This window comes from Bradyrhizobium sp. 191 (genome assembly GCF_023100985.1).
Lineage (GTDB): Bacteria > Pseudomonadota > Alphaproteobacteria > Rhizobiales > Xanthobacteraceae > Bradyrhizobium > Bradyrhizobium diversitatis.
The window spans coordinates 3,649,803-3,705,467 of sequence record NZ_CP064692.1 but is presented as its reverse complement, the minus strand read 5'-3'; the positions used below and the strand labels follow the sequence as shown (position 1 = coordinate 3,705,467).

General features: G+C 64.8%; 53 protein-coding genes and 1 tRNA gene (2 of these 54 running past the window's edge). 28 read left to right on the top strand and 26 right to left on the bottom strand.

Features of this window, described 5'->3' with window-relative positions:
- The 3 genes from IVB23_RS17160 to IVB23_RS17150 all read left to right on the top strand — a co-directional run.
- On the top strand, window positions 1–131 hold the end of the coding sequence (locus IVB23_RS17160; protein ID WP_247804410.1) for a WD40 repeat domain-containing protein. The gene continues 889 nt to the left of window position 1, outside the view; the window shows 131 of its 1,020 coding nt (coding positions 890–1,020); its start codon lies beyond the left edge, outside the window; the stop codon is at window positions 129–131.
- Window positions 132–161: 30 nt separating this feature from the next.
- Complete coding sequence (locus IVB23_RS17155) at window positions 162–878, top strand: MgtC/SapB family protein (RefSeq protein WP_061879219.1); 717 nt, start codon at window positions 162–164, stop codon at window positions 876–878.
- A gap of 104 nt (window positions 879–982) precedes the next feature.
- Window positions 983–1,315 carry a hypothetical protein gene (locus IVB23_RS17150; protein ID WP_247804921.1) on the top strand — a complete coding sequence of 111 codons (333 nt, stop codon included), beginning with the start codon at window positions 983–985 and terminating at the stop codon, window positions 1,313–1,315.
- A gap of 166 nt (window positions 1,316–1,481) precedes the next feature.
- Here IVB23_RS17150 and IVB23_RS17145 read toward each other — a convergent pair whose 3' ends face one another.
- The 5 genes from IVB23_RS17145 to IVB23_RS17125 form a co-directional block, all read right to left on the bottom strand.
- A complete protein-coding gene (locus IVB23_RS17145) occupies window positions 1,482–2,924 on the bottom strand; it encodes a homospermidine synthase (protein WP_247804409.1) in 1,443 nt (480 codons plus the stop codon).
- A gap of 83 nt (window positions 2,925–3,007) precedes the next feature.
- Entirely contained in the window at window positions 3,008–3,397 is a 390-nt protein-coding gene (locus IVB23_RS17140; RefSeq protein WP_247804408.1) for a RidA family protein, read from the bottom strand.
- Window positions 3,398–3,539: 142 nt separating this feature from the next.
- Window positions 3,540–4,127: an N-acetyltransferase gene (locus IVB23_RS17135; RefSeq protein ID WP_247804407.1), complete on the bottom strand. Its 588-nt coding sequence runs from the start codon at window positions 4,125–4,127 to the stop codon at window positions 3,540–3,542.
- Window positions 4,128–4,259: 132 nt separating this feature from the next.
- A complete protein-coding gene (locus tag IVB23_RS17130; protein ID WP_061879223.1) occupies window positions 4,260–5,402 on the bottom strand; it encodes a type III PLP-dependent enzyme in 1,143 nt (380 codons plus the stop codon).
- Between the two features lie 683 nt (window positions 5,403–6,085).
- The gene (locus IVB23_RS17125) at window positions 6,086–6,340 is read right to left on the bottom strand and encodes a hypothetical protein (protein ID WP_028179193.1); all 255 of its coding nucleotides are present in this window, start codon (window positions 6,338–6,340) and stop codon (window positions 6,086–6,088) included.
- A 136-nt stretch (window positions 6,341–6,476) separates the two neighbouring features.
- Between IVB23_RS17125 and IVB23_RS17120 the strand changes: the two genes are divergently transcribed.
- From IVB23_RS17120 to IVB23_RS17105, 4 genes are all read left to right on the top strand, one after another.
- Window positions 6,477–8,558, top strand: a complete 2,082-nt coding sequence (locus tag IVB23_RS17120) for a M3 family metallopeptidase (protein ID WP_197966038.1) — start codon at window positions 6,477–6,479, stop codon at window positions 8,556–8,558.
- Window positions 8,558–9,196, top strand: a complete 639-nt coding sequence (locus tag IVB23_RS17115; RefSeq protein ID WP_247804406.1) for a DUF1007 family protein — start codon at window positions 8,558–8,560, stop codon at window positions 9,194–9,196. The genes IVB23_RS17120 and IVB23_RS17115 overlap by 1 nt, the downstream gene beginning before the upstream one ends.
- Window positions 9,193–10,317: a nickel/cobalt transporter gene (locus IVB23_RS17110; protein WP_247804405.1), complete on the top strand. Its 1,125-nt coding sequence runs from the start codon at window positions 9,193–9,195 to the stop codon at window positions 10,315–10,317. The genes IVB23_RS17115 and IVB23_RS17110 overlap by 4 nt, the downstream gene beginning before the upstream one ends.
- Before the next feature lie 234 nt (window positions 10,318–10,551).
- On the top strand, window positions 10,552–10,989 hold the full coding sequence (locus tag IVB23_RS17105) for a thioesterase family protein (RefSeq protein ID WP_247804404.1): 438 nt from the start codon (window positions 10,552–10,554) through the stop codon (window positions 10,987–10,989).
- 7 nt (window positions 10,990–10,996) lie between these two features.
- Here the strand turns inward: IVB23_RS17105 and IVB23_RS17100 are convergent, their stop codons facing one another.
- Window positions 10,997–11,395: an MAPEG family protein gene (locus IVB23_RS17100; RefSeq protein WP_194391378.1), complete on the bottom strand. Its 399-nt coding sequence runs from the start codon at window positions 11,393–11,395 to the stop codon at window positions 10,997–10,999.
- Window positions 11,396–11,478: 83 nt separating this feature from the next.
- On the opposite strand from IVB23_RS17100, the gene hemH reads away from it, so the two are divergent.
- The 4 genes from hemH (at window position 11,479) to IVB23_RS17080 (ending at window position 15,191) form a co-directional block, all read left to right on the top strand.
- Window positions 11,479–12,516 (top strand): ferrochelatase, encoded by a 1,038-nt coding sequence (gene hemH, locus IVB23_RS17095; RefSeq protein WP_247804403.1) that lies wholly within the window; start codon window positions 11,479–11,481, stop codon window positions 12,514–12,516.
- A 10-nt stretch (window positions 12,517–12,526) separates the two neighbouring features.
- A complete protein-coding gene (locus IVB23_RS17090) occupies window positions 12,527–13,504 on the top strand; it encodes an ABC transporter substrate-binding protein (protein WP_247804402.1) in 978 nt (325 codons plus the stop codon).
- Between the two features lie 228 nt (window positions 13,505–13,732).
- Window positions 13,733–14,722 (top strand): SPFH domain-containing protein, encoded by a 990-nt coding sequence (locus tag IVB23_RS17085; RefSeq protein ID WP_124163255.1) that lies wholly within the window; start codon window positions 13,733–13,735, stop codon window positions 14,720–14,722.
- 25 nt (window positions 14,723–14,747) lie between these two features.
- Window positions 14,748–15,191 (top strand): NfeD family protein, encoded by a 444-nt coding sequence (locus IVB23_RS17080; protein WP_247804401.1) that lies wholly within the window; start codon window positions 14,748–14,750, stop codon window positions 15,189–15,191.
- A gap of 90 nt (window positions 15,192–15,281) precedes the next feature.
- Here the strand turns inward: IVB23_RS17080 and IVB23_RS17075 are convergent, their stop codons facing one another.
- Window positions 15,282–15,671, bottom strand: a complete 390-nt coding sequence (locus IVB23_RS17075; RefSeq protein ID WP_247804400.1) for a winged helix-turn-helix transcriptional regulator — start codon at window positions 15,669–15,671, stop codon at window positions 15,282–15,284.
- A gap of 83 nt (window positions 15,672–15,754) precedes the next feature.
- On the opposite strand from IVB23_RS17075, the gene IVB23_RS17070 reads away from it, so the two are divergent.
- Window positions 15,755–16,312: a carboxymuconolactone decarboxylase family protein gene (locus IVB23_RS17070; RefSeq protein ID WP_247804920.1), complete on the top strand. Its 558-nt coding sequence runs from the start codon at window positions 15,755–15,757 to the stop codon at window positions 16,310–16,312.
- A gap of 128 nt (window positions 16,313–16,440) precedes the next feature.
- On the opposite strand, the gene IVB23_RS17065 is transcribed toward IVB23_RS17070, so the two are convergent.
- Window positions 16,441–17,448 carry a KpsF/GutQ family sugar-phosphate isomerase gene (locus IVB23_RS17065; protein WP_247804399.1) on the bottom strand — a complete coding sequence of 336 codons (1,008 nt, stop codon included), beginning with the start codon at window positions 17,446–17,448 and terminating at the stop codon, window positions 16,441–16,443.
- Between the two features lie 191 nt (window positions 17,449–17,639).
- Between IVB23_RS17065 and IVB23_RS17060 the strand changes: the two genes are divergently transcribed.
- Window positions 17,640–19,382: an outer membrane beta-barrel protein gene (locus IVB23_RS17060; protein ID WP_247804398.1), complete on the top strand. Its 1,743-nt coding sequence runs from the start codon at window positions 17,640–17,642 to the stop codon at window positions 19,380–19,382.
- A gap of 204 nt (window positions 19,383–19,586) precedes the next feature.
- Here the strand turns inward: IVB23_RS17060 and IVB23_RS17055 are convergent, their stop codons facing one another.
- Together IVB23_RS17055 and gltB are read right to left on the bottom strand one after the other, a co-directional pair.
- On the bottom strand, window positions 19,587–21,038 hold the full coding sequence (locus IVB23_RS17055; protein ID WP_247804397.1) for a glutamate synthase subunit beta: 1,452 nt from the start codon (window positions 21,036–21,038) through the stop codon (window positions 19,587–19,589).
- Between the two features lie 157 nt (window positions 21,039–21,195).
- Entirely contained in the window at window positions 21,196–25,929 is a 4,734-nt protein-coding gene (gene gltB, locus IVB23_RS17050; protein WP_247804396.1) for a glutamate synthase large subunit, read from the bottom strand.
- Between the two features lie 490 nt (window positions 25,930–26,419).
- Here gltB and IVB23_RS17045 point away from each other — a divergent pair, with 490 nt between their 5' ends.
- Window positions 26,420–27,175 carry a hypothetical protein gene (locus IVB23_RS17045; protein ID WP_197966051.1) on the top strand — a complete coding sequence of 252 codons (756 nt, stop codon included), beginning with the start codon at window positions 26,420–26,422 and terminating at the stop codon, window positions 27,173–27,175.
- 237 nt (window positions 27,176–27,412) lie between these two features.
- Here the strand turns inward: IVB23_RS17045 and IVB23_RS17040 are convergent, their stop codons facing one another.
- A complete protein-coding gene (locus tag IVB23_RS17040) occupies window positions 27,413–28,183 on the bottom strand; it encodes an alpha/beta hydrolase (protein ID WP_247804395.1) in 771 nt (256 codons plus the stop codon).
- Window positions 28,184–28,333: 150 nt separating this feature from the next.
- Window positions 28,334–28,798, bottom strand: coding sequence for an Hsp20 family protein (locus IVB23_RS17035; protein ID WP_061879263.1), 465 nt, complete (start codon window positions 28,796–28,798; stop codon window positions 28,334–28,336).
- Window positions 28,799–29,002: 204 nt separating this feature from the next.
- Between IVB23_RS17035 and IVB23_RS17030 the strand changes: the two genes are divergently transcribed.
- Window positions 29,003–29,950 (top strand): alpha/beta hydrolase, encoded by a 948-nt coding sequence (locus tag IVB23_RS17030; RefSeq protein ID WP_061879238.1) that lies wholly within the window; start codon window positions 29,003–29,005, stop codon window positions 29,948–29,950.
- Between the two features lie 134 nt (window positions 29,951–30,084).
- On the opposite strand, the gene IVB23_RS17025 is transcribed toward IVB23_RS17030, so the two are convergent.
- Window positions 30,085–32,895 carry a di-heme-cytochrome C peroxidase gene (locus IVB23_RS17025; protein ID WP_247804394.1) on the bottom strand — a complete coding sequence of 937 codons (2,811 nt, stop codon included), beginning with the start codon at window positions 32,893–32,895 and terminating at the stop codon, window positions 30,085–30,087.
- A 171-nt stretch (window positions 32,896–33,066) separates the two neighbouring features.
- The gene (locus IVB23_RS17020) at window positions 33,067–34,863 is read right to left on the bottom strand and encodes a tetratricopeptide repeat protein (RefSeq protein ID WP_061879240.1); all 1,797 of its coding nucleotides are present in this window, start codon (window positions 34,861–34,863) and stop codon (window positions 33,067–33,069) included.
- A gap of 220 nt (window positions 34,864–35,083) precedes the next feature.
- On the opposite strand from IVB23_RS17020, the gene IVB23_RS17015 reads away from it, so the two are divergent.
- Window positions 35,084–35,716 carry a LysE family translocator gene (locus tag IVB23_RS17015; RefSeq protein WP_061879241.1) on the top strand — a complete coding sequence of 211 codons (633 nt, stop codon included), beginning with the start codon at window positions 35,084–35,086 and terminating at the stop codon, window positions 35,714–35,716.
- 2 nt (window positions 35,717–35,718) lie between these two features.
- On the opposite strand, the gene IVB23_RS17010 is transcribed toward IVB23_RS17015, so the two are convergent.
- The gene (locus tag IVB23_RS17010) at window positions 35,719–36,750 is read right to left on the bottom strand and encodes an alpha/beta fold hydrolase (RefSeq protein ID WP_247804393.1); all 1,032 of its coding nucleotides are present in this window, start codon (window positions 36,748–36,750) and stop codon (window positions 35,719–35,721) included.
- 208 nt (window positions 36,751–36,958) lie between these two features.
- Here IVB23_RS17010 and IVB23_RS17005 point away from each other — a divergent pair, with 208 nt between their 5' ends.
- Window positions 36,959–37,846, top strand: coding sequence for a LysR family transcriptional regulator (locus IVB23_RS17005; RefSeq protein ID WP_247804392.1), 888 nt, complete (start codon window positions 36,959–36,961; stop codon window positions 37,844–37,846).
- Here the strand turns inward: IVB23_RS17005 and IVB23_RS17000 are convergent.
- Window positions 37,843–38,595 (bottom strand): sulfite exporter TauE/SafE family protein, encoded by a 753-nt coding sequence (locus tag IVB23_RS17000; RefSeq protein WP_247804391.1) that lies wholly within the window; start codon window positions 38,593–38,595, stop codon window positions 37,843–37,845. The genes IVB23_RS17005 and IVB23_RS17000 overlap by 4 nt on opposite strands.
- A gap of 88 nt (window positions 38,596–38,683) precedes the next feature.
- Between IVB23_RS17000 and IVB23_RS16995 the strand changes: the two genes are divergently transcribed.
- Window positions 38,684–39,574, top strand: coding sequence for a LysR substrate-binding domain-containing protein (locus IVB23_RS16995; RefSeq protein ID WP_197966057.1), 891 nt, complete (start codon window positions 38,684–38,686; stop codon window positions 39,572–39,574).
- Between the two features lie 46 nt (window positions 39,575–39,620).
- On the opposite strand, the gene hisN is transcribed toward IVB23_RS16995, so the two are convergent.
- Window positions 39,621–40,403, bottom strand: coding sequence for a histidinol-phosphatase (hisN, locus tag IVB23_RS16990; RefSeq protein ID WP_061879246.1), 783 nt, complete (start codon window positions 40,401–40,403; stop codon window positions 39,621–39,623).
- Between the two features lie 24 nt (window positions 40,404–40,427).
- Here hisN and IVB23_RS16985 point away from each other — a divergent pair, with 24 nt between their 5' ends.
- Window positions 40,428–40,640 carry a hypothetical protein gene (locus IVB23_RS16985; RefSeq protein WP_247804390.1) on the top strand — a complete coding sequence of 71 codons (213 nt, stop codon included), beginning with the start codon at window positions 40,428–40,430 and terminating at the stop codon, window positions 40,638–40,640.
- A gap of 280 nt (window positions 40,641–40,920) precedes the next feature.
- Here IVB23_RS16985 and IVB23_RS16980 read toward each other — a convergent pair whose 3' ends face one another.
- Window positions 40,921–41,811, bottom strand: coding sequence for an N-formylglutamate amidohydrolase (locus tag IVB23_RS16980; protein WP_061879247.1), 891 nt, complete (start codon window positions 41,809–41,811; stop codon window positions 40,921–40,923).
- A gap of 348 nt (window positions 41,812–42,159) precedes the next feature.
- Between IVB23_RS16980 and IVB23_RS16975 the strand changes: the two genes are divergently transcribed.
- The 4 genes from IVB23_RS16975 to IVB23_RS16960 all read left to right on the top strand — a co-directional run bounded on the left by IVB23_RS16975 (window position 42,160) and on the right by IVB23_RS16960 (window position 43,622).
- The gene (locus IVB23_RS16975; RefSeq protein WP_028179810.1) at window positions 42,160–42,519 is read left to right on the top strand and encodes a response regulator; all 360 of its coding nucleotides are present in this window, start codon (window positions 42,160–42,162) and stop codon (window positions 42,517–42,519) included.
- A 69-nt stretch (window positions 42,520–42,588) separates the two neighbouring features.
- Window positions 42,589–42,663, top strand: a tRNA-Val gene (locus IVB23_RS16970).
- A 231-nt stretch (window positions 42,664–42,894) separates the two neighbouring features.
- Window positions 42,895–43,368 carry an L-2-amino-thiazoline-4-carboxylic acid hydrolase gene (locus IVB23_RS16965; protein WP_247804389.1) on the top strand — a complete coding sequence of 158 codons (474 nt, stop codon included), beginning with the start codon at window positions 42,895–42,897 and terminating at the stop codon, window positions 43,366–43,368.
- A 35-nt stretch (window positions 43,369–43,403) separates the two neighbouring features.
- On the top strand, window positions 43,404–43,622 hold the full coding sequence (locus IVB23_RS16960; protein ID WP_247804388.1) for a hypothetical protein: 219 nt from the start codon (window positions 43,404–43,406) through the stop codon (window positions 43,620–43,622).
- 11 nt (window positions 43,623–43,633) lie between these two features.
- Here IVB23_RS16960 and IVB23_RS16955 read toward each other — a convergent pair whose 3' ends face one another.
- The 4 genes from IVB23_RS16955 to IVB23_RS16940 all read right to left on the bottom strand — a co-directional run bounded on the left by IVB23_RS16955 (window position 43,634) and on the right by IVB23_RS16940 (window position 46,874).
- Window positions 43,634–44,491, bottom strand: a complete 858-nt coding sequence (locus tag IVB23_RS16955) for a glyoxalase superfamily protein (protein WP_061879071.1) — start codon at window positions 44,489–44,491, stop codon at window positions 43,634–43,636.
- A gap of 169 nt (window positions 44,492–44,660) precedes the next feature.
- A complete protein-coding gene (locus IVB23_RS16950; protein WP_247804387.1) occupies window positions 44,661–44,828 on the bottom strand; it encodes a hypothetical protein in 168 nt (55 codons plus the stop codon).
- Between the two features lie 172 nt (window positions 44,829–45,000).
- Complete coding sequence (locus tag IVB23_RS16945) at window positions 45,001–46,545, bottom strand: winged helix-turn-helix domain-containing protein (protein WP_247804386.1); 1,545 nt, start codon at window positions 46,543–46,545, stop codon at window positions 45,001–45,003.
- An 8-nt stretch (window positions 46,546–46,553) separates the two neighbouring features.
- A complete protein-coding gene (locus IVB23_RS16940; protein WP_246515355.1) occupies window positions 46,554–46,874 on the bottom strand; it encodes a response regulator in 321 nt (106 codons plus the stop codon).
- 348 nt (window positions 46,875–47,222) lie between these two features.
- Here IVB23_RS16940 and IVB23_RS16935 point away from each other — a divergent pair, with 348 nt between their 5' ends.
- The 4 genes from IVB23_RS16935 (at window position 47,223) to IVB23_RS16920 (ending at window position 50,377) form a co-directional block, all read left to right on the top strand.
- The gene (locus IVB23_RS16935; protein WP_197966060.1) at window positions 47,223–48,617 is read left to right on the top strand and encodes an ATP-binding protein; all 1,395 of its coding nucleotides are present in this window, start codon (window positions 47,223–47,225) and stop codon (window positions 48,615–48,617) included.
- Entirely contained in the window at window positions 48,614–49,264 is a 651-nt protein-coding gene (locus IVB23_RS16930; RefSeq protein ID WP_061879068.1) for a response regulator, read from the top strand. Before IVB23_RS16935 ends, IVB23_RS16930 begins: the two co-directional genes overlap by 4 nt.
- Window positions 49,265–49,652: 388 nt before the next feature.
- Window positions 49,653–50,126, top strand: coding sequence for an L-2-amino-thiazoline-4-carboxylic acid hydrolase (locus tag IVB23_RS16925; RefSeq protein WP_247804384.1), 474 nt, complete (start codon window positions 49,653–49,655; stop codon window positions 50,124–50,126).
- Between the two features lie 8 nt (window positions 50,127–50,134).
- Window positions 50,135–50,377, top strand: a complete 243-nt coding sequence (locus IVB23_RS16920) for a hypothetical protein (protein WP_061879066.1) — start codon at window positions 50,135–50,137, stop codon at window positions 50,375–50,377.
- Window positions 50,378–50,534: 157 nt separating this feature from the next.
- Here IVB23_RS16920 and IVB23_RS16915 read toward each other — a convergent pair whose 3' ends face one another.
- Entirely contained in the window at window positions 50,535–51,008 is a 474-nt protein-coding gene (locus IVB23_RS16915; protein ID WP_061879065.1) for an NUDIX hydrolase, read from the bottom strand.
- 91 nt (window positions 51,009–51,099) lie between these two features.
- The gene (locus tag IVB23_RS16910) at window positions 51,100–52,191 is read right to left on the bottom strand and encodes an enolase C-terminal domain-like protein (RefSeq protein WP_061879064.1); all 1,092 of its coding nucleotides are present in this window, start codon (window positions 52,189–52,191) and stop codon (window positions 51,100–51,102) included.
- A 191-nt stretch (window positions 52,192–52,382) separates the two neighbouring features.
- On the opposite strand from IVB23_RS16910, the gene IVB23_RS16905 reads away from it, so the two are divergent.
- Complete coding sequence (locus tag IVB23_RS16905; protein WP_061879063.1) at window positions 52,383–53,945, top strand: adenylate/guanylate cyclase domain-containing protein; 1,563 nt, start codon at window positions 52,383–52,385, stop codon at window positions 53,943–53,945.
- Between the two features lie 274 nt (window positions 53,946–54,219).
- Here IVB23_RS16905 and IVB23_RS16900 read toward each other — a convergent pair whose 3' ends face one another.
- Window positions 54,220–55,443 (bottom strand): ABC transporter substrate-binding protein, encoded by a 1,224-nt coding sequence (locus tag IVB23_RS16900; protein ID WP_247804382.1) that lies wholly within the window; start codon window positions 55,441–55,443, stop codon window positions 54,220–54,222.
- A gap of 167 nt (window positions 55,444–55,610) precedes the next feature.
- Window positions 55,611–55,665: the 3' end of a carboxylesterase family protein gene (locus IVB23_RS16895; protein ID WP_247804380.1), read on the bottom strand. The gene runs 875 nt beyond the window's last position; the window shows 55 of its 930 coding nt (coding positions 876–930); its start codon lies beyond the right edge, outside the window — the gene reads right to left on this strand; the stop codon is at window positions 55,611–55,613.

The following is a 55,665-nucleotide window of genomic DNA, read 5'->3' as shown; positions in this document are numbered from 1 at the left end:
TGGAGGATGGCGCCGAGATCCTGGTCCGCCGCAACGGCACGCCTGCCGTGGCCGCGCTCGCCTGGAACGCCAAGGGGACGCTGCTGGCCTTTGCCGATGAAAATGGGGATGGCGGCCTGCTGGAGCTTTAATCTGTCATCGTTCCGGCCGTATAGGGGGCCATGCGGTTTCTGACGACCTTCCAGCTTGCCGACTTCGGCGACACGCTGATCAGCCTGACCACGGCCTTCGTGCTGGGAACGCTGATCGGCGCCGAGCGGCAGTACCGCCAGCGCACCGCGGGCCTGCGCACCAACGTGTTGGTTGCCGTCGGCGCTGCCGCCTTCGTCGATCTCGCCATGCAGCTGGACGGCGCCGACGGTGCTGTGCGGGTGATCGCCTATGTCGTCTCGGGCATCGGCTTCCTGGGCGCCGGCGTCATCATGAAGCAGGGCATGGACGTGCGCGGGCTCAACACCGCGGCGACGCTATGGGCTTCGGCCGCGGTCGGCTCCTGCGCCGGTGCCGACATGATCGCGCAGGCGGCCGCGTTGACGGTCTTCGTCATCGCCGGCAACACCATGCTGCGCCCGCTGGTCAATGCCATCAACCGCATCCCGCTGAACGAGAAGGCGCTGGAGGCGAGTTACTATTTCAAGCTCGCGGTTGCGGCCGACGCTCTTCCGGATATGCGCGACCGGCTTGTCGAGAAGCTCGAGGCTGCGAAATATTCGGTGGCCGATATCGACGTGGCCGAAATCGGTGAGGACGTTCTCGAGATCGCCGCACGGCTGGTCGCGACCGCGGTCGATCCGAACGAGCTGAACGCGGTGGCGACAGATCTCCAGCATTTGCCGGGCGTGCGCCACGCCACCTGGGAGGTGAGCACGACCGATTGAGCGGCGCGGCGTTTTGGCGCGCAAGGGGCGGGTTCCCGCTTCTTCGGCTCTGGAACCGGCGGGCCTCGGTTTCGTTGATTCCGCGGACAAAGGCGGTGATCGATATGCCCGGCCAGGATGAGAAGCGCAGACTGAAGCTCGATCTGACAATTGCCGGCGCGTTGTTCGCAGCAGGCGTCGTGGTGTCAGTGATATCCCTCGCGCAAATCCGCGCCGAAAGCCGGATGGATCTGGCCCAGGCGACGCCACCGCTCCAGGGCACCCCGTCCGACGATCAGAACAAGACGCCCGCGGAGTCCAAGCCCGGCGGTGACCGGCCGACCACGCCGGCCCCCGAGCCCGCGCGACCGGATTCCCAGACGCAGGGTGCTGCCACCAAGCCCGCATTGCCGCAGGCGCCGGCCGAGAAGATCGCGCCGCCGATCGAGAAGAAGTAGTTGGCGGCCGCGCTCCCAGCCACGCACGCGGTGTCATCCCCCGCGAAGGCGGGGGATCCAGTATTCCAGAGACAGCGATGGGATACGGAGAAGCCGCGGCTTACTGGGATGCCCCGGTCAAGCCGGGGCATGACAATCGAGCTTGGGGCGAGAAGCTTTGGCCCCCTCACCGCACCAGAATATTCCGGAACTGCCAGGGATCGCTGGTGTCAATATCCTCCGGAAACAGTCCAGGACGATCCGTCAGCGGCGTCCAGTCGGTGTAGAAACCCCTGACCGGGCCGAGATAGGGCATCTGGATCTCCAGCAGGCGATCGAAATCCATCTCGTCGGCTTCGACGATGCCTTCGTTTGGGTTCTCCAGCGCCCACACCATGCCGCCGAGCACGGCGGAGGTCACCTGCAGGCCGGTGGCGTTCTGATAGGGCGCGAGCTTGCGGGTCTCTTCGATGGAGAGCTGCGAGCCGAACCAGTAGGCGTTCTTGTCGTGGCCGAACAGCAGCACGCCGAGCTCGTCGATGCCGTCGACGATCTCGTTCTCGTCGAGGATGTGGTGCTTCTCCTGCATCCTCCCGGCGCGGCCGAACATTTCATGCAGCGACAGCACGGCATCGTCAGCCGGATGGTAGGCGTAGTGGCAGGTCGGCCGATAGACCGCCGTGCCCGATGCGTCACGCACGGTGAAGTAGTCGGCGATCGAGATCGACTCGTTGTGAGTGACGAGGAAGCCATATTGCGCGCCGCGGGTCGGGCACCAGGTGCGCACGCGCGTATTTGCGCCGGGCTGCATCAGATAGATGGCGGCGCCGCAGCCGGCTTCGTGGGTCCGTGCATTCTCGGGCATCCATTTTTCATGGGTGCCCCAACCGAGCTCGGACGGCTGCACGCCTTCCGACAGGAAACCTTCCACCGACCAGGTGTTGACGAAGACATCAGGCTCTTTCGGCGACTTGGAGCGCTGGGTGTCGCGTTCGGCAATATGGATGCCCTTGATACCGGCCTGCCGCATCAGATCCGCCCATTCTCCCTTGGTCTTTGGCCGGGGGGCATTGAGCTTCAGGTCGGCGGCAACATTGAGCAGCGCCTGCTTGACGAAGAATGAGACCATGCCGGGATTGGCGCCGCAGCAGGAGACGGCCGTCGTCGAGCCCTCCGGGCGCGCCTTCTTGGCGGCCAGCGTCACTTCGCGAAGGGCGTAGTTGGAGCGCGCTTCCGGGCCCTTCGACGCATCGAAATAGAAGCCGAGCCAAGGCTCGTTGACGGTGTCGATATAGAGAGCGCCGAGTTCGTTGCAGAGCTCCATGATGTCGGTCGAGCCGGTATCGACCGAGAGATTGACGCAAAAGCCCTGGCCGCCGCCTTCCGTGAGCAGCGGGGTCAGCACCTCGCGATAATTGTCCTTGGTCAGGCCCTTCTGGATGAACCTGACATTGTGCTTCTCGCAAATCGCCTTGCGGCCCTCGTCCTTGGGATCGAGCACGGTGATGCGAGACCTGTCATAGTCGAGGTGCCGCTCGATCAGCGGCAACGTGCCTTTGCCGATGGAGCCGAAGCCGACCATGACGATGGGACCGGTGATCTTCGCGTAGATCTGCGAGGCGGGGCTCATGGGATGGTTTCTCCGGAAAGTGCTGGCAGACAAGGGTGGGGTGGATCAGGCGCTGCGGCGCTTGTCAGATGCTGCGGCGCTTTTTAGACGCCGCGGCGCTTGGCGGTGACTTCGATCTCGACCTTCATCTCGGGCTTGGCGAGGGCGCTGACGACCAGCAAGGTCGCGGCCGGCCTGATCTCGCCGAGAACCTCGCCGCAGACGGCGAAGTGGGCATCGATGGTGCTGGCGTCGGTGACGTAGTAGGTCGCACGAACGATATCGGTCATCTCGAATCCACCCTCCTTCAGGGCGGCTTCGATGGTCTTGAAGCAGTTGCGTGACTGGCTCGTGACATCGGCCGGCATCGTCATCGTCGTGTAGTCATAGCCGGTCGTTCCCGCGACGAAGGCAAACTCGCCGTCGATCACGGCGCGGCTGTAGCCGACGGTCTTCTCGAGCGGAGAGCCGGTGGAGATCAGGCGACGGGGCATGGTGATGGGCCTCGACTGAAGGGGTGGTTTTGCGGGGTTAAAGGGCGTTTCTCGCGCCTGCGCAACCCCAAAGGAAGCCGGCGCAGGCGCGTTTGGGCGCTGCCGCTCGGTACGGCGCGCTCTTCGCTATGAAGGCGATCCCTCAGGCCGCGTGCGCCTCAGGTGCGCGAACCGCCCTCCGTTTGGGCAGGGCCGCGCCGGTCGGGACGATCATCCCTTCGGCGCCATCGAGCGCGCCATCGGTGAATTCGACCGCCAGCAGGCGGTCGCGCTCGAACGGGCCGGGCAGCGAGAGCTCGCCGGTCTTCTCCGCCGAGAACCCGAAGCGGGCGTAATAGGGCGCGTCGCCGAGCAGGATCACGGCGGCATGCCCGCGCGCCCGGGCGGCGGCCAGCGCTTGATGCATCAGCGCGGCGCCGATCCCGAGCTCGCGGCAGGCAGGGTCCACCGCCAGCGGTCCGAGGACCAGAGCGGGCCTGCCTCCGGCGCTGACATGCCACAGCCGCACGGTTCCCACGAGCTTGCCCTCGCGCACGGCGGCCAGCGCGAGGCCGGCGGCAGGTGCGCGCCCGTCGCGCAGGCGCTGGCAAGTGCGGCCGTGGCGGGTCTCGCCAAAGCAGGCATCGAGCAGCGCCTCACGCATCGCGACGTCTCCAGCACGTTCCGCACGGATCACGAACGGAGCGGCTTTCGAGGTGAGGGCGATCTGTGTCTTCCGAGGAGCAGTCATGGCACGTCAGTCCCCGCTCGAATCCGTGCGCCAGGGGCACGCGGATTCGCGCGTCGTCAGAATGGCAATGTCAGGAAAGGAGCCGGCGGACCGGCTCCCGGGTTCGTCAGGCCTCTGGAACAGAGAGGCGGATCAGATGTGATACGTCCTCAGCGGCGGGATACCGTTGAACGCCACCGACGAGTAGGTCGACGTATAGGCCCCGGTGCCTTCGATCAGCACCTTGTCGCCGATCTCGAGCGTGACGGGAAGCGGATACGGGTTCTTCTCGTACAGCACGTCGGCGCTGTCGCAGGTCGGACCTGCGAGCACGCACGGCGTCATGTCCGCGCCGTCGTGACGGGTGCGGATGGCGTAGCGGATCGACTCGTCCATGGTCTCGGCGAGACCGCCGAACTTGCCGATGTCGAGATACACCCAGCGGACCTCGTCCTCGTCGCTCTTCTTCGAGATGAGCACGACCTCGGATTCGATGATGCCGGCATTGCCCACCATGCCGCGTCCCGGCTCGATGATGGTCTCCGGGATCTGGTTGCCGAAGTGCTTGCGCAGCGCGCGGAAGATCGAGCGGCCGTAGGTCACCACCGGCGGCACGTCCTTCAGGTACCTGGTCGGGAAGCCGCCGCCCATGTTGACCATGGACAGGTTGATGCCGCGCTCGGCGCAGTCGCGGAACACCTGCGAGGCCATCGCCAGCGCACGGTCCCACGCCTTCACCTTGCGCTGCTGCGAGCCGACATGGAACGAGATGCCGCACGGCTCCAGCCCCTGGCGCTTGGCGAGGTCGAGCACCTCGACAGCCATCTCCGGGTCGCAGCCGAACTTCCGCGACAGCGGCCACTCGGCGCCGGCGCAGTCATAGAGGATGCGGCAGAACACCTTCGCGCCGGGGGCGGCACGGGCGACCTTCTCGACTTCGGCGGCGCAGTCAACGGCGAACAGCCGGATGCCGAGCGCGAAGGCGCGCGCGATGTCGCGCTCCTTCTTGATCGTGTTGCCGAAGGAGATGCGGTCGGGCGTCGCACCTGCGGCCAGCGCCATCTCGATCTCGGCGACGGTCGCGGTGTCGAAGCAGGAGCCCATGGAGGCGAGCAGGGCCAGCACTTCCGGCGCCGGGTTCGCCTTGACGGCGTAGAACACGCGGCTGTCCGGCAGCGCCTTGGCGAAGCTCTGATAATTGTCGCGCACGACTTCGAGGTCGACGACGAGGCACGGCTCGGTGTCGAGGCCATCCTTGCGGCGGTTGCGCAGGAATTCCTGGATACGTTCGGTCATGGCACTCTCCAAACGGCCCAGCGACGGGCCCGTTCAAAACATGACGTCGGATAGGAGTGCTCTGGCCGGATCGCGCGATGGAGGCGCGACGAAGCCACAAGACTCAAACCAGACTGTGCTGCCGTGGATTGGTTGGGAGTGTTCCCGCCCGCACACCTGGCAATGAAGGACAAGCCTTTTCAGTAGCCCGCGCCGGCGTTGGACTGCCGGTAGAGACCAAAAAAGCCCGATCCGTCGTTGCTTTAAGTCGCGTCCCCCGTTGAGAGCGGGGTGCGCCGGTTCGCCTCCGGCTGCCAGTCACGGTTGCAAAGAGTAAAGTCACCTTCGACATGGCACCTCTTTGAGAGAGATGCTGGGCGCTCCGGGTTTGCTCCGTCGTCTGACCTCGTCTTGCGACGTTGGGTCTTTCGACTTCTGCACTTCCGAAGAGCCCCTCGGCTTCTTCACCCCTTGGCGGCTGTCCGGCCTCTTGTCCGGATACCTACCGACTGACACACGACCACAGGCACGTGCGAAATTGGGCAAATCCGCACATAAGCGTTTTGACTCTGCTTCGCAAGAATTTTTTTAGGCTGGCAACCGAATTGCCTAACATCTGCTTGCGCAGTGTTGCGCGAGCGACGCGGAAGATGAACGCGCGTTAAGCTTCTTCGTGCAGCGCGCGTGTCTGTCGCGCGTGAGCGTCAGCCGCGCTTCGTGAACGGCTCGACGCGCTGCGCTCCGCGGATGAACGCGGTCATCACCAGCACGCCGAGTGCGAACAGCACGGCCTGGAGGATGTGGGCGCCCTGGTCGCCGAGCCCGAACAGGATCGCGAGCGCCCAGCCGCCGGCAAAGGCCGCGCCGAACACCTCGGCGCCGATCAGGATGGCGGCGCTGATGACGGTGATGACGCTCGGCCAGGCGATCTGACGGGAAGATGAGGAAGGCGCGTTCATGAGCTCAGGATCCGTAGCTTCGAAGGGGCGCAATCTCCCCGAAAAGGTGGCCGGGAGCAAGGGCAAATGGCCCAAAAAAGCCCCATCGCGTGCTATAGCTGGCCGCAACAATCGAGCCACGAATTCGGGACTTGTGATGTCAGAAACCCGCCAAACTACGGACGCCGAGACCAACCCGCTGCTGAAGGCCTGGACGACGCCGTTTGCGACCCCGCCCTTCGACGAGATCAAGCCGGAGCACTTCCTCCCGGCGTTCGAGCAGGCCTTCGCCGACCACTCCGCCGAGATCGCGGCGATCATCAACGATCCGGCGGTGCCCGACTTCGCCAACACCATCACGGCGCTGGAGCGCTCGGGCAAGCTGCTGAGCAAGGTCGCGGCGGTCTTCTACGACCTCGTCTCGGCGCATTCCAACCCGGCCATCCTGGAGATCGACAAGGAGGTCTCCTTGCGGATGGCGCGGCACTGGAATCCGATCATGATGAACGCCGTGCTGTTCGGCCGCATTGCCCAGCTGCACGAGAACCGCGCCGATCTTGGGCTCACGCCCGAGCAGCTTCGCCTGCTCGAGCGCACCTACACCCGCTTCCACCGCTCCGGCGCCGGTCTCTCGGAGGAGGCCAAGGCGCGGATGGCCGAGATCAACGAGAGGCTGGCCCAGCTCGGCACCGGCTTCAGCCACCATCTGCTCGGGGACGAGCAGGAGTGGTTCATGGAGTTGGCGGAGGCCGACCGCCAGGGCCTGCCGGAGAGCTTTGTCGCCAGCGCCAAGGCTGCGGCAGAAGAGCGCGGCATGGAAGGCAAGGCCATCGTCACGCTGTCGCGCTCCTCGGTCGAGCAGTTCCTGAAGAGCTCGGCGCGGCGTGACCTCCGCGAGAAGGTCTACAAGGCCTTCATCGCGCGCGGCGACAACGGCAACGCCAACGACAACAACGCGACCATCGTCGAGATCCTGAAGCTGCGTGAGGAGAGCGCCAGGCTCCTGGGCTACCCGACCTATGCCGCCTACCGGCTCGAGGACTCCATGGCCAAGACGCCGGATGCGGTGCGGAGCCTGTTGGAGCGGGTGTGGAAGCCGGCGCGGGCCCGCGCGCTCGCGGACCGCGACGAGATGCAGGCGCTGATCACGGAAGAGGGCGGCAATTTCAAGCTCGCGCCCTGGGACTGGCGCTTCTATGCCGAGAAGCTGCGTCTTCAGCGCGCCAATTTCGACGACGCCGCGATCAAGCCTTATCTTGCGCTCGACAACATGATCGCCGCCGCATTCGACTGCGCCACGCGCCTGTTCGGCGTCACTTTCGAGGAACGCAAGGATGTTCCGGTCTGGCACCCGGACGTCCGGGTCTGGGAGATGAAGGGCAGGGACGGCAAGCACAAGGCGTTGTTCTATGGCGACTACTTCGCCCGGCCCTCGAAGCGCTCCGGCGCCTGGATGACCTCGCTGCGCGACCAGCAGAAGCTCGACGGCGATGTCGCGCCGCTCGTTCTCAACATCTGTAATTTTGCCAAGGGCGCCGGCGGCGAGCCTTCGCTGCTGTCGCCCGACGATGCCCGCACCCTGTTCCACGAGTTCGGCCACGGCCTGCACGGCATGCTCTCCAACGTGACCTACCCCTCGCTGTCGGGCACCTCCGTGTTCACCGACTTCGTCGAGCTGCCCTCCCAGCTCTACGAGCACTGGCAGGAGCGGCCCGAGGTGCTGCAGAAGTTCGCCCGCCATTACCAGACCGGCGAGCCGCTGCCGGACGAGCTGCTGCAACGGTTCCTTGCCGCGCGAAAATTCAACCAGGGCTTTGCCACGGTCGAGTTCGTCTCCTCGGCGCTGGTCGACCTCGAATTCCACACCCAGCCGGCCGCCGCCGCGCAGGATGTCCGCGCCTTCGAGCGGCGCGAGCTGGAGAAGATCGGGATGCCCGAGGAGATCGCGCTGCGGCACCGGCCGACGCAGTTCGGCCACATCTTCACCGGCGATCATTATGCCGCGGGCTATTACAGCTACATGTGGTCGGAGGTGATGGACGCCGATGCCTTCGGCGCCTTCGAGGAGGCCGGGGACATCTTTGACCCCGCCGTCGCCAAGCGCCTGCACGACGACATCTATTCGAGCGGCGGATCGGTCGATCCCGAAGCCGCCTACGAGGCCTTCCGCGGCCGCCCGCCCGAGCCCGACGCGTTGCTCCGCCGGCGCGGTCTGCTCGACGACGCCAAGGCGGCCTGATGAGCATGCGCGCCCTGTTCGGATGCCTGCTCGCCGCCGTCCTATCTCTCGCGGCAGGCACGGCGCAGGCGCATCCGCATGTCTGGATCACCGCGACCAGCGAATTGCTCTATGCTGCCGACGGTAGCATCACCGGCGTGCGCCATGCCTGGACCTTCGACGACATGTTCTCGGCCTATGCGGTGCAGGGGCTCGAGAGCAAGACCAAGGGCGCCTATACGCGCGAGGAGCTGACGTCGCTGGCGCAGACCAATGTCGAGTCGCTGAAGGAATACGCCTACTTCACCTTTGCGCGAGCCGACGGCAAGAAGGAGAGATTCCAGGAGCCGGTCGACTACTTCCTCGACTACAAGGACACGGTGCTGACCCTGCACTTCACGCTGCCGCTGAAGAACCCGGTCAAGCCGAGGCAACTGGTGCTCGAAGTATTCGACCGTTCCTTCTTCATCGACTTCCAGATGGCCAAGGACAATCCGGTCAAGCTGGTCGGCGCGCCCGCGGGCTGCCAGATGAAGCTGGAGCGACCGAACGACGGCACCGCGAGCGCGCAGAAGCTGAACGAGCAGACCTTCCTGAACGGCGAGAACTCGAATTTCGGCATGATGTTCGCCAACAAGATCACGGTGGATTGCCCTTGAAGCCGCAACTCTCTCCGCTCGCGCGCGGGCTGCTCGCCTGCACCGCCGTTCTGCTGGTCGTGGGCATGGCCGATGCCGCGCTCCATGATCTGCTCGCGCAAAATCCGTTCGGCGCGCCACGGCCGGCGCAGGCGGCCGAGCCTGAAGCCGGCGGCGTCATCGGCTGGCTGCTGGCAAAGCAGTCGGAATTCTATCGGCAGATGTCGGCGACCATCCGGGCCGCGAAATCGGACGGATCGGCGGTATGGACGCTGCTGTTCATCTCGTTTGCCTATGGCATCTTTCACGCCGCCGGTCCCGGCCACGGCAAGGCGGTGATCGCCTCCTACCTGGTCGCCAACCGCGAGACCGCGCGGCGCGGCATTGCGCTGTCCTTTGCCTCCGCCCTGATGCAGTCGCTGGTGGCGATCCTCATCGTCGGCATTTCGGCCTGGATCCTGAATGCGACCGCAAAGACCATGTGCAAGGCGGAAGGGGTGATCGAGATCGCGAGCTACGCCCTGATCGCGCTGTTCGGCCTGCGCCTGGTGTGGGTCAAGGGCGGCACTTTCATCCGCGCGCTTCAGGCCGCCCAGCCGGTGCCGGCGATTGCGGGCGTGCCGCACCATCATGATCACGATCATCACCATCATCGTGAGGCCCATGCTCATAATGACCACGATCACGGGCATGATCACCACCATGACCACAGCCACGCTCACCATGACTACGGCCATGGTCACGTCCACGACGAGCATTGCGGCCACTCCCACGGCCCCACCCCCGGCGAGCTCGCCGGCCCCGGCGGCTGGCGGCGCGGGTTCGCTGCGATCCTGACCGTCGGCATCCGCCCGTGCTCGGGTGCGATCCTGGTCCTGGTGTTCGCACTGGCCCAGGGCCTGTTCTGGGCCGGCGTCGCCGCAACCTTCCTGATGGGTCTCGGCACCGCGATCACGGTCGCGGCCATCGCGATCGTCGCCGTCTCCGCGAAGGATATCGCCGCCCGCCTCAGCGCCGGGCGCGACGGCGGCGGTGCGCTCTTCATGCGCGGCATCGAATTCGGCGCCGCCGGCCTCGTGCTGCTGTTCGGTGTCGGCCTGCTGTTCGGCTACATCGCCGCCGAACGGACGACGTGTTTTTGAGGACGCGCCTGCGGTTCGCGGCGCTAGCTGGACACGACAGTCTACACCTTGCTCCGTCATTGCGAGCGTAGCGAAGCAATCCAGAGTGTCTCTGCAGCGGCAGTCTGGATTGCTTCGTCGCAAGGGCTCCTCGCAATGACGAGGATGGACCATCCTGGCCATGGCACCTTTGCGAACTCCCTCCGGTCCGCTATTCACATCATCAAACCAAACAAGAACGTCTCGGGGGATACCATGTCGCGCGAAGATTTCTGGTTCTTCCACCCATTCCGGGTGCGCTATTCCGAGATCGACGGCCAGGGTGTCGTCTTCAACGCGCATTACCTGACCTATTTCGACACCACCATTACCGAATATTTCCGCGCGCTGGGCTATGACCAATATGCGGATGCTCAGGCGAGCGGCATCGATTTTCACGTCGTCAAATCGCTGATCGAGTACAAGGCGCCGGTCCGCTTCGACTGGGAGCTCGACGTCGGCGCGCGCGTGGCGCGGATCGGCAATTCGAGCCTCGTCTTCGAACTCGCCATCTTCCGCAAGATCGGCGCCGACGCGCTGGTGACCGGCGAGATCGTCTGGGTCTACACGGACCAAAACACCCATCGTCCGGTCACGATCCCGGCATCGATGCGGGCGCTGATCGGGACGCGCGAGCGTCATTTGGCGGTGTGACGCCGCCTCACACCGGCAGGAACCGCTTCAAGGCCGGCATGAAGAAGATCCCGAGGTTGATCGCAAAGCCGATGCTCCAGAGGATCGAGCGCAGGGTCGGGCGGTTGCCGAGATAGGTCAGCACATAGGCGAGGCGCACGATCAGGAACAGCGCCGCGAGCTCGTCGATCAGGCGCTGCGGCGAGTCCCGGTATTCGGCAAGCAGCACCGCGAAGGCGAAGAACGGAAAGGTCTCGATGCCGTTCTGATGCGCCCCGAGTGCGCGCTGCGAGAGGGCGTCCTCATAAAAGGCGGGATCGCGCGGCCGGGAATTGTCGAAGCGGCGAAACCTGATCCATTTGACCGAGGCAATCGTTGCCAGATACAGCAGCAGCGCTCCGAACACGCACCATTCCGCGAGCGTCATCTTGCCTCCCCCCGCTTGGGTGCGACCCTAGCGAACCCCGGCTCATCTTGACAAGTTCGGACCAACGCGCGACCCACAGAGCCATGACCAGTGTCGTCCCCATCGAGACCACGAGACCGGCCACCCGATCCACCTTGCCGCGCGTTGGCGTGCTCCTGGTCAATCTCGGAACGCCTGACACCGCCGATGCACCGGGCGTACGGGTCTACCTCAAGGAGTTCCTCAGTGACGCCCGCGTCATCGAGGACCAGGGCCTGATCTGGAAGCTGGTGCTGAACGGGATCATCCTGCGCAGCCGTCCCCGCACCAAGGCGTTGGACTACCAGAAGATCTGGAACACCGAGCGGAACGAGTCGCCGCTGAAAACCATCACGCGCTCGCAAAGCGACAAGCTCGCAGCAGCCTTGTCGGACCGCGGCCACGTCGTTGTCGACTGGGCGATGCGCTACGGCAATCCCTCGATCAAATCGGGCATCGACGCGCTGATCGCGAAGGGGTGCGAGCGCATTCTCGCCGTGCCGCTCTATCCGCAATATTCCGCCTCGACCTCGGCGACCGTCTGCGACGAAGTCTTCCGCGTGCTGGCCCGCTTGCGCAACCAGCCGACGCTGCGGGTGACGCCGCCCTATTATGACGACGCCGCCTATATCGAGGCGCTAGCGACCTCGATCGAGGCGCACCTGGCGACGCTGTCCTTCAAGCCGGAGCTGATCGTGGCGTCCTTCCACGGCATGCCGAAATCCTATGTCGAGAAGGGCGATCCCTACCAGCAGCACTGCATTGCCACGACAGAGGCGCTGCGCCGCCGGCTCGGCATGGACGACACGAAGCTGCTGCTGACCTTCCAGTCGCGCTTCGGCAATGACGAGTGGCTCCAGCCCTACACCGACAAGACCATGGAGCGTCTCGCCAAGGAAGGCGTGCGCCGCATCGCGGTGGTGACGCCGGGATTTTCCGCGGACTGCCTGGAGACGCTGGAGGAGATCGCGCAGGAGAACGCCGAGATCTTCAAGCACAATGGCGGCGAGCAGTTTTCCGCGATCCCGTGCCTCAACGATAGCGAACCTGGCATGGACGTGATCCGCACCCTGGTGCTGCGTGAGCTACAGGGCTGGATCTGATGGGCGCCCCATGAACCGCCGTGAGTTCCTGGCGCTTCTCGGGATGATCGTGGCGCTGCCGGCCCCGGCACTGGCGCAGCCGCCGAACGCGGCGCGGCGGCTCGGCGTGCTCTCGGTCACGGCCGCCGATGACGCGATCGGGCGGGCGCGCAGCACGATCCTGGTCGAGGCGCTCGCCGGCCTTGGCTGGAAGGAGCGCGACAACCTCAAGATCGACCGGCGCAGCGGCGGCGGCGACCGCGCGCGCATCGCGCAGCTTGCGGACGAGCTGATCGCGCTCAAGCCCGACATCCTGCTCGCGATTGGCACGCCCTCGGTGGAGGAGCTGCGCCGGCGCACAACGACGATCCCGATCGTGTTCGCCGTCGTCACCGATCCCGTCAGCCAGGGCTTTGTCGAAAATCTCGCCCATCCCGGCGGCAACATCACCGGCTTCACCGATTATGACGGTCCGCTCGCCGGCAAATGGCTGGAGATGCTGACCCAGGTCACGCCACCCGTCCGCCGCGTGCTCGTCGTCTACAATCCCGCCACCGCGCCGTTCGCGCCCCTGATGCTCCGCACCATCGAGGATGCCGCACGGACGTTGCACGTGACGGTCGAGCCCGCGCCGGTCCATGACGCCGCCTCGATCGAGGCGCTGGCTTCGCGGAAGGACGGCGCCATCCTGGTCCTGCCGGATTTCTTCACCATGGCCAACCGCGCGCAGCTGCTCTCGGTGATCGCACAGGCGCGCGTGCCTGCGGTATTCTGGAGCCGGACCTTCGTCGGCGAGGGCGGGCTGATGTCCTACAGCACCGACAGCGCCGAGCAGCTCCGGCGTGCGGCGGACTACATCGACCGCATCTTCAGGGGTGCGCAGGCGGCCGACCTCCCGGTCCAGAACCCCACCAAGTTCGAACTGGCGATCAACCTAAAGACGGCCAAAGAGCTTGGCGTGACGCTTTCCGAAGGCCTCTTGGCAATCGCGAACGACGTCATCGAATGACGCCGCCCGCTGCGGACGGCATGGCCGGATGTGTTGATATGTGTCGGTGGGTGGGCGCCGCTCGCTTTCAAGAGCCTGTCGCAAATACATATCGCGAGCATTCCCTCTCCGCGCCACTTGTGCAGAATCGCACCGATATCGACGTTACGCGCGACCGCTGAACCGGTAGGATCGTGATGCCGACCAATGACAGCGCCGGAAAGGGCTTTTTCCCGGCTTGGAGGAGATATGAGCGGTTTCGACATTTTCGCTATTGTTCTGGTGTTGCTCGTCATCGTCACGCTGGTGGCCGGCGTGAAGACGGTGCCGCAGGGCTATGACTGGACCATCGAGCGGTTCGGCAAATACACGCAGACGTTGAGCCCCGGCCTCAATCTGATCGTGCCCTATTTCGATCGCGTCGGGCGCAAGATCAACATGATGGAGCAGGTGATCGACATTCCCGAGCAGGAGGTGATCACCAAGGACAACGCCACCGTGACGGTGGACGGCGTCGCCTTCTACCAGGTGTTCGATGCCGCAAAGGCGAGCTACGAGGTCGCCAATCTCAACCAGGGGATCACGGTCCTCACCATGACCAACATCCGGTCGGTGATGGGCTCGATGGACCTCGACCAGGTGCTGTCGCATCGCGACGAGATCAACGAGCGCCTCTTGCGCGTCGTCGACGCCGCGGTCTCGCCCTGGGGCGTCAAGGTCAACCGCATCGAGATCAAGGACATCGTGCCTCCTGCTGATCTGGTCGAGGCCATGGGCCGGCAAATGAAGGCCGAGCGGGTCAAGCGCGCCGACATCCTCGCCGCCGAAGGCCAGCGCCAGTCCGAGATCCTGCGCGCCGAGGGCGCCAAGCAGGGCCAGATCCTCCAGGCGGAAGGCCGCAAGGAGGCGGCGTTCCGCGACGCCGAGGCACGCGAGCGTTCGGCGGAGGCCGAGGCGAAGGCCACCCAGATGGTCAGCGAAGCGATTTCCAAGGGCGACGTCGCCGCATTGAACTATTTCATCGCCGACAAATATATCAAGGCGTTCGGGCAGCTGGCGGACTCGCCGAATCAGAAGGTCATCATGCTTCCGGTCGAAGCGATGAGCATGCTGGGCTCGCTCGCCGGCATCGGCGAGATCGCCAAGGCGACGTTCGGCGAAGGCGCGGTGTCCGCGGCCGCCCGCCGTGGCTCGGTGCCGTCGTCTCGTCCGACGCCGCCGACCGTGCCGCCGCAATGACGGCATTACCCACAGAGGCCGTATCATGATCGACATGTTCGTCTCGCTCGGCACCTGGAACTGGCTGATTCTCGGCTTTCTCCTGATGGCGCTGGAGGTGCTGGCGCCGGGCATCTTCCTGTTCTGGCTCGGACTGGCTGCGCTGCTGGTCGGGCTGATCTCGTTCGCGATCGGCATGTCCTGGCAGATCCAGCTCGTGATGTTCGCGATCTTCGCCGCCGCCGCGGTGCCGGTGTGGCGCCGCCTTGCCAGGCCGAAGCCGGACGCGAGCGCGAGCCCCTTCCTCAACAAGCGCAGCGAAGCGCTGCTCGGGCGCGAGTTCACGCTGGAGAAGCCGATCATCGACGGCTCGGGCACCATGCGCATCGGAGACACGGTGTGGCGCGTCGCCGGCCCGGATACGCCGGCGGGCACGCGGGTTAAGGTGGTGCAGGTCGACGGTGCCAATCTGACGGTCGCTGCGGCGTGAGGATTCTTCGCCTCTCCCCGCGCGCGGGGAGAGGCCGGATTGCATCGCAGATGCAATCCGGGTGAGGGGGACTCTCCGCGAGTCCATCTTTCACCGTTTGCGCGGAGGCTCCCCCTCACCCCGACCCTCTCCCCGCAAGCGGGGAGAGGGGGAACAGTTCTTCCACCTCTCCGCAAACCTGTGCAGCGGCATGAATGTCTCGCACAAGTCCCGCCCCAGCAGCGTCAGCCCGTAACCGCCGCCGTCACCCAACTCCACGAACCCAGCCTCGCGCAGCTCCGTCAGCCGCGCTTGCAGCACCGTCGGCGAAGCCTCGTCGCAGGCCTTGCGCAGCGCGCGCGAGCTGAGGGGCTGTTCCCGCAACTCCCACAATATCCGCAAAGTCCAGCGCCGGCCGAGCAGGTCGAGCAGCGCCATGATCGGCCGCCCGGTGCGCGAGCCGCGGACGCTGCGGGTCTTCGAGCCGGCCTGTTTCGCCATCGTCGCCCCTTGCGTCGTGCTACAAATAATGTAGCGTACTGCTACTATAAATGTAGCACAGGAGCCGGCCCATGTCTGCTGCGATGTCCGAAGCCGCACCGCGCATCGCCCCGCTCGCGCCGCCTTATCCCCCGGAGATCCAGGCGCAGTTCGACCGCATCATGCGCGGCGCGCCGCCGCTGATGCTGTTCCGGGTGATCGCGGGTCACGGCCGTGCCTGGGACAAGTTTCGCGCCGGCGGCCTGCTTGATCCCGGTCCGCTGTCCTTGCGCCAACGCGAGATCGTCATCGACCGCACCTGCGCGCTGACCAGGTGCGAATACGAATGGGGCGTGCATGTCGCGATCTTTGCCGGGCCGGCGAAGCTCACCGCCGATGAAGTGCGTGCAACGGTCAAGGGCGATGCGACGTCGTCGTGCTGGTCGCCTGCCGAGCAGGCGCTGATCGTGGCCGTGGACGCGCTACATCACCGCGCGACGTTGAGTGACGCCGAGTTCACCGCGCTGTCGGTGCACTACGACGAGGCGCAGATCCTGGAGATCATGTTGCTCTGCGGCTTTTATCGCACGGTATCGTATCTGGCGAACGGGCTGCGACTGCCCCTGGAGGAGAACGCGGCGCGGTTTCCCGCTGCGCTCTAACCGCCGTCATTGCGAGCCACATCCTCGCTGTCATTCCGGGGCGCGCGAAGCGTGAACCCGGAATCTCGAGATTCCGGGTTCGATGCTTTGCATCGCCCCGGAATGACTCCGTGGAGAGTGCGCGCGCCTTAAGCCACCCCCGCGCGCAGCAGGTCGTGCAGATGCACGATGCCGACCACCTTGCCCGCCTCCGTCACCAGCAGCGTCGTGATCTTGCGGGTGTTCAGCACCTCGATCATCTCGGTCGCGAGCATCGAGGGCGGCACGGATTTGGGCTGCTTCGTCATGATCTCATCGACCGTCACCGTCAAAAGGTCGGGCCGCATGTGGCGGCGCAGATCGCCATCGGTGATGATGCCCACGGCCTCGCCCGCAGCGTTGACGATGCAGACGCAGCCGAGCCCCTTGGCCGACATCTCGACCACAGCCTCCGACATATTGGTGCCTTCGGGCTTGACCGGAATCTCCGCGCCGGTGCGCATGTAGTCGCGAACGAATTTCAGCATCGCGCCCAGCTTGCCGCCGGGGTGGAAATGCGCGAATTCCAGCGCAGTGAAGCCGCGGCCTTCGAGCAGCGCAATCGCGATCGCGTCGCCGATCGCGGCCTGCATCAGCGTCGAGGTGGTCGGCGCCAGATTGTGCGGGCAGGCCTCGCGCGCCTTCGGCAGCTCGATCACGAGATCGGCAGCTTGGCCGAGCGACGACGACGCGTTCGAGGTCACCGCGATCATGGGAATCGCAAAGCGCGCCGAATAGTTCACGAGGTTCTTCATCTCCGGCTGCTCGCCGGACCAGGACAGCGCCATGATGACGTCGTCGGTGGTGATCATGCCGAGGTCGCCATGGCCGGCTTCGGCGGCGTGCACGAAGAAGGCGGGCGTGCCGGTCGAGGCCAGCGTCGCCGCGATCTTGCGGCCCATGTGTCCGGACTTGCCGAGCCCGGTGACGATGACGCGGCCCTTGGCGTTGCGGATCAGGTCGACGACCTTCGCGAAGGTCGCGCCCAGTGGGCCGCGCAGGGCTGCGGCGAGCGCGTTGATGCCGCCGCTCTCGGTTTCCAGCGTGCGGAGCGCGGATTCGACGCTGTCGGGGATGGGGCCGGATGATGCGGTCATCAGCGGTTTCGAACTCGGCATAGTCTGGTCCAGGGAGGAGGGGCGTTCGCCCGTTGGCGCCTGCTTAGCACGCCCCGACAAGCGAGGCGACGACCGCTCCGACACCCTCAACGGGTCATTAACCATAATTGTTTTAACTCCATTAACGATGGTTCCTGCCGGCCGGCCGGGGCGATCGTGGAAGTATTTGATTTCGTTGAGGTTGTTCTATCGTGGGGTCGTCTCCAGGCACTGGCCGGAGCAAACGCGCGCATTTCCTGCGCGCGACTTTGCCATGCCTTGCGCTGACGGCCCTCGGAAGCGCCCCGGCGGCCGCCCAAAGCCTCACGCCCGACCTGTTCAATCCCAACCGCGGCGGCTTTGCCTCGCCCGACACGTTGCCGACGCGCCGTACGGCGGGCGTGCCGCAGGCGCCATCGGATGCATTGCCGACGCTGCCCGATCCCAATGCCGATCCGCGCAAGGCCCGCGAGACGCCGGCGACCTCGCGTATCGGTCAGGTCCCGACCTACGGCCTGCCCGCCGCCGGCGGCGCGAGCAGCTCCGGCTACGATTCGCTGAACCGCAAGCGGCAGCAGCCAAAGCTCTATCCTGGCCAACCGAAGCCGAAGCGCCCTGTCGGTCCAGGCTCACCGGTGCCACCAGCCACGCCGGTCGCGACGTTGGGACCACCGCGTATCGCGCCGCCGCCGTCCGAGACCGCGCACAAGGTCCCGGTGCCGCCGGCGATGGCGGGCAACGTGCCCGGGCAGCCGTTGCGGCGCCGCCTCAGGGCCGATGAGGATCCGTTCGGTGCCGTCGGCGATTATGCCGGCAGTTTCCTGATCAAGGGCGGGCTCGAGCTCTCCGCCGGCTACGACACCAATCCGACGCGCCTCAACAAGCCTGTCGGTTCGCCGGCCTATGTGATCGCGCCCGATCTGCTCGTGGTGTCCGATTGGGAGCGCCATGCGCTGGTCGCCGATCTGCGCGGCTCGTTCTCGGGCTACACCAACGACATGCCGGCGACGATCAACGGCCTCGCCTCGCCGTCGCCGGTCGAGGCCAACCGTCCCGATTTCACCGGCCATGTCGATGGCCGGCTCGATGTCACCCGCGACTTCAAGCTTCTCTCGCAGCTGCGCCTGCGGCTCGCCACCGACAATCCCGGCAGCCCGAACGTGCAGGCCGGCCTGCAGAAATACCCGGTCTATGCCACTTACGGCACCACCATCGGCTTCGACCAGACCTTCAATCGCTTCCAGGTCGCCGCCGGCGCCACGATCGATCGCACGGCCTACACGGATTCGAAACTCACCGATGGCTCGGTCTTCCCCAACACCGACCGCGACTTCAACCAGTATGGCGGCGTCGGGCGCTTCTCCTATGATCTCAAGCCGGGCCTGAAGCCGTTCGTCGAAATCGAGGGCGACACACGCGTCCACGACCAGGCCGCCGACCGCAACGGCTACTTCCGCGACTCGAATGGCGGCTATGCCAAGGTCGGCTCGTCCTTCGAGTTCTCGCGCATCCTCATCGGCGAGATCTCGGTCGGCTATTCCGCGCGCAACTACACCGACCCGCGCCTCAGCCAGCTCGCGGGCTTCCTCACCACGGGCTCCCTGATCTGGAACGCCAGCGGCCTCACCACGGTGAAATTCTTCACCGACACGCAGATCAACGAGACCACGATCCCCGGGTCCTCCGGCGTCCTGGTGCGCACCTACGCCGCCGAAGTCGACCACGACTTCCGCCGCTGGCTCACGGCGGTCGGCAAGTTCACCTACGGCACCTACGACTACCAGGGCCAGAATCGCAACGACAAGACCTACTCGCTCGAAGGCAATTTGATCTACAAGCTCAACCGCAACATCTGGATCAAGGGCACGCTGCGCCACGACATCCTGGATTCGAACCAGGCCGGGTCGAGCTCGCAGGGGACGGTGATGCTGGTCGGAGTGAGGCTGCAGAATTAGGGGCGGATCGCGTTCGAGTGGATGCGGGTTAGTTGATGGCGCTCTCACCATCACTCCGTCGTCATGCCCGCGAAAGCGGGCATCCAGTACGCTGCACCGGATGTGGTGAGTGTGTGCTCTCGAACGCGGGTTTGTGGAATACTGGATCGTCCGCCTTCGCGGACGATGACAGCATCGTTTGAAGCCGGCAGCCGAGCGCAGCAGCTAACGCGGCAGATCCGTCTTCCCCATCAAAAACGTATCGATCGAGCGCGCGCACAGCCGGCCCTCGCGGATCGCCCAGACCACCAGCGATTGCCCGCGCCGCATGTCGCCGGCGGTGAACACGTTCGGGCGTGAGGTCTGGTAGTCGAGCGTGTTGGCCTTGACGTTGCCGCGCGGGTCGAGGTCGACCGCGAGCAGCTTGAGCAGGCCTTCGTGCACGGGGTGGACGAAGCCCATCGCGAGCAGGACAAGCTCGGCGTCGAGTTCGAACTCGGTGCCGGCAATCGGCTTGAACTTGTCGTCGACGCGCACGCAGTGCAGTTTCTTGACCTTGCCGTTCTCGCCCGTGAACTTCTGGGTCAGCACGGCGTATTCGCGGATCGCGCCTTCGGCCTGGCTGGAGGAGGTGCGCATCTTCAGCGGCCAGTTCGGCCAGGTCAGGCCCTTGTTCTCGCGCTCGGGCGGCGCGGGCATGATCTCGAGCTGGGTCACCGAGAGCGCGCCCTGGCGCAGCGAGGTGCCGATGCAGTCGCTTCCCGTGTCGCCGCCGCCGATGACGACGACATGCTTGCCGCCGGCCAGAATCTCCTGGACGCCGCCGAGCGGCTCCTCGGAGACGCGGCGGTTCTGTTGCGGCAGGAAGTCCATGGCGTAGTGGATGCCCGACAGCTCGCGGCCGGGGATCGGCAGGTCGCGCGGGGCTTCGGCGCCGCCGGTCAACGCCACCGCGTCGTACTCGTTGAGCATCTCGCGCGGATCGACATTGCCCTCCGCGCCGACATGGCTGTTGTAGTGGAAGGTGACGCCTTCGGCTTCCATCTGCGCCACACGGCGGTCGATGACGCTCTTCTCCATCTTGAAGTCGGGGATGCCGTAACGCAGCAGGCCGCCGGCCTTGGCGTACTTCTCGAACAGATGCACGTCATGGCCGGCGCGGGCGAGCTGCTGCGCGCAGGCCATGCCGGCGGGACCCGAGCCGATCACCGCGACCTTCTTGCCGGTCTTTTCAGTCGCCACTTCCGGCTTCAGCCAGCCATTGTCCCAGGCGCGGTCGACGATCGCGCATTCGATGGTCTTGATGGTGACGGGGTTGTCATCGATGTTGAGCGTGCAGGACGCCTCGCACGGCGCAGGACAAATGCGCCCCGTGAACTCCGGGAAATTGTTGGTGGAGTGCAGGTTGCGCGAGGCCTCTTCCCAATTGCCCTGGTAGACGAGGTCGTTCCAGTCCGGGATCTGGTTGTTGACCGGGCAGCCGGGCGTGCCGGGCGCCACCGAGCCGGTGCCGTGGCAATAGGGGATGCCGCAATTCATGCAGCGCGCGGCCTGGTCGCGCAGCTCCTTCTCGGAGAGAGGAACGACGAATTCCTTGTAATGCTTCACGCGCTCGGCGACCGGAGTGTATTTGCGGTCGTGCCGTTCGATTTCCAGAAAACCCGTGATCTTGCCCATTAAACCCGAAGTCCCTGCCGCTTAAATTCGTTTGTTCTCTCATTCCTCATCCTGAGGAGCGGCGCTCTGTCGCGCCGCGTCTCGAAGGATGGAGGCCCACATGGTGACCTCATGGTTCGAGACGCAGCTATCGCGCTCCTCACCATGAGGGCTTTTATTACGCCCCGATCGCGATTTTCGGCTCGGCGTCCGCGTTGGCGGCCATCTCGCGCAGCGCGCGCCGGTATTCGACCGGCATCACCTTGCGGAATTTGGGCAGCCATTCCTTCCAGTTGGCAAGGATGTCGGCGGCGCGCTTGGAACCGGTCGCCTTGGCATGGCGCGAGATCAGCACGTGCAGGCGCTCGACGTCGGAGGCGAGCAGGTTCCTGAACACGTCGACCCGGCCGTGCGCCTCGAGGTCACCCGCGGCGTGATAGGTGTCGGCGTTGATCATCTCCTCCGACAGCACCGGCTCGAGCTCGACCATCGCCATGTTGCACAGCTGGTCGAAGTCGCCGCTCTCGTCCAGCACGTACGCAATGCCGCCGGACATGCCGGCTGCGAAGTTGCGCCCGGTCTTGCCGAGCACGACCACGATGCCGCCGGTCATGTATTCGCAGCAATGATCGCCCGCGCCTTCGACCACCGCGACCGCGCCCGAGTTACGCACGGCAAAACGTTCGCCGGCGATGCCGCGGAAGTAGCATTCGCCCTCGATCGCGCCGTACATCACGGTGTTGCCGACGATGATGCTCTCTTCCGGCACGATCGCGGAGTTCTTCGGCGGCTTGACGATGATCTTGCCGCCCGAGAGGCCCTTGCCGACATAGTCGTTGCCTTCACCCTCGAGCTCGAAGGTGACGCCGTGGGCGAGCCACGCGCCGAAGGCCTGTCCGGCGGTGCCCTTGAGGCTGACATGGATCGTGTCGTGCGGCAGGCCGGCATGGCCGTAGATCTTGGCCACCGCGCCCGACAGCATGGCGCCGGCGGAGCGGTTGGTGCTGTTGATCGCAGCCTCGATCTTCACCGGCGCGCCGCGGTCGAGCGCGGGCTGTGCCCGCTCGATCAGCGTGCGGTCGAGCACCGCCTCCAGATGATGGTTCTGGCGCTCGGAGTGATAGATCTTCTGGCCCTTCTCTTCCTTCTGCTTGACGAAGAGCTTGGAGAAATCGAGGCCCTTGGCCTTCCAATGCGCGACCAGCTTGGTCTGGTCGAGCAGCTGCACCTGGCCGACCATCTCGTTGAAGGTGCGGAAGCCGAGGCTTGCCATGATCTCGCGGACTTCCTCGGCAACGAAGAAGAAGTAGTTGATCACGTGCTCGGGCTGGCCGGTGAAGCGCTTGCGCAGGACGGGGTCCTGCGTCGCGACGCCGACCGGGCAGGTGTTGAGATGGCACTTGCGCATCATGATGCAGCCGGCCGCGATCAAGGGCGCAGTGGCAAAGCCGAACTCGTCGGCGCCCAGCAGCGCGCCGATCACGACGTCACGGCCGGTGCGGAAGCCGCCGTCGACCTGGACCACGATGCGGCTGCGCAGCCGTTCGCGCACCAGCGTCTGATGGGTTTCGGCGAGGCCGATCTCCCACGGCGATCCGGCGTGCTTAATCGAGGTCAGCGGCGAAGCGCCGGTGCCGCCCTCGAAGCCCGCGATGGTGACATGGTCGGCGCGCGCCTTGGCAACGCCCGCGGCCACCGTGCCGACGCCGATCTCGGAGACGAGCTTGACCGAGACGTCGCCCGTCGGGTTGACGTTCTTGAGGTCGTAGATGAGCTGCGCCAGGTCCTCGATCGAGTAGATGTCGTGATGCGGCGGCGGCGAGATCAGGCCGACGCCCGGCGTCGAATGCCGGACCCTGGCGATGGTTGCGTCGACCTTGTGGCCGGGCAGCTGGCCGCCTTCGCCGGGCTTGGCGCCTTGCGCCATCTTGATCTGCATCATGTCGGAGTTGACCAGATACTCCGTGGTGACGCCGAAGCGGCCGGAGGCGACCTGCTTGATCGCCGAGCGCATGGAATCGCCGTTCGGCATCGGCTTGAAGCGGTCGGCTTCCTCGCCGCCTTCGCCGGTGTTCGACTTGCCGCCGATCCGGTTCATGGCGATGGCGAGCGTGGTGTGCGCCTCGCGCGAGATCGAGCCGAAGCTCATCGCACCGGTGGCGAAACGCTTGACGATGTCCTTGGCCGGCTCGACCTGGTCGAGCGGCACCGGCTTGCGCTTCTCTTCCTCCGCGTTCTTGATCCGGAACAGGCCGCGCAGCGTCAGCAGCCGCTCCGACTGCTCGTTGAGGATCTTGGCGAAGGCGCGATAGCGCTCCTGCGAATTGCCGCGCGCGGCGTGCTGGAGCAGCGACACCGACTCGGCGGTCCAGGCATGGTCCTCGCCGCGGCTGCGATAGGCGTATTCGCCGCCGACATCGAGCGCGCTCTTGTAGACGAGCGCCTCGCCGAACGCGTCGGCATGGCGCCGCACCGCCTCTTCCGCGATTTCGGCCAGACCCACGCCTTCGACGCGGGTATGCGTGCCGGCGAAGAACTTGCCGACGAAGTCGGCCTTGAGGCCGACGGCATCGAAGATCTGCGCGCCGCAATAGGACTGGTAGGTCGAGATGCCCATCTTGGACATCACCTTGAGCAGGCCCTTGCCGATCGACTTGATGTAGCGCTTGACGATCTCATAGTCGTCGAGCGAGCCGGGCAGGCGGTCCTTCATCGCGATGATGGTTTCGAACGCGAGATAGGGATTGATCGCTTCGGCGCCGTAGCCTGCGAGGCAGGCGAAATGATGCACTTCGCGCGGCTCGCCGGATTCGACGACGAGGCCGACCGAGGTGCGCAGTCCGACGCGGATCAGGTGATGATGCACGGCGGCGCAGGCCAGCAGTGCCGGGATCGGCACCCGGTCGGTTCCGACCATGCGGTCGGACAGGATGATGATGTTGACGCCCTCGCGCACGGCGCTTTCAGCGCGCGCGCAGAGCTCGTCGAGCACCTGGTCCATGCCGGCCGCGCCGAGCCCGGCGTGGAAGGTGGTGTCCAGCGTGCGCGACTTGAAATGCGACTCGGCCACTTCCGAGATCGAGCGGATCTTTTCCAGATCCGCATCGGTCAGGATCGGCTGGCGCACTTCGAGGCGCTTGGTCGTGGCCATGCCCTGGAGGTCGAACAGGTTCGGCCGCGGTCCGATGATCGAGACGAGGCTCATCACCAGCTCCTCGCGGATCGGGTCGATCGGCGGGTTGGTGACCTGCGCGAAGTTCTGCTTGAAATAGGTGAACAGCGGCTTGGCCTTGTCCGACAGCGCCGAGATCGGCGTGTCGTTGCCCATCGAGCCCGCGGCTTCCTCGCCGGTGGCGGCCATCGGCGTCATCAGGACGGTGATGTCTTCCTGGCTGTAGCCGAACGCCTGCTGGCGATCGAGCAGCGACAGGTTGGAGCGCACGCCGGTGGTCGCAACCTTCGGCAGCTCCTCCAGCACGATCTGGGTCCGCTCCAGCCATTCCTTGTAGGGATGGCTCCTGGCGAGCTCGGCCTTGATCTCGTCGTCGGGTATGAGGCGGCCCTGTTCGAGGTCAACCAGCAGCATCTTGCCGGGTTGCAGGCGCCACTTGGTGATGATCTGGTCCTCGGGGATCGTCAGCACGCCCATCTCGGACGCCATCACGATGCGGTCGTCCTTGGTGACGAGATAGCGCGCGGGCCTGAGGCCGTTGCGGTCGAGCGTGGCGCCGATCTGGCGGCCGTCGGTGAAGGCGATCGCGGCGGGGCCGTCCCACGGCTCCATCAGCGCGGCATGATATTCGTAGAAGGCGCGGCGCTTCTCATCCATGAGCGGATTGCCGGCCCACGCCTCCGGAATCATCATCATCACTGCGTGCGGCAGCGAGTAGCCGCCCTGCACCAGGAATTCGAGCGCGTTATCGAAGCAGGCGGTGTCGGACTGGCCTTCGTAAGAGATCGGCCAGAGCCGGTTGATGTCCTTGCCATACAGCTCGGAGCTCACCGAGGCCTGCCGCGCTGCCATCCAGTTGACGTTGCCGCGCAGCGTGTTGATCTCGCCGTTATGCGCGATCATGCGGTAGGGATGCGCCAGCGACCAGGCCGGGAAGGTGTTGGTCGAGAAGCGCTGGTGCACCAGCGCCAGCGCGCTCTCGAAATCCTGCTCGTGCAGGTCGGGATAGTACTTGCCGAGCTGGTCGGCGAGGAACATGCCCTTGTAGATCACGGTGCGGCAGGACATCGAGCAGGGATAATAGCCTGCAAGGCCGCGGTCGCGGCGCTGGTAGATCGCCTGCGAGATCGACTTGCGCAGGATGTAGAGCCGGCGCTCGAACTCGTCCTCGGTCTTGGCGGTGCCGTTGCGGCCGATGAACACCTGCATGCAGGCGGGCTCGGTCGGCTTCACGGTGACGCCGAGCGAGGAATTGTCGGTCGGCACGTCGCGCCAGCCGAGCAGGGTCAGGCCCTCTTCCCTGATCTGGTCGGCGATGATGCTCTTGATGACATTGCGCCAGGCGGTGTCGCGCGGCATGAACAGCGCGCCGATGGCATATTCACCGGGACCCGGCAGCGCAAAGCCGAGCTCCTTGGCCTTGCGGCTGAAGAAGGCGTGCGGGATCTGCACCAGGATGCCGGCGCCGTCGCCGGCGCGCGGGTCGGCACCGACGGCGCCGCGATGCTCGAGGTTGCAGAGGATGCTCAGCGCGTCCGAGACGATCTCGTGCGACTTCTTGCCCTTGATGTTGGCGATGAAGCCGACACCGCAGGAATCCTTCTCAAGGCTCGGATCGTAGAGCCCCTCGGCTTTGGGACGCGAATTGTGTTCCTGAATCGGGTCGGTCGTTTTCGAGGCGACCGTCGCCGACAGCTCTTCTGCCACGATGTTTGCGCGCTCGAATTGCGACCCGTTCATTGCTCTGTCCTCTCCATGCGGCAAGCTGCCTCACCGCCAACTTCGGCGCACCTTGGGTGTCCCGCGGCACCCGCTCCTGGGCCACCGCTCGTCCGCTGCGAGCCGCATTTTCTTAAATTCAGGCCTAGGCGCTCTTCGTCCCCGAGAACGGCTTTGCCTGGTACCTTGCCGACGCTCGAGAGCACCGGTTTTCGCTGCAATCCCTGTGCCGGAACCGCACGCAAAATTGAGACAGTCTTCCTGTCCTAAACATCACCTTGCCAAATTTTTGTCTAGCACACAAGCGCGCGAAAGTCCCGATTCCCGATATGTCAATCAATCGCTTTCCAAAAGTTGCGCGGCCCCGGTTTTGAAGCAAACGCGCCCTGATCCGGCCCCGCGCGCGCCGAAATCCCCGATGAAGCTTCGGATCAACCCTTCGGAAGGCGCGCCACGCCGCGAGAAGCGAAAGAGGGCGGCCATCGGGGGGCCTGACAGGAGCGTCTCGACCATGAAGTTTTTCACAGGATGTGTGGCCGCCGCCGCGCTGGCGTTGGCTGCAAGTGCGGGCCACGCCCAGGTTCCCGCCGGCGGTATCGCGAGCGGAGCCATCGTCGCGGTGTCGGATTTCGACGGACCCTACGCGCCGGAGGCCGCCCCGCCGCCACCGCGTTACGGTTACGGCTATGGCTACGAGGAACGCGGTCCGGCGCCGGTATTGTTGCCGTCAACCGAGGTTTACGCGGTGCTGCGCGAAAACGGTTTCTTGCCGCTCGGCATCCCGCGCCTGCGCGGCAGCGTCTACACCATCGCGGTGATCGACCGCCGCGGCGACGATGGCCGGCTGGTGATCGACGCCCGCGACGGGCGGATCATCCGCTTCATGCCCGCCGCCGACGCCTACGGCATGGCGCCCGCCTATGACGAACGCGCGGTCGCGCCTTACGGACCGCAAAGCGCGCTGCCGCCGCCGACCGTGATCCGCGGCGGCCCGCCGCGGCCGCCGGCTCCGATCCCGCATGTGGCAAGCCGCGCCGTGCCGCTGCCCAAGGCCGCCCCGCGGCGCGCCGAGACGCCGGTCGCTGCCGCGAAGCCGACTGATCCGGTCGCGCAGCAGGCTCAAGCACCGCAGGCCCAGCCTCCGCAGCAAGCGGCCGCCGCGCAGGCCAAGCCCGCCGATGCAGCCGCGCCAACCGTCGGCCAGGCCAAGCCTGCCCCGACCATCCTGCCGACGCAGGAGATGCCGGCCGTGCAGGGGCTGGATTAGCGCTGCGAGCTTGGCGCGGTGGCGACAGCCACACCAATGGTGTCGTCCCTGCGAAGGCAGGGACCCATACCGCGTGATCTATCGGGGGGATGAGGTGCGAGTCCCAGACGAGCAGTCTCCGTCAAATTGCTCCCTGGGGTTATGGGTCCCTGCGTCCGCAGGGACGACAATGGAGAGAGATCCGAGCACAACAAAAGCGCCCGAACAGCCGGGCGCTTTTGCATTCACGCTATCACCTCAGCTTCGCGGATACCCCGCCGCGGCCAGGATCAGATTCGCGACCTCCTTCGGATGCGACACCAGCGAGAGGTGGCCGGCATCGAGCTCGATCGTGGTCGCGTTCATGCGCTTGGCGAGGAAACGCTCGAAATCGGGATTGATGGTGTAGTCGTTCTTCGACACCGCGTACCAGCTCGGCTTGGAGTGCCACGCCGCCTCCGTGGTGCGGCCGGCGAAGATCGAGGCCGCCGTCGGCCATTGCACCGCATAGAGCTCCCTGGCCTGCTCCGGCTTCACGCCATTGGCGAAGTATTTCAGGAAGGCCTCTTCCGAGAGCTTGGTGGTGCCGTCGCGCTCGACGATGCCGGCGCGTGCGGGCCCGGTCGGAAACTGCTTCGACAGCGCCACGAAATCCTCGTTCGCATCGGGCGCGCGGGCGGCGACGTAGACGAGCCCGGTGACCTTCGGGTCGGTGCCGATCTGGCTGATCACAGTGCCGCCCCAGGAATGCGCGACCAGCACGGTCGGCCCGTCCTGCTCGGCCAGCGCCCGCTGCGTCGCCTCGACGGAGTCCGCAAGCGACGACAGCGGATTCTGCACGGCCGTCACGTGCAGGCCTGCAGCCTGGAGGATCGGGATCACCTCCGACCAGCTCGACCCGTCGGCCCAGGCGCCGTGCACCAGCACGACGTTCTTCGCCTTGACCGTCGCAGGTGTCTGCGCATGAGCAAGGCCGAGGGGAGCCGCCAGAAGGCTCGCGGCGACGAAAAGGCTGCGCCAGAGTGACATGATCTTCTCCATCTTGTTTGAGCTCGATGCCCAAGGGACGGAGGGAGCGATGGCGGCGTTACACGGCTTCACCGCTCTGTGATGCAATGCACAACGAAAAAGCGCCCCGGGGCACCGGGGCGCTTTCGCAACGTGGAAGTCGCGTTCTGTTTAGGCGGCTTGCGCGGCCGAGTTCTCGATCACCTGCGCCTTGGCGCCGGCGTTGATCGCGATCTGGCGCGGCTTCTTCGCCTCCGGAATCTCGCGTACGAGGTCGACGTGAAGCAGCCCGTTCTCGAGCGAGGCGTCCTTCACCTGCACGAAGTCGGCAAGCTGGAAAGCGCGCTCGAAGGCACGCGCGGCGATGCCGCGGTAGAGCACTTCGGATTTCGAGTTCTCGTTCGCGACCTTCTCGCCCTTGATCGTCAGCGTGTTTTCCTTCGCGACGATGGAGAGCTCATCCTTGGCGAAGCCGGAGACCGCAACGGTGATGCGGTAGGCGTTCTCGCCGGTACGCTCGATGTTGTACGGGGGGTAACCGGGGCTGCCGTCCGAACCGGCCTGGTCGAGCAGGTTGAAGAGGCGGTCGAAGCCGACGGTGGAACGATAGAACGGGGTGAGATCGTAGGTACGCATGGTCAAGTCCTCCATTGAGCGACTGTTAGGCAACCCGCCCGCCATCGGGCCGGGCTTTCGTCTGTGTGCAGCCTGATGTTCCGGTTCCGAAACACTGGTAGCGGCCTGCACGAAAATGATATGGGTGGAACGAGACGGCGTTCAAGAGGGCGGCATTTGCGCCTTTTCGGCGCTTTAGCCCCTTGATTGCAGTACTTCCCGCCTATGACGCTGGTCTCGATCCCGTCCAATCCGGTTCCCGAAAACGTCGTCAGCGGCACCATCAGGACCCCCGATGGCGCCGAGTTGCGCTTTGCGCGCTGGGCGCCGCCGGCGAACCGCAAGGGCACCGTCTGCGTCTTCACCGGGCGCAGCGAGCAGATCGAGAAATATTTCGAGACGGTGCGCGATTTGCGCGACCGCGGCTTTGCCGTGGCGATGATCGACTGGCGCGGGCAGGGCCATTCCTCGCGCCGCCTGCGCGATCCGCGCAAGGGCTATGTGCGCGACTTCTCCGATTTCGAGATCGACGTCGAGACCTTCGTGCAGCAGGTGGTGCTGCCGGATTGCCCGCCGCCGTTCTTCGCGCTCGCCCACTCCATGGGCGGCACGGTGCTGCTGCGGGTGGCGCATGCCGGCAAGCGCTGGTTCGACCGCATGGTGCTGTCGGCGCCGATGATCGACCTGCCGGGCCGTACCACCTCATTGCCCGTGCGTGCGCTGCTCAAGACGATGCGCCTGCTCGGGCAGGGCGGCCGTTACGTTCCCGGCGGCAGCGACCGCCTCACCGGGCTCGAACCCTTCATCAACAATCCCCTCACCAGCGACCCCGTGCGCTATGCGCGCAACGCCGCGATCCTGGAGGAGGATCCGACGCTCGGACTGGCGTCACCGACGGTCGCCTGGGCCGATACGGCCTTCCGCGCGATGCACACATTCAAGCGCGTGAACTACCCCTCCCAGATCCGCCAGCCGATCCTGATGCTGGCGGCCTCCAATGACACCGTGGTCTCGACCGCGGCGATCGAGGAGTTTGCCTATCACCTGCGCGCCGGCGCCCATCTCGTGATCGCCGGCTCCAAGCACGAGATCCTGCAGGAGCAGGACCGCTACCGTTCCCAGTTCTGGGCCGCCTTCGACGCCTTCGTCCCGGGCACGCCGCTGTTCAAGTGAGCGCTTGAGCGAGGGATCGTGCCACGAACTCGTCATGCCCGGGCTCGTCCCGGGCATCCACGTTCTTGAGGCAGGGGGAAGTTCGTGGATGGCCGGGACAAGCCCGGCCATGACGACGACGAACTCTGGTCGCGTTAAAGCGTCTTCAAATACTCGATCAAATCGTAGCGCTCCTGCTCCTTGAGCGGGCGGCCGATGGTGCCGTCCTTGCCGGGGCCTGGCGTGCCGTCGAACGAATGGCCGAGATTGCTGTTGCCAAACAGGTCAGTGCCATCAGACGCTCGCGTCGAGAAACGCGTCTGCCCGGTCTTGCAGCTCTCGCCGTCAGTGACCGCGAAGCCGACCTGCTTCGGATCATAGTCGCGGCCGCCACCCATGCAGAACGATTTGGGGCGCTCGGCCGCGGGGCTCAGCATCCAGTAGAGCGAGGGCACCGATCCGTTGTGCAGGTAGGGCGCGGTGGCCCAGACACCGTTGAGCGGGCGCGCGCGATACCAGGGCCCTGGCTCGTTCTTGTCGGCCGGCTGCGGACCGGGATTCGGGCAGTTCTTGCGCTTGCCCCACCAGGCATCCTGAACCTTCGGGTCGATCTTCGCATCGTCCATCGCCTTGCGGCTGACGATGTCGACGAGCACCATCAGGCCAAGCGAGTACGGCATGTCGGTCGACGAAATATCCGGCAGATTGCAGTTCCACCAGGCGTTGAGATTCTGCGTGGGGTCGAGCTTGAGGAAGCCCGGCACCTGAACCGTTCGCGTCGCCAGCACGCCCGCCTGAGCGGGGTCGGTGCCCATCCCTTTGACGCTCTTCTGAACCTCGTTGAGGAACTTGTCGTTGCCGATGGTCTCCCAGCGTGGCGAGGACCAGATGCTCTGGGCCGGAAACTCGGCGTCGAACGCCTTGTCGTCGACCGGACCGAGATGGCATTCGGCGCAGAGCTCCGCGTAGAGCTTACGGCCGCGCTTGACGCGCTCGTCATCGATCTTCCAGGCAGCATCGCCAAAGATGTCCGACGGCCATTTCGGCGATGTCAGTCCGGATAGCTGCTTTTTTGGATAGGGCGGCGACCCCTTCAGCAGATCCTCGATCCAGATCAGATTCTTGATGTCCATCGAGGAGCGAAACAGCCTGTCCTTGGGGGTATTGTCGGACAGATTGAGCAGCGCAGTCACGCCCAGCGCTTCGCCGGCATTGCGGATCAGCGGCTGTTCGATCGAAGCGTCATATTGCGCGTATTTGAGCCAGGGCACGGTCCAGATCGGCGGGAAGCTGACCGGCGCGTCCTGGGCATGCAGGTTCTTTTCGAAGCCGCTGAGGCCGCTGATCGCCATGTCCTGGGCGAAGACCTGATTGCCGATGCGGTTGAGCGCGTCGAGACGACCATATCCCTCCTCGGTGTTCTCTTGCGGCTCTTCCCGCTTTGTCTTCGGGTTGAGCCTCGTCTTGCCGGCGACGGTTTTCGCGTAGGTCTTCTCCCAGTCGACCAGGAATGTGCTGATCGTGCGCAGCTTCTGCTTCAGTGCATCGCGATCCTCAGCGCTGGCGGAGGTGCCGAGCACACGATCGGCGAAGCGTGTGAAGCGACCTGGCACGAGCAGCGTGTAGGCGATCGACAGACCGGTCGTGACCTCGAGCTTCCTCAGGTCGGTCATGGCCGGACCGCCATCGAAGCGGATGGCGATGCCTTTGTATTGGATCTGGCCGGTGTGGCAGGCGGCGCAGGTCAGGCCGATCCGGTCCTCGCCGATCTGGCCGGTCGCGGGATCGGCGACGCCGGTCATGCGCGCAAAGCCGACGGGCAGGCCGTCGACGTTTTCGGCCTGGGGACCCCAGTTGACCGGCGGATCCCAGAGCCGCGCCGGCACCGGCTCCGTCTTGTCGTAGACATTGGCATAGCCGAACCGGCGCAGCGTGGCGTCGTCGGTGTTGATCGTCTGCGGGCTGGGGATGAAGCCGAAGCGCTGAAGATGGTCGCTGTCATGCAGCATCCCGGGCTTTGCGAAGAAATGAAGCCGCGGCTGCTCGAGCGCCATGAACCAGCGATAGGGCACCGGGAAAGTCGCGGTGCCCTGGCTGGCATGATGAAACCAGTGCCGGTCCTCCAGCGCCCAGTTCTGCTCGAGCCAGTACGCGGCCCGGGGTTCGACGTGCGCGGGCAAGGGCGGGGCCACGAGGTCCCCGAGGATGCCGGGCAGCATCGGCTGGAATTGATCCGGAAAGCGCAGCGCCACGATGCCGAAGACGAGGAGGGCTGCGACCAGTCCGCCGGCAGCGCGCAAGATCAGCGAGGGTGGGGTGACCGGCTGGTTGGCGACCCGCTGGGTGATCCTGTCCGGGAATTTGCGCTCGTTGAACAATGTCCTCACCTCGGCCACGCTGAGATAGCGGTCGTCGCCCTGACCCTTGCCCATGATCTTGAGCAGGATCGGCCATTCGAACTTCATGAGGATCGGGTAGTACCAGCGCGCTTGATTGCCGGCGCGCTTGAGGTTGTCCTTCATGAAGGTCTGGATTTGCGAGGCGTTGAGCCCGGTCTCGGTGCCGCCGCCATCGGGATCGGCGTAGGTGCCGCCGAAGCCGGCAAGCCGTGCAATCTCGTCCTCGTTGACGCGACCGTCGACGCCGAGGATGCGCGAGCCGGCACCGAGCTTGTCGAGCGGGCCGCCGCGCAGCGTGTTGAGCTGCGCGCCCCAGAAGATGCTTTGCAGAATATGACAGGCGCCGTTGGCGATCAGTGCGACGCCGCGGACCTGGATGCGGGCCGAGGTCTTCTTCAGCCCGGTCTCGCCGCTTGCATTTGCGATGGTCTGCGACAGCGTCCGGAGTGGGACGGTGCCGCCATCGACGAAACCTTCGCCGACGAGACCGCGCAGGAAGGGGCAGGGATTGTTCGGCGAGACCTGGATCGAGGGGTCGAAGGGCGGCTTCGAAGCGCGGTCATGCATGGCCCAAATCCTGAAAATGGCGAATCGCAAATAAGGACGCGCCGATCAAGCGCGGAAAATCCTAACCAAACGACAGCAGGATATACTACTTCAGCGTGCAACGAAGTGTGGCTGAATTCACTGTCCTGTCAATAAAAGCCGGTGCCGGACGGCACTGGCGCGGGCAGTTTCTCAGGATTCGGCGGCGCGTTTGAGGTCGCTCTGAACCAGGGTCAGCTTGCCGAGCGGCACGCCGGCCTTCAGCAGTCCCTCGCGATAATGGGCGATGTCCTCGGGCCGCTTCCAGTGGAAGTTGCGCAAGTGACGATCGACATTGAGGGTCGGGTAGTTGCCCATGAGCACGACGGCGGCCTCGCTCGCCTCGTCGGTCCGGCCCAGTTGCGCCAGCGCCGCGGCGCGGATCGCCAACGCCTGCATGTGGTTCGGATTGATGTAGAGCTGCTCGCGGGCCCAGGACAGGGTCGCGTCATATTGGCGCAACAGATAATGGCTGAACGCGTTCAGCGCGGCCCATTGGTAGCGCGGGTCGCTGTTGTCGCGTTGCGCGGCCATCGAGAACAGCTCGATCGCCTCGCGGTGCTCGCCGATCATGAAATGGCAGATGCCGAGCACGCCGCGCGCGCCATTGTCGTAGGGGTTGAGCGCGACCGCGCGCTTGGCGGCGTCCATTGCCGCCTCGTGATGACCCTCCAACGCGTGCGCCCAGGTCAGGATCGAGAACGCGAAGGAGGAGCGCGGATCGAGCCGGACACTGGTTTCGGCGAGGCTCATCGCCTCGGCCCACATCTCGCGCGTGCCCTTGACCCAGCCGAACTGGATGCTCTGAATCTGGATCGTGGCCAGATAGGCATGCGCGATCGACAGTTTGGGATCGAGCCGGATGGCCTCGCGGAACAGGTCGACGGCGACTGCCAGATCCTCCTTGGTCTGCCGGTAGTAGTGCGACAGCCCCTTGAGGAAGCGATCCCAGGCGGAGACGTCGGTCGAGAGCCGCGCCGGCGCCGAGGCCTCGGCACGGACGATCTCGGTGGCGATCGCAGCGGACAGGCTGGTCGTGATCTCGTCCTGCATCGCGAAGAGGTCGCCGATGTCGCGGTCATAGCGGCCGGTCCAGAGCTGCTCGCCGGTCTCCGGCGCGATCAGCTCGGCGGTGACGCGGATCTTGGCACCGGCGCGCCGCACCGAGCCCTGGATCAGGTAGGTGGCGTCGATCTCGCGCGCGATCAGGCGGGTGCTCGTGTTCTTGCCCTTGAAGGCGAAGGTCGAGTTGCGGCTCAGCACCCGATAGAAGGATTGCAGCGACAGCGCATGGATCAGGTCCTCGGTGAGGCCGTCGGAGAAATATTCGTCCTGGGCGTCGCTGAGATTGGCGAAGGGCAGCACGCCAACGATCGCGGTGCGGTACTGCTGCGACAGCGCCGAAGCCTCCCGGAGCTCGGGGGCAAGCGCCGGCGCGCCGTCGGGCGTCCAGGTCCAGACCCCGATCGCATCCTTGATGTTCTTGAAGCGATGGTTGCCGGCATCGATCAGCGGCACCGAGAGATGCTTGCTCGCCTCCCGGTGGGCCTTGGCCGAGATCGCGAAGCCGCCGGGGCTTGCCACCGATTCCAGGCGGACGGCGATGTTGACATCGTCACCGAAAACCTCGTCCTCGTCGGCGATGACGTCGCCCATGTGGATGCCGAGCCGGAACTGCATGGCGCGGTCGGCCGGCAGGTGGCGGTTGCGCTCCGCCATCAGCGTCTGCATCGCGATCGCGGCTTCGGTGGCGCCGACGATCGAGGCGAATTCGAGCAGGAAGCCGTCGCCGGTGTTCTTCACGACGCGGCCGCCGTGATTGAGGATGATGGGATGGATCGCCGCGCGATGGGCCTTGAACGCGGCATGGGTGCCGGCCTCGTCGCTGCCCATCATGCGCGAATAGCCGGCGACATCGGCACAGACGATGGCGGCCAGACGTCTTTCCATATCCGCGAAGCTCCAAGGGAGAGGGGACCGGCCACGGCGTGGCAGTCGCCTCGAGTCCCGCATTTCGAGAACCCTCCCTTTATAAAGCAGATGAGGCCGAGCGGAAGCCTGATCCGCATTGCAAATTCGAGGCAAATCCTAAGCGATTCCGGCGGTGGACGGGGATGGGCGAACCGACTATGCGGAACCAATACGCCCGGACGGGCGGCGGGGACCTTGCATGTTGGGCATTCACGAGATCGGCCTTTTCATCCTGTCGGGCGTGCTGCTCAACATCACGCCGGGGCCGGATTCGGCCTATGTGATCGGCCGCAGCATGCAAATGGGCTGGCGGGGCGGCGCCGCTGCCGCCTTGGGCATCAGTTGCGGCTGTTTTGTCCATGTCGCGGGCGCGGCGATTGGGCTTTCGGCGCTGCTGATGGCCTCGTCGACCGCCTTCTCGATCCTGAAGCTGGTCGGCGCGGCCTATCTCGTCGTGACCGGGCTCCAGATGCTGTTGTCGCGCCCGGTGCCGGCGTCGGCGATCGACGAGCCGGTGCGGAGCTCATTGCGGCGGGTCTTCCTCCAGGGCGTCTTCACCAACGCGCTCAATCCCAAGGTCGCGCTGTTCTTCCTGGCCTTCCTGCCGCAATTCGTCGCAGCCGACGCGCAGCACAAGCCGCTCGCCTTCCTGACGCTCGGCCTCATCTTCATTTCGACGGGGACGTTGTGGTGCCTGGTGCTGGCCGCGTTCGCGGCCAAGGCCGCGCACCGGCTGCGGCAATCCGAGGGCGCCATCGCCTGGGTCAATCGCGCGCTTGGCGGCCTCTTCATCTATCTCGGCGTCCGCGTCGCCATGCTGGAGACGCGGTAAGCCTATCTGTCACCTGAGGGCACGTCCGTCCCGTCCATGAACGACACGATCTCCTCGATCAAACGGCGGCGGCCGCGTGCGGGCCGATCGTCGAACACGTAATGTGTGGCGCCGACCAGCGTGACGAAGCGCTTGCGGGCTGCGCCGGTCAGCTCGCGCTCCAGCGCGGCACTGTCCGCGGGGCGTGACCAGAAATCGAGCTCGCTGCGAATGACGAGCACGGCGGCGCGCAGGTCGGCAGCGTCCCAGTACTTGCGACCATGCGCCATTTCGAAGGCTTCGCGCCGGTACGCCGTCGGTATGCGAACGCTCCGCGGCTCGCGGCTCCCGCTTGTTGGATCGCTGGCGATCGTCTCGTTGACATAGGCCTCGGCGACGGCGGGATCGCGCCATTCGGTCTTGTCCGGCGTGGGGATGCTCGTGTCCCAGCGGGCGAGCAGTCTGCTCGCATCGGCGAGCGCATAAGCTCCGCTCGCGCGGAAGCGGCCGGGAAATTTGGGGTCTGCGAATACCTCGCCAAACGGCCAGGGCGCATCGACGCCATAGATGGTGTTGAGAAGGACGAGGTGACTCACCTTGTCCGGGTGTCGCGCCGCGTAGAACGCACTCCAGTGGCCGCCGCTCGCCCAGCCGAAGAGTGCAACGCGCGAAGTATGTGTCCTCATCCTGATCGCGTCCACGACTGCTGCAATGTCCGTCGCGGCAGCATCGACAGCGACGGCAGGTGGATTCGCGTCGGCAGGCTGCTGCAATTCCGCCGGGCGCGTCGACCGGCCCCAGCCGCGAACATCCATGATGTACACCGTACGGCCAGCTCCCGCTGTCGCGAGGCTCTCCGCAAAGGAATATCCCGGCACGGGAAGATCGAAGGAGCCGATGCCGCCAGGCCCGCCGCCGTGGACCAGCAGCAGTGGTGAGGCGGCGGTGCCAGGTGCCTTGGCGCGGATTTCGCGCACGAAGATGGAAATGCCTGGGGCGCTTTCGACCTGGAAGTCTTCCCGTTCGACCGTGCTGGCCGCAACTGCGCATGTCATGAGCTGGCCCCATACAAGGAAGATTGGCGCAAGGAGATGAGCTGCTCGAGCTATCACCGCATGCCCTGGACGGCTCTGCCCGACACCTCGCTTGGCAAAGATTATGGGTTTGGACACCGCTTCTCTCCGGTTCGTCACACGCCGGAAGCTAGGCATCTCGTTCGACGTCGTCTAATATGAATGGCGACAATTTTCATATTGTGGTGATATGGATCTGCACCATCTCCGCCATGCGATTGCACTTGCCGACGAGCGCAATTTCAGCCGGGCGGCTGCCCGGCTTGGCATGGCGCAAGCGCCGCTGTCGCAATCGATCCAACGGCTGGAGAACTCGCTGGGCGTGAGGTTGTTCGAGCGTGGCCGCGGCGGCACACGTCTCACGGCGGCCGGCGAGGCCTTCGTCGGTGAGGCCCGGGTCGCCGTGGCAGCTGCGGACCGCGCCAAGAATCTCGCCCAGGCCGCAGCCGAACGCCGCGCGGTGGTGCGCATCGGTCTCGTCTCCCTCGCGCTGTGGGGACCGATTCCCTCATTGCTGAAGACGGCAAACGAAGCGGGCATTGCGATCCGTCTCGTTGAATTGGGCACCGACGATCAGCTGGCGCTTCTCGCCAAGGGCGAACTGGATGTCGCACTGGTCTCGCCGCCGTTTGCCGCGCCGCCGCGCCTGCGGACATTCGAGCTTGCCGCGGAAGAGCTCATGGCCGCGCTTCCCGCCAGCGATGTCGGTGACGACAAGCCGATCGGGATCGCGCAGCTTGCGCCGCGGCTGATATTGTTTCCGAGATCGCAGGGGCCCGTTCTTTACGATGCGATCCTTGCGCTGTTTCACTCCCGCGGGTTGTCACCAAGCGTCGTTCACGAGGCGTCACGGATGCCGACGATCCTGACCCTTGTTGCGACGGGTCTGGGCGCTGCGCTTGTACCGGCCGGCGTGTCCCGTCACATGCCCGTTCCCGGCGTCGCGTTTCGTCGGCTCGCCGAGGCACGCGCGGCGCCGAATTGGCCTCTGGCGCTCGTTCACCTGCCGCTGCCGTCCAAAGGCGATGCAGCTGAATTGATACGACGCTGGCGTCGGCGCCCGCCAGGAATCGGCTAGACCAATTCCTTCGCCAGCGCGCTGCCGGCGAGATAGAGGCCGAGCAGGATCATCGCGATCAGGAACCAGCGGCGAAACGCTTCCGCGGGCATCCGCGCCCGCACCGATTGGCCGATGAACATGCCGGCAAAGGCCATGGCGAGGCCCACGGCGCCGGGCACGACATTCGCGGGCGTCAACAATCCGACGGCGGTCAGGTTGAAGGCGAGCGCCAGCGTCGCCGTCGTGAAGAACACGCCGAGCGCCTGCACCAGCTCGTCCTTTTCCATGCCGATCGCCTGCATGAACGGCATCGAGGGGATCACCTGCACGCCGGTCGAGGCCGAGATCACGCCGGTGACGATTCCGACCACGCCACCGACCCATTTCTCGTTCTCGGGCGCGACGCGGAAGTGGAACTTGTTCAGGCCGATCACGGCGTAGATGACGAGGAGCACGCCGAGCACGATCGTGCCGTAGCGCGCATGCGGCCCGGTCAGCGCGCCGGCATTGAGCCAGCATCCGACCACGGTGCCGATCATCAGCGGCCACAGCCGCCTCAGGATGTCGCGCAGATGGGGGCCGACGAAGGTCTGCCAGATGTTGGTGATGATGGCGGGCACGATGACGATGGCGATGGCGCGGCTCGGGGCCATGCTCACCGCCAGCAGGCCCATGGACACCGTCGGCAGGCCGAGCCCGACCACGCCCTTGACGAATCCGGCGAGCAGGAAGACGGCGGCGATCACGATGAGAAGCGGGTCGATCATGTCGGCACATTGACCGAAGCTGCGATCCGGCACAATCTGGAGGTTACGGAGAGAGCCTTCGTCTGGAACGAAGGCTGGAGACACCGGCATGCGCTTCGATCTCGTCGACCTCCAGCTCTTCATCGCGGTCGCCGACCAGCGCAGCATCACGGGCGGTGCCGAGCGCTCGCACCTGGCGCTGGCCTCCGCCAGCGCGCGCATCAAGGGGCTCGAGGATGCGCTCGGCGTCGCACTGCTCAAGCGCGGACGCCGCGGCATCGAGCTGACCGCGGCCGGCGAGAGCCTGCTCGATCATGCCAGGCTGGTCATCCACCAGATCGACGCCATGCGCGGCGATCTTGCCGGCTTTGCCAGTGGTTTGCGCGCCAGCGTGCATTTCCTCGCCAACACGTCGGGCCTGTCGGAACATCTGCCGAAAGCGCTCGCCGGCTTCCTGCGCGCGCATCGCGACGTCGCCGTCGACATCGAGGAGCGCGAGAGCACCGATATCGCGGCGGCCATCACCGCAGGCGCCGCCGATCTCGGCTTCGCCGCCGAGCACGCGCTGCCCGAGCATATCGAGCGCTTCGTCTTCAGCGAGGACCGCCTGACACTGGTGACGTCGAAACGCGGCCCGTTCGCCGGCCGGCGCCAGATCGACTTTCAGGAGGCCGGGGCCTGCGACTTCGTCGGCCTGACCAGCGCCACCGCGCTGCAGGTGCACATTTCCAGGCACGCCGCGCGGCTCGGCCTGCGCCCGCATTTCCGCGCGCGCCTGCGTGATTTCGACGCGATCTGCCAGATGGTCGCCGCCGATGTCGGGGTTGCGCTCGTGCCCGAAGCGGCCGCGCGGCGCTGCGCCAGGACCATGCCGCTCGCCATGGTCCGCCTGCGCGATGCCTGGGCCAACCGCCGCCTCGTGATCTGCGCGCGCAGCTTCAAGGCGCTGCCGCGGCCGGCCAAGATGCTGGTCGAGCATTTGCGAGCAGAGGCGGCGTGAGGCAACTCAACTCCGCTGCATCCGTGGTGCGCACCTCTCCCGCTTGCTACTGGTTCAAAAGCTTCAACGCCTCCTCGTGAACCCGCGCGTCGCCGGCCGCGATGATGCGGCCGCCGCCCTGGGCCGGCTTGCCTTCCCAGGTGGTGACGACGCCGCCGGCGCCGGTCACGATCGGGATCAGCGCTGCGATGTCGTAGGGCTTCAGCTCGGTCTCGACCACGAGGTCGACGTGGCCGGCCGCCAGCATGCAGTAGGAGTAACAGTCGCCGCCATAGCGCGACAGCCGCGCGCCCTGCTCGATGCGGCCGAAGATGGCGCGGTCGCTCTCGTTCATCAGCAGGGGACTGGTGGTGTAGGTCGTGGCTTCCGACAGCGAGGCGCAGCGGCGGACCTGGAGCCGGCGCTCGCCGGAGGGCCCTTTATAATTGGCCGAACCGTTGTCGCCGGAGAAGCGCTCGCCGATGAAGGGCTGGTGCATCATGCCGTAGACCGGTGCGCCCTTGTGCAGCAGCGCGATCAGCGTACCCCAGATCGGAAAGCCGCCGATGAAGGATTTGGTGCCGTCGATGGGGTCGAGCACCCAGACATAGTCGGCATTGTCCTGCTCATTGCCGAATTCCTCGCCGACGATGCCGTGCTGAGGGAAATTGGCCCTGATCAGCCGCCGCATCACCGCCTCCGCGGCGCGGTCGGCCTCCGTCACGGGGTCGAAATCCTTGGTCTTGCTCTTGTCGTCGATCGACAAGGAGGTGCGGAAGAACGGCAGGATGGTTTCGCCGGAGGCGGTGGCGAGCCGTCCGATGAAGGCGGAGAAGTCGATCACCGTCACGGGAATCCTCGAAGCGAAGGTTGGATGAAGCTGGGCTCCTGCCTAGCTCAATTCCTCCCCCGCGTGCAGCGCTGTCTTGATTTGCTCCCTGGTATTTTGGATGCCGGGGCGCGCTGCCTCATCCCAGTCATCTGCTGGCCAAATATCGATCACGGAGTTGAAAACTTCGTTCCGAAGTTGCCTCGTTGGTATGCAAATGATTATCAACCCATTGAATTTCCTTATCAAAGAAACTGAATCTGGGTTTCTCTGGAAGCAACTGAGCCATGTGCGAATTGCATGGGAAATGGCTCAAAAGGCCTTGCACTTTGTGCGGCGCGGTCGCATATTGTTGCGGTGCGGTAGCGCTTGGCGTTACCGCTGCCCTCCTTGGGCGTTTCCTCCCTAGACTTGGGCCGCTTCTTCATCAGAAGCGGCCCTTTTTTCTGTGCGCCTCTTTTTGCTTCAAGGTGCGTAGCGAAGCGAGCGCGCTTTCGCCTCCAATCGCAGACGACATGATCGTGCGAAGAACGCCGGCCTATTCCGCTGCGGCCTGGAACGGGCCGAGATCGGCGAACGGAATCGTACTGGCCAGCACGTCGGCGAGAACGCCGAAGTCGGAGGCCACTTGCGCAAAGCGTGCGCTCCGCTCCCGCCGCCGCTCATCCATGTAGATCGCGCGGTTGAGCTCGAGCTGTACCGCGTGCAGGCCGCTTGCGGGATTGCCGTAATGTTCGGTGATGAAGCCGCCGGCATAGGGCTTGTTGCGGCCGATCGAATAGCCGAGGCCGGTCATCGTCTCCTCGACGCGATCTGAAAGCAGCGGCGTGCAGCTCGTGCCGTAGCGGTCGCCGATCACGACGTCGGGCCGTCGCGGCTCGTCCCTGCTGACACCGACCGAAGGCATCGAGTGGCAGTCGACCAGCACCACGGTGCCGAACATCTGGTGCACCTTGTTGATCAACCGGCGCAGCGCGCGGTGGTAGGGCTTGTACAGCGTCTCGATCCGGCCCAGCGCGTCGTCGACCAGGATACGCTCGCGGTAGATTTCCTGGCCGTCGCCTACCACGCGCGGAATGGTGCCGAGGCCGCCGGCGACGCGCATCGAGCGGGTGTTCGCAAAGCTCGGCAGCCGTCCGCTGAACATGCGGGGGTCGAGCTCATACGGCTCGCGATTGACGTCGACATAGGAGCGGGGAAAGTTGACCCTGACCGTCGGGAATCCACGGTCGCTCAGATGGCCGATCAGCTCGTCCATGAACGAGTCTTCCGACCGCCGCAGCGTCGGCAGGTCGATCCGCGATGCCGCCAGGAATTCGTCCGGATAGGTCGAGCCCGAATGGGGCGAGTTGAAGATGACAGGCGCGCGCCATTCGGCGGGCTCGAAGATCTCGAAGGCTGGCGACATGTCGCCGTCAAACCGGGTCATCTTCTCAAGCTTCGTCCCTTACTCAGGCTTCGCCCCCTTGGCGCCGCACGATCCGGAAAAGCTCCGGTCCAATGATTCGGCCGGTCAACGGCTCTTATGTGTCGTCATTGTCCGGAATCGCAACCATTCTGCCAAGCGAAAAGATGTGATGGACGCTGGAACATGTCTTAACCGTGCGGGCATCGTGGCGGGGACCAGCCGATTCGGCTCGATTGATTCGGAGCCCGTTCCGGTTCACAAGAGCCGGCAGCGCAGCCGGCCCAAGGTAAAGATTTTCACCCCAAATTTACCCTCTGTCGGGCTTAGTGACCTCTGCTGATATCCTCTGGGGATTCGACGTTTCCTGCCATGGCAAAAATCCTGCTCGCCGAAGACGACAACGACATGCGCCGTTTCCTGGTCAAGGCGCTGGAAAACGCCGGTTTCCAGGTCTCGTCCCATGACAACGGCATGGCCGCCTATCAGCGGCTGCGGGAAGAGCCGTTCGAGATGCTGCTCACCGACATCGTGATGCCGGAGATGGACGGCATCGAGCTCGCCCGCCGCGCCTCGGAACTCGATCCCGACATCAAGATCATGTTCATCACCGGCTTTGCCGCGGTCGCCCTGAACTCGGATTCGGACGCCCCCAAGAACGCCAAGGTGCTGTCCAAGCCTGTGCACCTGCGCGAATTGGTCAGCGAAGTGAACAAGATGCTGGCGGCCTAAATCGGCGCCGTTCCGTCCTTGCGCCGGGTCCCCTGAGCCGTTATAGGGACCCCACCGAAATGACCTTTAGGGCACGTAGCTCAGCGGGAGAGCACTACCTTGACATGGTAGGGGTCACAGGTTCGATCCCTGTCGTGCCCACCATCCTTCGCTTCGCGAGGCGAATGAAGGATGCCGCGCCGAAGCCCAACGGGCGAAGGCGGACAGGCCGCCGCGAGCTTCGGCTCGGCAAGCCCAAACAATTCAGCACTGCTAAGTGCCTACCCGGATCGAGCGAAACGCAATCCAGGGTGTATCCTTTCAGACGCCGTCCCGGATTACGCTTGCGCTCCAATCGGGCTACGCTCCGCATCGTCCCAGGCGCGAAGGTCGCCCATGACAGTATCCGTCATCGAACAGGCAAAGATCCAGGCGCAGGTGCTGGTGCCGCTGGTCAAGGCCTTGCAGGCCGAGCTCGGCGAGGCGCGCGCCAACGCGCTGGTGCGCAAGGCACTCGGCGATCTCTATCGCGGCTTCGGCGAGGAGTTCTGGAAGGCGAAGAACGAAGCCGATCTCGGCAAGGCCGTCTCGTCGGCCTTCAAAACCTATGCCCGCGACGATGCGCTCGCCTATGACGTGATCGAACAGACGGCGGACACCTTCGTGTTCGACGTGACGCGCTGCGCCTATGCCGAGTTCTACAAGGCGCTCGGCGAGCCCGAGCTCGGCTTCCTCCTGATCTGTACGGCGGACTTTGCGACCGCGGACGGGTTCGGCCCCGACGTCAGGCTCACGCGCACGCAGACGATCATGCAGGGCGCCTCTCATTGCGACTTCCGTTACAAGCGCGATGCGGGCGGATCGCGATGAAGGGAATGCGAGCGATGCGGGCGATCTGTGTTGCGATGGCGATGCTGGCGCTGATCGCGTCGTGCGCTGACGCCGCCGTCCACTGGCAAGCCGAACTCCAGCGCTGCCGGAGCTTGCGCGAAAACGTGGTGCCGCTGCTTCAGGCCGGCGAGGGGATATCCGCCGTCGGCCGATCCAACAGGTCCGTCCGTCGCTGCATCTGGATCCAGCGGAAGGCGGTGCGGAAGAAAATTCCGGGCGCGGAAGCGTGGTAGCCTGACCGAGGTTATGGCCCTGGCGTGACGAAAGCCGAGATGATCGTGCCATCGCTGCCAAGCGCGATGTGCCAGTGCGACGCGGCGCTACCCTGGTGCCAGACAGAATAGACGTCCTGTCCTTGCGCGCTCACGCCGAGGAAATCGATCGACGTGATCGGACCCATTTCGGAAAGGCCGGGCTGCAAGCGCGGCAATTGCTTGCGGGTCGCCTCAGCCAAATCCGCACTCATCTCGCCATAATTGGGCTGGCCCGATGCGACGCTTTCGATGAGACGGCGAAGCGCGGACGCGGTCCCGGGATTGGCGGACCGGGCGCTCATGCGAGTCTCGATCGCGCGCTGGAGTTCTTGCGCCACGGTCGCGTCGATGCGCCGCATGGTGTGATCATTGCCGTGCTGGCGCAGGATCACGGCCGTCGGCATCCCATCTGCCCCGAGGGCAAACCGAAGTTCAACATCGATCCCCCGCCCGACGAATTCGGTTTCGCCCACCGCGTAATAGTGCGCCGAGCTTTGACCGCTGAGCCGTCCCGATAGATGGTCCTGGTCACACGTCACTGTGAAGACGGCGCTATGGAATTGGTATGTTCCGGCATAACGATCCAGCACCGCCCGCGGTAACTGAATCTCTTTGGCTCTCGACCGGAGCTGATCCGCAGCGTCGGCCTTGTTGCTTCCCTCGTTGCTCCGGCCCGAGCCGGCTTGCTCCGCGGCGCGGATTCGAGCGGCTAGGACATTCCAGTCGGCCAACCCGAATATCCTGGCGACGAGCTCGAGGCTCTCACTGACGGTGAGGGAGACCGAACGGGCGTTCAGGGTTTCGCGGAGCGTCTGCGCCATGGCTTTGGCGTCGCGGAAATCGCGCATACTTCCTTCCTTTGCAGTATGAACGGAGAATGTCAGGGCTTGCGTTACTGACCCGTTCGCGTGAGCAAAGGAAGCGGGCGGCGGTCCGATACACTTCACCATACCCCGAAGGGCGCAAGCGGCAGGCGGTATCTACCTGAGAAAATTTTGCTTGAGAGCGTCGTGCTTGTCAACCGACGTCTCGACAAGCAGCATCACGCATCACTCTTTTGATGCAGGGATGCGTAGAAGCATCCAGACGCTGGTTGGCTGTTCTCCGGCAGGAGCAGCAACCCTTCAGACCGGTCGGATAGAGGCTCGAGCCGCCGTCCACGGCGAGATCGAACCAGCGGGCCATGATCTCTTCTCCGTCATCCTTGCGAAATCATCGATCTCGTCTCCGGCTTCGCAGCACGAAGGGATGATGACCGGCATCGGCAACCGCGCCAACGCACGACCTGCGCGCACTTTCAGCGGCGCGAACTCTATTCAACTTTCTTTGGAACGTTGGTCAACGACGAGATCGAGCGCTACTTGTTCGGCGACATGGATGCCAAGGGCGCCCAGGATGTTCGGCGCGGTTCCTTCAAGCTCACGGCTGTGTCGCGTCTTTCAAGCGCATAGCTTCGGATCGAGTTGAGCAATCGATATCGCGCGAGACCCTCGCCGGCTTCGATCAATGACTTCGTGACCAACTTGTCGATGACAAGCAGATCATCGAAGGGAGTCAGCAAGACCTGACGAGCAGCCTCGCAGGCTGCATCGAGCGTAAAGGACTCCCTGTAAGCGGACAGATGGTGCAGCACTGCCTTCTCGTCTTCGTCAAGCAGGTTGTAGCTCCAGTCGATCGATGCAGCCATCGTCTGGTGACGCGGCAACGCCGTTCGGTGACCCTGCCAGAACAGCCAGGTATTCGTCTCAAGAGAGCCGACGATCTGCGAGAGGCCAAGCGTCGGCACGCGCGTTGCCGCCAGGTTGATGGCAAGTGCCAGTCCGTCCAGTCTGCGGCAAATCTTCGCAACGATCTGTGCGTCGGATTCCGTCAACTCAAACTGGTGTCCGCTCGCTGCGACCTTGTTGATGAACAGGTTGAGTGCTGGATGGGAAAAAAGCCGCTCGGCCGATTGTTCATCTTCGATCGATGGACACTCAAGACCCGAAAGCCGGTACACGTGCTCGCCGTCGGCCTGGAGTGTCTCCCTGCTCGTCGCAAGGACACGTATCTCGGGGGCTTCTCGTAGAATTTTCTCAATTAACGTTGCGGCAGCATCGATCAAATGTTCGCAGCTATCGAAGATCAGCAGCATGCGTCGATCGCGTACAAATTCGAGCATGGCTGCATTCGGATCGCTCGACGGGGCGGTTAGTCCGAAAGAAGATGCCAACGCGACCGGCAGAAGATGCGGCTCGGTGATCTTTGCAAGATCGAGAAAATGAATGTCGCCCTGGAAGGATGCAAGCTGGTCGTGAGCGACAGCAATGGCGGCTGTTGTCTTTCCGACACCTCCCGGTCCGTGAACGGTGACGAATCGCGTCGTTCTCAGCAGGTCCGAGACCTTGCGCACGTCGTTGTCGCGGCCGACCATTCGGGCCAGCGGCATCGGAAGCCGTTGTGCCTGACCCCGCTCCGTGCCCCGCGCGAGCGCGCCAGTGGATTCGAAGTGGCCGGTGGTCGCGACAAGGCAATAACCCCGGCCGGCTACTGTCTTGATGTAGCGCGCACCGCCAATTCCGTCGCCCAGCGCCTTGCGCAGCCCGACGACCTGCACCCTTAATCCGCCTTCCTCGATGTTGATGCCGGGCCAGACGCGGGCAAGGAGCTCGTTCTTGCCGACGACCTCACCCTGTCGTTCCGCCAGCAAGATCAGGATTTCGAGCGAGCGGTTGCCGATTGGGAGCGCGTTGCCGTCCTTGAGCAGGAGCCGCTGACGGGGAAAAAGCCGGTACGGACCAAAAGCGAAGAAGCTCTCTGCCGCGCTGCCTTGTGCCGGCGCATTCGCCTGGGTCGCCCGCGGCAACGTATTGGGAGGGCCTACCGCCGAAACCTCCTGGGTTATGACGGTGTCCGCGGTCATGGCATGCCCTACATGGTCTGCTTGCCGAGGGCGGATTCGATACAACCGAGCAGATCGTCTCGTCCGAATGGCTTGGACAGGAAACAAACTCCGCCGGCGCGCAGGGCTCTATCGCGAACGCGCTTGTCCGGAAAGGCCGTCACGAAAATGGTCGGAATCCTGCGGCCGGAGGCAGTCAGCTTGCCGTGCAGTTCAAGTCCGCTCATATCGGGCATCTGGACATCCAGGATCAGGCAGGAAGTATCGGGCAGCTTGTCGGATTTCAGAAAGTCGTCGGCCGATTCAAACGTGACAGGCGTGTATCCGAACGATTCAACCATGCCGCCCATGGCGACCCGCACCGATTCGTCATCGTCCACGATTGCGATCAAGGGTTCATCGTTCAAGATGCTCTCCTATCGTCCCAGATTGACGGGAAACGGAAGGGGTGACCATTGGCGGAGGCGGCACTCTAGGTGCCGAATTCGTTGCCCGAATTAACCAAGGAGTCGCGGATACTATCGTTTCGTTTAGGTGCGTTGCCGCATTTCACGGCTTTTGCTAGTAAAGTGAGGCGGGCATAGGACGCCTGAAATCGGAGAGCGCCACCTAGGCTCCGATCGCCTTCAAATGGTCAGCGCGGATCGATGAACCAGCCCGTTTCCAGACATGACCGCGTCCTCCCCACAATCGGTATCATGGCTCTCGCGGCTGGCATTTTCGCCGTCGACGTTCTTACGCCGCTCGAAGTGTCGGTCAGCATCCTCTACGTGTTTGTCGTGCTTGTCGTCTCGTCCATCTACGGCCGGACCGGCATCTTGGTCGCCGGGCTGGCTTGCGAGGCATTGACTCTGATCGCGCATCCGTTTTCGCCGGGCGATCCCTGGTCGCATTGGCCGCTGATCGACCGCGTCATCGGTGCTGTCGGCATTGCCATGTCGACCTTGCTGGTGATGCGCAACCAGTCCACGATGGACGCGCTTCAAAGGAGCGAAGCCTTCCTCGCGGAAGCGCAGCAATTGGGCCGCACAGGCAGCGTCGGCTGGCGCGATCCTCGGGGCGAACAGTACTGGTCGCGGGAGACATGGCGCATCTATCGATATGAACCGGGCCAAACGGCGCCCACTCTCGCTGCCATGCTTGCGCGCACGCATCCGGACGACCAAAGGCTGCTTGAGCAGACCATCGAAAAGGCTTTCCGGGAGCAGACAGACTTTGCACTTGAGCATCGGCTGTCGATGCCCGACGGTGAAACTCGCTATGTCCGGATTGTCACCCGCATTGCCAGGGAGTGGGCGGGCGAGGCGGGTTTCGTCGGCGCGGTCATGGATATCACCGCTGCCAGGCGCGCTGCCGACGAACTACAGCGCGCCCAGTCCGACCTCGCCCGCGTAACGCGGGCCACGACCATGGGTCAGCTCGCGGCATCGATCGCACACGAGATCAATCAGCCGCTCACCGGCGTCGTCACCAACGGGCACACCGTGTTGCACTGGCTCAATGAGAGGACGCTGAACCTGGACAAGGCCCGCACGACGGCGGAACGCGTGTTGCGGGATGGTGAGCGCGCGAGCGGTGTCATCCGGCGCATCCAGGGGCTGTTGATGAAGGCGCCGCCGCAGGCCACCGACGTCGACCTCAACGAGTTGATTGGCGGCGTCCTCGACCTGCTGCAAACCGAACTGCGGCTGCGCGATGTGGCGGTGCAGACCCAGCTTGCGCCGGCGCTACCGGCCTTTCTCGGCGATTCCGTCCAGCTTCAGCAGGTTGTCCTCAATCTCGTCATCAATGGAGCGGACGCCATGTCGGAGGTGACCGGCCGACCAAAGGTGCTGGTCGTCGGTTCGCGCGAAGGGGCCGATGGCGAGGGGGTGGTGTTCGTGCGTGACAGCGGCATTGGTCTCGACCGGGAGACGGTGGACAAGATCTTCAGTCCCTTCTTCACGACCAAGGCCAAGGGGATGGGAATGGGATTGACGATTTGCCGCTCCATCATCGAAGCGCATGGTGGACGGCTATGGGCTTCACCCGCGGAACCACACGGCGCGCTATTCCAGTTCATCCTGCCGAACAAGGCGCAGGTCGACCTATGAACGAGGAATCCCCTATCGTCGCGGTCATTGATGACGACGTGTCGGTGCGTGAGTCCATCGAGGGACTGCTGGAGACGGCTGCGCTTCGCGTCGAGCTGTACGCCTCGCCGCGCGAATATCTGCAGGCCAAGCGCAAGGACAATCCGAGCTGCATCATTCTTGACGTCCGCCTGCCCGGTTCGAGCGGATTAGATTTTCAGCGCGAGATGACCGCGGCCGGTATCCGGGCGCCGATCATCTTCGTTACGGGCTATGCCGACGTCCATATGTCCGTCCAGGCCATGAAGGCGGGCGCGGTCGAGTTTCTCACCAAACCCTATCGCGATCAGGATCTGCTGGAAGCGGTGCTGTCGGCCATCGACAAGGACCGGCAGCGTCGGGCGAACGACCGCACTCTGACCGATATCAGGCAGCGCTTCGAAGCGCTGACATCCCGAGAACGCCAGGTGATGGCGCTGACGATCTCCGGCCTGCAGACCAAGCAGATCGCTGGCGCTGCCGGCATACGCGAGGTCACGGTACGGGTGCATCGGCGCGAAATCATGCGGAAGATGAATGCGCGATCTCTGGCTGATCTTGTGAAAATGGGGGAGGCACTCCGGAGCAGGGGTGTCACGCTTGACCCTCATGCCCCGCCCGATGACTAACGCCGTCCAGTTTGCGCACGGAGGCGATCCGAGCAGCCTTGTTCTGTGGGAAGTCATATGAGAGGGCCGATGATCGAGACGGTCCCGAAATCGCGGCAATGCCGGCGACACCTTCCTTGACATGGTAGGGGCACAGGTTCGATCCCTGTCGTGCCCACCACGCTTCGCCTTCGGCTTCGCGTGGCACAGCCGGAATGATTGCGGCGATGCGTGTCCGGCGTAGCCTAGAGGGCGTAGACCGACTGGTGCGGCCTGTTCGGTATCCATAGGAACGTCCCGTAGCCTGGATGGAGCGCAGCGCAACCCGCGGTTTGCTCCCTGCCGTTTTCCCGGTTTACGCTGTGCATTCGATCCTGGCTAAGATGCAGCCTTCCACGCGAGGCCGCCCATGACCGTGCCCGTCATCGAACAGGCCAAGATCCAGGCGCAGGTGCTGGTGCCGCTGGTCAAGGCATTGCAGGCCGAGCTCGGCGAGCTGCGCGCCAACGCGCTGGTGCGCAAGGCGCTCGGCGATCTCTATCGCCGCTTCGGCGAGGAATTCTGGAAGGCCAAGAACGAGAGCGATCTCGGCAAGGCCGTGTCGTCGGCCTTCCGCACCTATGCCCGCGACGATGCGCTCGCTTATGACGTCATCGAGCATACGCATGACGCGTTCGCTTTCGACGTGACGCGCTGCGCCTATGCCGAATTCTACAAGGCGCTGGGCGAGCCGGAGCTCGGTTTCCTCCTGATCTGCACCGCGGACTTTGCCGCCGCAGAAGGTTTTGGTCCCGACATCAAGCTCACGCGCACGCAGACGATCATGCAAGGCGCCTCCCATTGCGACTTCCGCTACAAGCGCGACGGAGGCCGATCGCAGTGAGAGAAACGATGTGGGCGAGCTGTCTCGGCGTGGCAATGCTGACGCTGATGGCATCGCGCGCCGACGCCGCGATCGTGGACTGGCAGGCCGAGCTCCAGCGCTGCCGCAGCTTGCGCCGGAACGTGGCGCCGCTGCTTCAGGCCGGCGAGGGGATCTCCGCCATCGGCCGCTCCAACAGATCCATCCGCCGCTGCATCTGGATCCAACGGATGGCGATGCGGAAGAAAATTCCCGGCGCGGAGGTGTGGTAGCCTTGCGGGCCATGCGGTTGCCCCACATTCCTACGGACCGTCACCCTGAGGTGGCCGCTTCCTCAGCGGCCCTCGAAGGGCGACGGCCCGGCTGCATCCGGGCCGTTCATCCTTCGAGGCTCCCGGCGCGATGCTTTCGCATCGCGCCACTCGGGCCTCAAGATGACGGAACGTCGAGTTTGCTCCCGCGCAGCAAGTCCTTCAGCCCGGTCGGATAGAGCTCCGGTCCGCCGTCCAGGTCGAGATCGGCAAGATCGAACCAGCGCGCGACGATTTGTTCTCCGTTGTCCTCGCGGAAGTCGATGCGCTCCTGGCCGGCGAATGCGCCATCCGGAAACGCGACATCCGCGATGAACATCACCTCGTGCCCGGTCGATTCCTCGTGCACAAAGATGTTCTCCATCACCAGTGGTTCGCCCATGATGGTGACGTCGATGCGGAGCTCTTCGCTGAATTCCCGTACCAGCGCCGCCCGCCAGCTCTCGCCGAACTCGATCTCGCCGCCGAGCGGGCGCACGCCTTTCACCCGGCCGGCATCGTCGCGCACCTCGGCCGCCAGCAGCCGCCCGCCGCGCCAGTGCAGGCCGATCGCGACGACGCGGATGTGGGGGTGGGGGCGCCAAGTGGTCATAGCGGATCGTTAGTCCGTGTCGCACGCTTTCGCAACGAGGGAGGAGATCGTGTGCTTGCAATGGCGATATGAGAGACCCGGCACCTCGCGATCACCCCACCAGATATTTCTTCACCGCGGCCTCGTCCCACGCAATCCCATTCCCCGGCTCTTCGCCCGGCAGTGCGAAGCCATCCTTGATCGTCAGCCGCGTCGCCAGCACCGCGTCGGCCCAGTCGACATATTCCAGCCAGTGCGCGGTCGGCGTCACGCAGAGCAGATGCGCGCTCACTTCCGAGAACAAGTGCGTCGACATCTCGATGCCGGCGGCGTGCGCCAGCGCGGCGGCGCGGAGCCAGCCGGTGACGCCGCCGATGCGCTGCACGTCGGGCATCACGTAGTCGCAGGCTTCCGCCGAGAGCGCCGCCTGCATCGAGAAGGCGCTGTCGAAATTCTCGCCGATCTGGACCGGCGTATGCAGCGCGTCGGCAATGCGGGCGCAGCCGGGATAATCGTCGTGGCGGATCGGCTCCTCGATCCAGGTGAGGCCCTCGTCGTCGAGCATCTCGCCGCGGCGGATCGCCTCGGTCACCGTCAGGGCCTGGTTGTAGTCGCACATCAGCGTGATCTCGTCGCCGACCGCCTTGCGCACCGCGCGGACGACGGCGAGGTCCTCCCGCGCATCGGGCCGGCCGACGCGGATCTTCGCCGCCCGAAAGCCCTCGGCCAGCAGCTTGTGGGCTTCCTCGACCGCGGCGCCGGCGGGCATGATGCCGAGCCCCTTCGAATTGTAGGCCCTGACCGGTTTCGGCGCGCCGCCGAGCAGGCGGGCCAGCGGCAGGCCGCGTGTGCGGGCCAGCGCGTCCCAGGCCGCCATGTCGATGCCGGATTGGGCCAGCCGTTGCAGCCCGGCGAGGCCCAGCAGCGTGAAGCGCTGGCTCAGCTTGCGCTCGATCTCGAACGGCAGCAGCTCGTCGCCGGCGAGCAGGTCTGACATTTCCGTGACCATCGCCGTCAGCGGCTTCAAGGCCGAGGGCGTGATCGAGAACAGATAGGCATGGCCCACCGCGCCCTGGTCAGTCTCGCAGTCGATCAGCAGCAGCGGCGCCCTGGCGATTGCCCCGGTCGAGGTCTGGAGCGGCAGGTTCATCGGCACCATCACGGGGCGCGCGTGGAAGCGCTTGATGCGAATGGTCTCGGTCATGGGCTTCTCCCGGCGGGGCGGATGCAGACGCGGCCGATCTTAAACATCCGTGATGAAACGAAAAGGGCGCTTCGCCCGACCACCATAAAATGGGGTTGCGCGGGCCCGCGATTGTTGGCTCTGTGCTGCCGCATTCTTTGCCGCAAATCCCGACGGGTTTGCGACAAAATCGCACACGGCGGAGCCACAGAGTGAAACAAGAGATCGCCGAAGATCAGCGCAAGAGCGGCATTCTCACGGGCGCCGTGATCGCCTTCCTGCTCCTCGCCCTGCCGCTCGCGGTGTGGCTGGACCTGACCGAGCTGAGCAAGACGGCGCTGCGCCGGCAGGCCATCGATCTCAACTCGGTGATCACGAGCGTGCGCAGCTACTACGCGACCAACGTGGTCGGGCGGGTGCTGGCCAATCCCAACGGCACGACGCGGGTGGTGCACAATTACGAATCCATCCCCGGCGCGATCCCGATTCCGGCAACGCTGTCGCTCGAGCTCGGCCGGGTGATCGGCGCGCAGCAGGAGAACATCACCTACCGCTTCGTCTCCGACTTCCCGTTCCAGAACCGTGCCCCGCACCAGCTCGACAAGTTCGAGAAGGACGCGCTCGATGCGCTGCGGAAGGATCCCGAGCAGAAGATCGTCGAGACCGAGACCTCGCTGTTCAACGACAAGGTCCGCCTGGTCGCCCCCGTCACCATGGGGCCGGCCTGCGTGAGCTGCCACAACAGCCACCCCGAAAGCCCGAAGACGGACTGGAAGGTGGGCGATGTCCGCGGCATCCAGGAGGTGATCATCGCCCAGCCGATCGCCGCCAACATCTTCTCGTTCAAGTTCCTGCTGGCCTATTTCGTGATCGCCGCCGGCAGCGGCCTGTCGTTCCTCTCGCTGCAGCGCCGCCAGGCGCGCCGGATCAAGGGCATGAACAAGGAGCTCGAATCCGCCAACGACTTCCTCGCCTCGCTCTCGATGAAGATCTCGCGCTACATCCCGCCCCAGGTCTACAAGAGCATCTTCTCCGGCCAGAAGGACGTCACCATCCACACCGAGCGCAAGAAGCTCACCATCTTCTTCTCCGACATCCAGAATTTCACTGCGACCGCCGAGCGGCTGCAGCCGGAGCAGCTGACGCAGCTCCTCAACGAATATTTCACGGAGATGTCGGCGATCGCCCACGAATATGGCGGCACCATCGACAAGTTCATCGGCGACGCCATGCTGATCTTCTTCGGCGATCCCGAGACCAGGGGCGACCGCGCCGATGCGCAGGCCTGCCTGCAGATGGCCTGGCGCATGCAGCAGCGCCTCGCCGAGCTCAATGCGAAATGGCGCGCCTCCGGCATCGAGCAGCCGTTCCGCTCGCGCATGGGCATCAATTCCGGCTATTGCAATGTCGGCAATTTCGGCAGCGCCGACCGCATGGACTATACCATCATCGGTGCGGAGGCGAACCTCGCCGCGCGCCTGCAATCGATCGCCGAGCCCGGCGGCATCGTGCTGAGCTACGAGACCTTCGCCCTCGTCAGCGACATCGTCCGCGCCCATGCACTGCCGGCGATCACGATGAAGGGTATCAGCCGCGAGGTCATTCCCTATTCGGTGGACGCGCTGAGCGACGCGGCGGCGGAGAACAGCGGTATCATCACCGAGCGCGCCCCGGGCCTCGAACTCTATCTCGACCCCGCCGTGGTGAAGTCAGGCGATGCCGCACGCGTGCGCTCGCTGCTGGAAAATGCGCTGGCCTCGCTCAAGCCGGCGTGAAGGCGGCGGCCGCGCGTAACGTTCGTTTCGATCGCGAGAGTCCCCGTGCGGCACCCCTCTCCCTAACCCTCCCCCGCAAGGGGGGAGGGAACATACCTTTGTTGTGGCGCGAGCTCGTTCTCATCATTGCCATGGCGCAGCGAGGTACAGTGTAACGGCGCATCCTGCTGCGCTCCCTCCCCCCTTGCGGGGGAGGGCGGGGGAGAGGGGTGGCCCAGCAAATGGTAGGAGCCGTCGTCGCGCTGCTGTCCGCAACGGCGCGCTGACGCGAAGCTCACCTTGCCGCGCCTTCCGTGAAGGCCGTCTCGATCACCTCGCCGAACGGCTGCCAGGAACGGCCGTCGAACTGGACCAGCCGCATCTGCCTGATCGGCAGGTAGTTGCTGGGCGAAGTATTCATCCGGATGTCGGGCAGCGCCACGGACGGATGATAGTCCCTGAGCGAAGCCGCCTGACGCATGATGTTCTCGCGCGAGAAGTCGTCGCCGCATTGCTTCAGCACCTGCGTCAGCGCCTCGGCCGCGGCGTAGCCATAGAGTGCGGCGCTGTTGTTGGTGCTTTCGACCCGATGGTACTTGTCCATGAAGGCGAACCAATCCTTCATCGCGGGATCGTCCTTCCAGGCGGGATCGCTCGGATCCTTCAGAAAAGCCGCCGAGATCACACCGGCCGAGTTCTCGAGGCCCGCGGGCGCCATCGCATTGGCGATCGAGGCGGAGGCATCGTTGACGATGAAGACCGGATGCCAGTTGAAGGACGCCGCCAGCTTGATCACCTTGGATGCCGTCGACGGCACGCCGAGAAAGACGAAGATGTCGGCGCCCGCGCGTTTGAGGATCGAGACGTGCCCGTCGAGATGCTCGTCGGCAATGTCGAAGGCGATGTCGACGAGGACGTGACGGTTGAGATCGCCGAGGCCTTCCTGGATGCCCTTGTAGAGCATGCGCCCGAACTGGTCGTTCTGCCAGAGCACCACGATCTTCTTCCTGGGGTAGTAGGCCTGGATGTAGTTGGCGTAGATGCGCCCCTCGGACCTGAACGACGGCTGCCAACCCATGGTCCAGGGAAACGCCTTGGCCTTGCTCAGCTCCTCGTCGCCGGAGGCGACGAAAAGCTGCGGGATCTTCCTCTCGTTCAGGTACCAGCGCGTGGCGAGATTGCCGGGCGTGCCGAACGAGCCGAACATCAGGTGCACATCCTCGGTCTCGACCAGATTGCGCGTCAGCTCCAGCGCAGTCGCCGGATCGGAATTGTCGTCGCGCGTGATGAAGCGGATCCTGCGGCCGTTGATCCCGCCACGCGCGTTGATCATGTCGAAATAGGCGGCTTCCGCCTGGCCGATGGCGCCGAACTCCGAGAGCGGTCCCGAATACGGCATGACATTGCCGATGCGGATTTCCTCGTTGCTTGTCGGTTGCTCGGCACGTTGCTGGGACATCGCCCCGAGCGAGGCGAAGGCGGCGATCAACACGAGCAGCAGTCTGCCGGTGACGCGCATGTTCGACACCTTGTCGTTGGCCCCACACCAAGGCCGCTCCGTCTAGGTCAAGCGTTTGTCAATCGTGTGGCTTGCCGGCCCACTTCAAAGTAGCGGGGCTGACGGCCTCGACCTAAAGGGGCAGACGTGCTGACGCTCTGTTACAGCTATGTATCCCCGAGCCTTCGCTACGGCAGCCCGCGCGCCTCGAGCTGACGCACCAGCAGCAGCGTCGGCTCGGCG

Bases quoted from the DNA above. Each gene is read 5' to 3' on its own strand.
- IVB23_RS17155 (WP_061879219.1), top strand. From the start codon at position 162: ATGCGGTTTCTGACGACCTTCCAGCTTGCCGACTTCGGCGACACGCTG.
- IVB23_RS17150 (WP_247804921.1), top strand. From the start codon at position 983: ATGCCCGGCCAGGATGAGAAGCGCAGACTGAAGCTCGATCTGACAATT.
- IVB23_RS17145 (WP_247804409.1), bottom strand. From the start codon at position 2,924: ATGAGCCCCGCCTCGCAGATCTACGCGAAGATCACCGGTCCCATCGTC.
- IVB23_RS17140 (WP_247804408.1), bottom strand. From the start codon at position 3,397: ATGCCCCGTCGCCTGATCTCCACCGGCTCTCCGCTCGAGAAGACCGTC.
- IVB23_RS17135 (WP_247804407.1), bottom strand. From the start codon at position 4,127: ATGACTGCTCCTCGGAAGACACAGATCGCCCTCACCTCGAAAGCCGCT.
- IVB23_RS17130 (WP_061879223.1), bottom strand. From the start codon at position 5,402: ATGACCGAACGTATCCAGGAATTCCTGCGCAACCGCCGCAAGGATGGC.
- IVB23_RS17125 (WP_028179193.1), bottom strand. From the start codon at position 6,340: ATGAACGCGCCTTCCTCATCTTCCCGTCAGATCGCCTGGCCGAGCGTC.
- IVB23_RS17120 (WP_197966038.1), top strand. From the start codon at position 6,477: ATGTCAGAAACCCGCCAAACTACGGACGCCGAGACCAACCCGCTGCTG.
- IVB23_RS17115 (WP_247804406.1), top strand. From the start codon at position 8,558: ATGAGCATGCGCGCCCTGTTCGGATGCCTGCTCGCCGCCGTCCTATCT.
- IVB23_RS17105 (WP_247804404.1), top strand. From the start codon at position 10,552: ATGTCGCGCGAAGATTTCTGGTTCTTCCACCCATTCCGGGTGCGCTAT.
- IVB23_RS17100 (WP_194391378.1), bottom strand. From the start codon at position 11,395: ATGACGCTCGCGGAATGGTGCGTGTTCGGAGCGCTGCTGCTGTATCTG.
- hemH (WP_247804403.1), top strand. From the start codon at position 11,479: ATGACCAGTGTCGTCCCCATCGAGACCACGAGACCGGCCACCCGATCC.
- IVB23_RS17090 (WP_247804402.1), top strand. From the start codon at position 12,527: ATGAACCGCCGTGAGTTCCTGGCGCTTCTCGGGATGATCGTGGCGCTG.
- IVB23_RS17085 (WP_124163255.1), top strand. From the start codon at position 13,733: ATGAGCGGTTTCGACATTTTCGCTATTGTTCTGGTGTTGCTCGTCATC.
- IVB23_RS17080 (WP_247804401.1), top strand. From the start codon at position 14,748: ATGATCGACATGTTCGTCTCGCTCGGCACCTGGAACTGGCTGATTCTC.
- IVB23_RS17075 (WP_247804400.1), bottom strand. From the start codon at position 15,671: ATGGCGAAACAGGCCGGCTCGAAGACCCGCAGCGTCCGCGGCTCGCGC.
- IVB23_RS17070 (WP_247804920.1), top strand. From the start codon at position 15,755: ATGTCCGAAGCCGCACCGCGCATCGCCCCGCTCGCGCCGCCTTATCCC.
- IVB23_RS17065 (WP_247804399.1), bottom strand. From the start codon at position 17,448: ATGCCGAGTTCGAAACCGCTGATGACCGCATCATCCGGCCCCATCCCC.
- IVB23_RS17055 (WP_247804397.1), bottom strand. From the start codon at position 21,038: ATGGGCAAGATCACGGGTTTTCTGGAAATCGAACGGCACGACCGCAAA.
- gltB (WP_247804396.1), bottom strand. From the start codon at position 25,929: ATGAACGGGTCGCAATTCGAGCGCGCAAACATCGTGGCAGAAGAGCTG.
- IVB23_RS17045 (WP_197966051.1), top strand. From the start codon at position 26,420: ATGAAGTTTTTCACAGGATGTGTGGCCGCCGCCGCGCTGGCGTTGGCT.
- IVB23_RS17040 (WP_247804395.1), bottom strand. From the start codon at position 28,183: ATGTCACTCTGGCGCAGCCTTTTCGTCGCCGCGAGCCTTCTGGCGGCT.
- IVB23_RS17035 (WP_061879263.1), bottom strand. From the start codon at position 28,798: ATGCGTACCTACGATCTCACCCCGTTCTATCGTTCCACCGTCGGCTTC.
- IVB23_RS17030 (WP_061879238.1), top strand. From the start codon at position 29,003: ATGACGCTGGTCTCGATCCCGTCCAATCCGGTTCCCGAAAACGTCGTC.
- IVB23_RS17025 (WP_247804394.1), bottom strand. From the start codon at position 32,895: ATGCATGACCGCGCTTCGAAGCCGCCCTTCGACCCCTCGATCCAGGTC.
- IVB23_RS17020 (WP_061879240.1), bottom strand. From the start codon at position 34,863: ATGGAAAGACGTCTGGCCGCCATCGTCTGTGCCGATGTCGCCGGCTAT.
- IVB23_RS17015 (WP_061879241.1), top strand. From the start codon at position 35,084: ATGTTGGGCATTCACGAGATCGGCCTTTTCATCCTGTCGGGCGTGCTG.
- IVB23_RS17010 (WP_247804393.1), bottom strand. From the start codon at position 36,750: ATGACATGCGCAGTTGCGGCCAGCACGGTCGAACGGGAAGACTTCCAG.
- IVB23_RS17005 (WP_247804392.1), top strand. From the start codon at position 36,959: ATGGATCTGCACCATCTCCGCCATGCGATTGCACTTGCCGACGAGCGC.
- IVB23_RS17000 (WP_247804391.1), bottom strand. From the start codon at position 38,595: ATGATCGACCCGCTTCTCATCGTGATCGCCGCCGTCTTCCTGCTCGCC.
- IVB23_RS16995 (WP_197966057.1), top strand. From the start codon at position 38,684: ATGCGCTTCGATCTCGTCGACCTCCAGCTCTTCATCGCGGTCGCCGAC.
- IVB23_RS16985 (WP_247804390.1), top strand. From the start codon at position 40,428: ATGAAGCTGGGCTCCTGCCTAGCTCAATTCCTCCCCCGCGTGCAGCGC.
- IVB23_RS16980 (WP_061879247.1), bottom strand. From the start codon at position 41,811: ATGACCCGGTTTGACGGCGACATGTCGCCAGCCTTCGAGATCTTCGAG.
- IVB23_RS16975 (WP_028179810.1), top strand. From the start codon at position 42,160: ATGGCAAAAATCCTGCTCGCCGAAGACGACAACGACATGCGCCGTTTC.
- IVB23_RS16965 (WP_247804389.1), top strand. From the start codon at position 42,895: ATGACAGTATCCGTCATCGAACAGGCAAAGATCCAGGCGCAGGTGCTG.
- IVB23_RS16960 (WP_247804388.1), top strand. From the start codon at position 43,404: ATGGCGATGCTGGCGCTGATCGCGTCGTGCGCTGACGCCGCCGTCCAC.
- IVB23_RS16955 (WP_061879071.1), bottom strand. From the start codon at position 44,491: ATGCGCGATTTCCGCGACGCCAAAGCCATGGCGCAGACGCTCCGCGAA.
- IVB23_RS16950 (WP_247804387.1), bottom strand. From the start codon at position 44,828: ATGGCCCGCTGGTTCGATCTCGCCGTGGACGGCGGCTCGAGCCTCTAT.
- IVB23_RS16945 (WP_247804386.1), bottom strand. From the start codon at position 46,545: ATGACCGCGGACACCGTCATAACCCAGGAGGTTTCGGCGGTAGGCCCT.
- IVB23_RS16940 (WP_246515355.1), bottom strand. From the start codon at position 46,874: ATGGGCGGCATGGTTGAATCGTTCGGATACACGCCTGTCACGTTTGAA.
- IVB23_RS16935 (WP_197966060.1), top strand. From the start codon at position 47,223: ATGGCTCTCGCGGCTGGCATTTTCGCCGTCGACGTTCTTACGCCGCTC.
- IVB23_RS16930 (WP_061879068.1), top strand. From the start codon at position 48,614: ATGAACGAGGAATCCCCTATCGTCGCGGTCATTGATGACGACGTGTCG.
- IVB23_RS16925 (WP_247804384.1), top strand. From the start codon at position 49,653: ATGACCGTGCCCGTCATCGAACAGGCCAAGATCCAGGCGCAGGTGCTG.
- IVB23_RS16920 (WP_061879066.1), top strand. From the start codon at position 50,135: ATGTGGGCGAGCTGTCTCGGCGTGGCAATGCTGACGCTGATGGCATCG.
- IVB23_RS16915 (WP_061879065.1), bottom strand. From the start codon at position 51,008: ATGACCACTTGGCGCCCCCACCCCCACATCCGCGTCGTCGCGATCGGC.
- IVB23_RS16910 (WP_061879064.1), bottom strand. From the start codon at position 52,191: ATGACCGAGACCATTCGCATCAAGCGCTTCCACGCGCGCCCCGTGATG.
- IVB23_RS16900 (WP_247804382.1), bottom strand. From the start codon at position 55,443: ATGCGCGTCACCGGCAGACTGCTGCTCGTGTTGATCGCCGCCTTCGCC.